Annotated in this window: 58 protein-coding genes and 4 pseudogenes (1 of these 62 running past the window's edge); 29 read left to right on the top strand and 33 right to left on the bottom strand. The window is 40.0% G+C overall.

Annotated features, from left to right (window positions below; all coding sequences use genetic code 11):
• The 7 genes from benD to FTV43_RS11455 all read right to left on the bottom strand — a co-directional run.
• Positions 1–533 carry the 5' portion of a benzoate diol dehydrogenase BenD gene (benD, locus tag FTV43_RS11485; RefSeq protein WP_179995494.1) on the bottom strand. 253 nt of this gene lie to the left of the window's left edge, so the window shows 533 of its 786 coding nt (coding positions 1–533); the start codon lies at positions 531–533; its stop codon lies beyond the left edge, outside the window.
• A 38-nt stretch (positions 534–571) separates the two neighbouring features.
• Positions 572–1,588 carry a benzoate 1,2-dioxygenase electron transfer component BenC gene (benC, locus tag FTV43_RS11480; protein WP_179995493.1) on the bottom strand — a complete coding sequence of 339 codons (1,017 nt, stop codon included), beginning with the start codon at positions 1,586–1,588 and terminating at the stop codon, positions 572–574.
• A gap of 95 nt (positions 1,589–1,683) precedes the next feature.
• Positions 1,684–2,175: a benzoate 1,2-dioxygenase small subunit gene (benB, locus tag FTV43_RS11475; RefSeq protein ID WP_131261937.1), complete on the bottom strand. Its 492-nt coding sequence runs from the start codon at positions 2,173–2,175 to the stop codon at positions 1,684–1,686.
• On the bottom strand, positions 2,172–3,560 hold the full coding sequence (gene benA, locus FTV43_RS11470) for a benzoate 1,2-dioxygenase large subunit (RefSeq protein ID WP_131261936.1): 1,389 nt from the start codon (positions 3,558–3,560) through the stop codon (positions 2,172–2,174). Before benA ends, benB begins: the two co-directional genes overlap by 4 nt.
• 73 nt (positions 3,561–3,633) lie before the next feature.
• Positions 3,634–4,554 carry a catechol 1,2-dioxygenase gene (gene catA / locus FTV43_RS11465; RefSeq protein WP_179995492.1) on the bottom strand — a complete coding sequence of 307 codons (921 nt, stop codon included), beginning with the start codon at positions 4,552–4,554 and terminating at the stop codon, positions 3,634–3,636.
• 147 nt (positions 4,555–4,701) lie between these two features.
• Positions 4,702–4,992, bottom strand: coding sequence for a muconolactone Delta-isomerase (catC, locus tag FTV43_RS11460; protein WP_096901615.1), 291 nt, complete (start codon positions 4,990–4,992; stop codon positions 4,702–4,704).
• A gap of 13 nt (positions 4,993–5,005) precedes the next feature.
• Positions 5,006–6,115, bottom strand: a complete 1,110-nt coding sequence (locus tag FTV43_RS11455) for a muconate/chloromuconate family cycloisomerase (RefSeq protein WP_004973532.1) — start codon at positions 6,113–6,115, stop codon at positions 5,006–5,008.
• 116 nt (positions 6,116–6,231) lie between these two features.
• On the opposite strand from FTV43_RS11455, the gene FTV43_RS11450 reads away from it, so the two are divergent.
• From FTV43_RS11450 to FTV43_RS11440, 3 genes are all read left to right on the top strand, one after another.
• Complete coding sequence (locus FTV43_RS11450; protein WP_179995491.1) at positions 6,232–7,146, top strand: LysR family transcriptional regulator; 915 nt, start codon at positions 6,232–6,234, stop codon at positions 7,144–7,146.
• Between the two features lie 289 nt (positions 7,147–7,435).
• Positions 7,436–8,809, top strand: a complete 1,374-nt coding sequence (locus FTV43_RS11445; RefSeq protein ID WP_104851979.1) for an MFS transporter — start codon at positions 7,436–7,438, stop codon at positions 8,807–8,809.
• Between the two features lie 108 nt (positions 8,810–8,917).
• Positions 8,918–10,267, top strand: a complete 1,350-nt coding sequence (locus FTV43_RS11440) for a DcaP family trimeric outer membrane transporter (RefSeq protein WP_225530761.1) — start codon at positions 8,918–8,920, stop codon at positions 10,265–10,267.
• Positions 10,268–10,343: 76 nt separating this feature from the next.
• Here FTV43_RS11440 and FTV43_RS11435 read toward each other — a convergent pair whose 3' ends face one another.
• Entirely contained in the window at positions 10,344–11,768 is a 1,425-nt protein-coding gene (locus FTV43_RS11435) for a PLP-dependent aminotransferase family protein (RefSeq protein ID WP_179995490.1), read from the bottom strand.
• Positions 11,769–11,975: 207 nt separating this feature from the next.
• Here FTV43_RS11435 and FTV43_RS11430 point away from each other — a divergent pair, with 207 nt between their 5' ends.
• From FTV43_RS11430 to FTV43_RS11410, 5 genes are all read left to right on the top strand, one after another.
• Positions 11,976–12,125: a hypothetical protein gene (locus FTV43_RS11430; protein ID WP_004973540.1), complete on the top strand. Its 150-nt coding sequence runs from the start codon at positions 11,976–11,978 to the stop codon at positions 12,123–12,125.
• A gap of 187 nt (positions 12,126–12,312) precedes the next feature.
• Positions 12,313–13,200, top strand: a complete 888-nt coding sequence (locus tag FTV43_RS11425; RefSeq protein WP_179995489.1) for a DMT family transporter — start codon at positions 12,313–12,315, stop codon at positions 13,198–13,200.
• A 141-nt stretch (positions 13,201–13,341) separates the two neighbouring features.
• The gene (locus FTV43_RS11420) at positions 13,342–13,719 is read left to right on the top strand and encodes a hypothetical protein (RefSeq protein ID WP_096902818.1); all 378 of its coding nucleotides are present in this window, start codon (positions 13,342–13,344) and stop codon (positions 13,717–13,719) included.
• On the top strand, positions 13,709–14,167 hold the full coding sequence (locus tag FTV43_RS11415) for a hypothetical protein (protein ID WP_026438387.1): 459 nt from the start codon (positions 13,709–13,711) through the stop codon (positions 14,165–14,167). The genes FTV43_RS11420 and FTV43_RS11415 overlap by 11 nt, the downstream gene beginning before the upstream one ends.
• Before the next feature lie 198 nt (positions 14,168–14,365).
• Positions 14,366–14,854, top strand: a complete 489-nt coding sequence (locus FTV43_RS11410; RefSeq protein WP_004973550.1) for a helix-turn-helix domain-containing protein — start codon at positions 14,366–14,368, stop codon at positions 14,852–14,854.
• 31 nt (positions 14,855–14,885) lie between these two features.
• Here FTV43_RS11410 and FTV43_RS11405 read toward each other — a convergent pair whose 3' ends face one another.
• From FTV43_RS11405 to tusD, 4 genes are all read right to left on the bottom strand, one after another.
• Positions 14,886–15,197: a TusE/DsrC/DsvC family sulfur relay protein gene (locus FTV43_RS11405; RefSeq protein ID WP_026438386.1), complete on the bottom strand. Its 312-nt coding sequence runs from the start codon at positions 15,195–15,197 to the stop codon at positions 14,886–14,888.
• A gap of 58 nt (positions 15,198–15,255) precedes the next feature.
• Positions 15,256–15,540, bottom strand: a complete 285-nt coding sequence (locus FTV43_RS11400) for a DsrH/TusB family sulfur metabolism protein (protein ID WP_004973553.1) — start codon at positions 15,538–15,540, stop codon at positions 15,256–15,258.
• A 65-nt stretch (positions 15,541–15,605) separates the two neighbouring features.
• Positions 15,606–15,956: a hypothetical protein gene (locus FTV43_RS11395; RefSeq protein WP_004973555.1), complete on the bottom strand. Its 351-nt coding sequence runs from the start codon at positions 15,954–15,956 to the stop codon at positions 15,606–15,608.
• Between the two features lie 43 nt (positions 15,957–15,999).
• Positions 16,000–16,368 (bottom strand): sulfurtransferase complex subunit TusD, encoded by a 369-nt coding sequence (tusD, locus tag FTV43_RS11390; RefSeq protein ID WP_154320742.1) that lies wholly within the window; start codon positions 16,366–16,368, stop codon positions 16,000–16,002.
• Positions 16,369–16,428: 60 nt separating this feature from the next.
• On the opposite strand from tusD, the gene FTV43_RS11385 reads away from it, so the two are divergent.
• From FTV43_RS11385 to FTV43_RS11365, 5 genes are all read left to right on the top strand, one after another.
• Positions 16,429–17,433, top strand: coding sequence for an SDR family NAD(P)-dependent oxidoreductase (locus FTV43_RS11385; protein ID WP_004973559.1), 1,005 nt, complete (start codon positions 16,429–16,431; stop codon positions 17,431–17,433).
• 173 nt (positions 17,434–17,606) lie between these two features.
• Positions 17,607–19,001, top strand: coding sequence for a class II fumarate hydratase (fumC, locus tag FTV43_RS11380; protein WP_179995488.1), 1,395 nt, complete (start codon positions 17,607–17,609; stop codon positions 18,999–19,001).
• Positions 19,002–19,133: 132 nt separating this feature from the next.
• Positions 19,134–19,322 carry a type II toxin-antitoxin system HicA family toxin gene (locus FTV43_RS11375; protein ID WP_179995487.1) on the top strand — a complete coding sequence of 63 codons (189 nt, stop codon included), beginning with the start codon at positions 19,134–19,136 and terminating at the stop codon, positions 19,320–19,322.
• A 2-nt stretch (positions 19,323–19,324) separates the two neighbouring features.
• Positions 19,325–19,708, top strand: a complete 384-nt coding sequence (locus FTV43_RS11370; protein WP_004973564.1) for a type II toxin-antitoxin system HicB family antitoxin — start codon at positions 19,325–19,327, stop codon at positions 19,706–19,708.
• Between the two features lie 375 nt (positions 19,709–20,083).
• Positions 20,084–20,575, top strand: a complete 492-nt coding sequence (locus FTV43_RS11365; RefSeq protein ID WP_179995486.1) for a hypothetical protein — start codon at positions 20,084–20,086, stop codon at positions 20,573–20,575.
• 104 nt (positions 20,576–20,679) lie between these two features.
• On the opposite strand, the gene FTV43_RS11360 is transcribed toward FTV43_RS11365, so the two are convergent.
• On the bottom strand, positions 20,680–21,597 hold the full coding sequence (locus FTV43_RS11360) for a LysR family transcriptional regulator (RefSeq protein ID WP_179995485.1): 918 nt from the start codon (positions 21,595–21,597) through the stop codon (positions 20,680–20,682).
• 93 nt (positions 21,598–21,690) lie between these two features.
• Here FTV43_RS11360 and FTV43_RS11355 point away from each other — a divergent pair, with 93 nt between their 5' ends.
• The 8 genes from FTV43_RS11355 (at position 21,691) to FTV43_RS11320 (ending at position 27,802) form a co-directional block, all read left to right on the top strand.
• Complete coding sequence (locus tag FTV43_RS11355; protein ID WP_179995484.1) at positions 21,691–22,932, top strand: acyl-CoA dehydrogenase family protein; 1,242 nt, start codon at positions 21,691–21,693, stop codon at positions 22,930–22,932.
• A 130-nt stretch (positions 22,933–23,062) separates the two neighbouring features.
• Complete coding sequence (locus tag FTV43_RS11350) at positions 23,063–24,184, top strand: phosphotransferase family protein (RefSeq protein ID WP_004973572.1); 1,122 nt, start codon at positions 23,063–23,065, stop codon at positions 24,182–24,184.
• Complete coding sequence (locus FTV43_RS11345; protein WP_004973573.1) at positions 24,181–24,879, top strand: histidine phosphatase family protein; 699 nt, start codon at positions 24,181–24,183, stop codon at positions 24,877–24,879. The genes FTV43_RS11350 and FTV43_RS11345 overlap by 4 nt, the downstream gene beginning before the upstream one ends.
• A 10-nt stretch (positions 24,880–24,889) precedes the next feature.
• Positions 24,890–25,633, top strand: a complete 744-nt coding sequence (locus FTV43_RS11340; protein ID WP_004973576.1) for an SDR family oxidoreductase — start codon at positions 24,890–24,892, stop codon at positions 25,631–25,633.
• 162 nt (positions 25,634–25,795) lie between these two features.
• Positions 25,796–26,506 carry an SGNH/GDSL hydrolase family protein gene (locus tag FTV43_RS11335; RefSeq protein WP_004973578.1) on the top strand — a complete coding sequence of 237 codons (711 nt, stop codon included), beginning with the start codon at positions 25,796–25,798 and terminating at the stop codon, positions 26,504–26,506.
• Between the two features lie 80 nt (positions 26,507–26,586).
• Positions 26,587–26,730, top strand: coding sequence for a hypothetical protein (locus FTV43_RS11330; protein ID WP_179994187.1), 144 nt, complete (start codon positions 26,587–26,589; stop codon positions 26,728–26,730).
• Complete coding sequence (locus tag FTV43_RS11325; protein WP_154320746.1) at positions 26,727–27,179, top strand: XRE family transcriptional regulator; 453 nt, start codon at positions 26,727–26,729, stop codon at positions 27,177–27,179. Before FTV43_RS11330 ends, FTV43_RS11325 begins: the two co-directional genes overlap by 4 nt.
• 32 nt (positions 27,180–27,211) lie before the next feature.
• A complete protein-coding gene (locus FTV43_RS11320; protein ID WP_104851964.1) occupies positions 27,212–27,802 on the top strand; it encodes a uracil-DNA glycosylase family protein in 591 nt (196 codons plus the stop codon).
• A 77-nt stretch (positions 27,803–27,879) separates the two neighbouring features.
• Here the strand turns inward: FTV43_RS11320 and FTV43_RS11315 are convergent, their stop codons facing one another.
• Positions 27,880–29,358 (bottom strand): phospholipase D family protein, encoded by a 1,479-nt coding sequence (locus FTV43_RS11315; RefSeq protein ID WP_004973717.1) that lies wholly within the window; start codon positions 29,356–29,358, stop codon positions 27,880–27,882.
• Positions 29,359–29,640: 282 nt separating this feature from the next.
• On the opposite strand from FTV43_RS11315, the gene FTV43_RS11310 reads away from it, so the two are divergent.
• Together FTV43_RS11310 and FTV43_RS11305 are read left to right on the top strand one after the other, a co-directional pair.
• The gene (locus tag FTV43_RS11310) at positions 29,641–30,756 is read left to right on the top strand and encodes an S-(hydroxymethyl)glutathione dehydrogenase/class III alcohol dehydrogenase (protein WP_004973720.1); all 1,116 of its coding nucleotides are present in this window, start codon (positions 29,641–29,643) and stop codon (positions 30,754–30,756) included.
• A gap of 517 nt (positions 30,757–31,273) precedes the next feature.
• Entirely contained in the window at positions 31,274–32,332 is a 1,059-nt protein-coding gene (locus FTV43_RS11305) for a 3-deoxy-7-phosphoheptulonate synthase (RefSeq protein ID WP_104851962.1), read from the top strand.
• A gap of 123 nt (positions 32,333–32,455) precedes the next feature.
• Here FTV43_RS11305 and FTV43_RS11300 read toward each other — a convergent pair whose 3' ends face one another.
• From FTV43_RS11300 to FTV43_RS11285, 4 genes are all read right to left on the bottom strand, one after another.
• A complete protein-coding gene (locus FTV43_RS11300) occupies positions 32,456–33,646 on the bottom strand; it encodes an MFS transporter (RefSeq protein WP_131261381.1) in 1,191 nt (396 codons plus the stop codon).
• Between the two features lie 294 nt (positions 33,647–33,940).
• A complete protein-coding gene (gene gcvH, locus FTV43_RS11295) occupies positions 33,941–34,315 on the bottom strand; it encodes a glycine cleavage system protein GcvH (RefSeq protein WP_096902550.1) in 375 nt (124 codons plus the stop codon).
• 71 nt (positions 34,316–34,386) lie between these two features.
• Positions 34,387–35,415 carry an AraC family transcriptional regulator gene (locus FTV43_RS11290; protein ID WP_096902549.1) on the bottom strand — a complete coding sequence of 343 codons (1,029 nt, stop codon included), beginning with the start codon at positions 35,413–35,415 and terminating at the stop codon, positions 34,387–34,389.
• 227 nt (positions 35,416–35,642) lie between these two features.
• Positions 35,643–37,502, bottom strand: coding sequence for an ABC transporter ATP-binding protein (locus FTV43_RS11285; protein ID WP_096902548.1), 1,860 nt, complete (start codon positions 37,500–37,502; stop codon positions 35,643–35,645).
• 421 nt (positions 37,503–37,923) lie between these two features.
• On the opposite strand from FTV43_RS11285, the gene FTV43_RS11280 reads away from it, so the two are divergent.
• Positions 37,924–38,382 carry a DUF2147 domain-containing protein gene (locus FTV43_RS11280; RefSeq protein WP_179995483.1) on the top strand — a complete coding sequence of 153 codons (459 nt, stop codon included), beginning with the start codon at positions 37,924–37,926 and terminating at the stop codon, positions 38,380–38,382.
• A gap of 190 nt (positions 38,383–38,572) precedes the next feature.
• Here FTV43_RS11280 and FTV43_RS11275 read toward each other — a convergent pair whose 3' ends face one another.
• Complete coding sequence (locus FTV43_RS11275) at positions 38,573–39,907, bottom strand: ISNCY family transposase (RefSeq protein WP_179995482.1); 1,335 nt, start codon at positions 39,905–39,907, stop codon at positions 38,573–38,575.
• 451 nt (positions 39,908–40,358) lie between these two features.
• Between FTV43_RS11275 and FTV43_RS11270 the strand changes: the two genes are divergently transcribed.
• Positions 40,359–40,595, top strand: coding sequence for a VF530 family DNA-binding protein (locus tag FTV43_RS11270; protein WP_003651786.1), 237 nt, complete (start codon positions 40,359–40,361; stop codon positions 40,593–40,595).
• Between the two features lie 310 nt (positions 40,596–40,905).
• Here the strand turns inward: FTV43_RS11270 and FTV43_RS11265 are convergent, their stop codons facing one another.
• From FTV43_RS11265 to FTV43_RS11240, 6 genes are read right to left on the bottom strand one after another with little or no spacing between them, the layout of a single operon-like run.
• Positions 40,906–41,964: a 2,3-butanediol dehydrogenase gene (locus tag FTV43_RS11265; protein WP_004281883.1), complete on the bottom strand. Its 1,059-nt coding sequence runs from the start codon at positions 41,962–41,964 to the stop codon at positions 40,906–40,908.
• Positions 41,965–41,985: 21 nt separating this feature from the next.
• Complete coding sequence (locus FTV43_RS11260; protein WP_019837535.1) at positions 41,986–42,771, bottom strand: acetoin reductase; 786 nt, start codon at positions 42,769–42,771, stop codon at positions 41,986–41,988.
• A gap of 11 nt (positions 42,772–42,782) precedes the next feature.
• Positions 42,783–44,183 carry a dihydrolipoyl dehydrogenase gene (gene lpdA, locus FTV43_RS11255; RefSeq protein WP_179995481.1) on the bottom strand — a complete coding sequence of 467 codons (1,401 nt, stop codon included), beginning with the start codon at positions 44,181–44,183 and terminating at the stop codon, positions 42,783–42,785.
• Between the two features lie 11 nt (positions 44,184–44,194).
• The gene (locus tag FTV43_RS11250) at positions 44,195–45,730 is read right to left on the bottom strand and encodes a 2-oxo acid dehydrogenase subunit E2 (protein WP_179995480.1); all 1,536 of its coding nucleotides are present in this window, start codon (positions 45,728–45,730) and stop codon (positions 44,195–44,197) included.
• Between the two features lies 1 nt (position 45,731).
• The gene (locus FTV43_RS11245) at positions 45,732–46,751 is read right to left on the bottom strand and encodes an alpha-ketoacid dehydrogenase subunit beta (protein ID WP_048881927.1); all 1,020 of its coding nucleotides are present in this window, start codon (positions 46,749–46,751) and stop codon (positions 45,732–45,734) included.
• 15 nt (positions 46,752–46,766) lie between these two features.
• Positions 46,767–47,729 (bottom strand): thiamine pyrophosphate-dependent dehydrogenase E1 component subunit alpha, encoded by a 963-nt coding sequence (locus FTV43_RS11240; RefSeq protein ID WP_016167939.1) that lies wholly within the window; start codon positions 47,727–47,729, stop codon positions 46,767–46,769.
• Between the two features lie 342 nt (positions 47,730–48,071).
• On the opposite strand from FTV43_RS11240, the gene lipA reads away from it, so the two are divergent.
• Both lipA and FTV43_RS11230 read left to right on the top strand, forming a co-directional pair.
• Positions 48,072–49,046, top strand: a complete 975-nt coding sequence (gene lipA, locus FTV43_RS11235; RefSeq protein ID WP_179995479.1) for a lipoyl synthase — start codon at positions 48,072–48,074, stop codon at positions 49,044–49,046.
• A gap of 259 nt (positions 49,047–49,305) precedes the next feature.
• A complete protein-coding gene (locus tag FTV43_RS11230) occupies positions 49,306–50,397 on the top strand; it encodes a transcriptional regulator (RefSeq protein WP_179995478.1) in 1,092 nt (363 codons plus the stop codon).
• Positions 50,398–50,538: 141 nt separating this feature from the next.
• Here FTV43_RS11230 and FTV43_RS11225 read toward each other — a convergent pair whose 3' ends face one another.
• Positions 50,539–51,540, bottom strand: a complete 1,002-nt coding sequence (locus tag FTV43_RS11225; RefSeq protein ID WP_257224108.1) for a Fic family protein — start codon at positions 51,538–51,540, stop codon at positions 50,539–50,541.
• A 21-nt stretch (positions 51,541–51,561) separates the two neighbouring features.
• Between FTV43_RS11225 and FTV43_RS11220 the strand changes: the two are divergent.
• Positions 51,562–51,750, top strand: a pseudogene (locus FTV43_RS11220) (IS110 family transposase); the annotation flags it as partial.
• Positions 51,751–51,954: 204 nt separating this feature from the next.
• Here the strand turns inward: FTV43_RS11220 and FTV43_RS11215 are convergent.
• Positions 51,955–53,679, bottom strand: a complete 1,725-nt coding sequence (locus FTV43_RS11215; protein WP_179995477.1) for a bifunctional protein-serine/threonine kinase/phosphatase — start codon at positions 53,677–53,679, stop codon at positions 51,955–51,957.
• Between the two features lie 51 nt (positions 53,680–53,730).
• Positions 53,731–54,540: a formate/nitrite transporter family protein gene (locus tag FTV43_RS11210; RefSeq protein WP_008303564.1), complete on the bottom strand. Its 810-nt coding sequence runs from the start codon at positions 54,538–54,540 to the stop codon at positions 53,731–53,733.
• Between the two features lie 283 nt (positions 54,541–54,823).
• On the opposite strand from FTV43_RS11210, the gene cynS reads away from it, so the two are divergent.
• The gene (cynS, locus tag FTV43_RS11205; protein ID WP_096902358.1) at positions 54,824–55,273 is read left to right on the top strand and encodes a cyanase; all 450 of its coding nucleotides are present in this window, start codon (positions 54,824–54,826) and stop codon (positions 55,271–55,273) included.
• Positions 55,274–55,320: 47 nt separating this feature from the next.
• On the opposite strand, the pseudogene FTV43_RS11200 reads toward cynS, so the two are convergent.
• The 5 genes and pseudogenes from FTV43_RS11200 to FTV43_RS11180 all read right to left on the bottom strand — a co-directional run.
• Positions 55,321–55,569 (bottom strand): annotated as a pseudogene (locus tag FTV43_RS11200) (integrase core domain-containing protein); the annotation flags it as partial.
• Entirely contained in the window at positions 55,554–55,778 is a 225-nt protein-coding gene (locus FTV43_RS11195) for a molybdopterin dinucleotide binding domain-containing protein (RefSeq protein ID WP_096902357.1), read from the bottom strand. The gene FTV43_RS11195 and the pseudogene FTV43_RS11200, both read right to left, overlap by 16 nt.
• Before the next feature lie 2 nt (positions 55,779–55,780).
• Positions 55,781–56,707, bottom strand: a pseudogene (locus FTV43_RS11190) (molybdopterin-dependent oxidoreductase); the annotation flags it as partial.
• 180 nt (positions 56,708–56,887) lie between these two features.
• Positions 56,888–57,463 (bottom strand): annotated as a pseudogene (locus FTV43_RS11185) (NAD(P)/FAD-dependent oxidoreductase); the annotation flags it as partial.
• 75 nt (positions 57,464–57,538) lie between these two features.
• A partial coding sequence (locus tag FTV43_RS11180) for an ATP-binding protein (protein ID WP_257224109.1) occupies positions 57,539–57,671 on the bottom strand: 133 nt, incomplete at its 5' end.

Below are 57,671 nucleotides of genomic sequence, written 5' to 3'. Positions count from 1 at the left end.
CCATCATTGGCATGTTCAAAGGCGAGGGAAGCGGTTAAACCGTTTACACCACCTTTAGACGCCGAATATGGCACGCGGTTAATACCACGTGTTGCAATTGAAGATACGTTTACAATGGTACCTTTCTGGTTTTTCACCATTTCAGGCAATACTGCGCGGCAGCACCACATAGTAGGGAACAATGAACGATTCACTTCTTTGATAATTTCTTCTTCAGAAAATTCTTCAAAAGGTTTCATCCAAATTGCACCGCCTACGTTGTTGATGAGCACATCAACACGACCATAGGTTTCAAGTGCTTTAGCAACCACAGATTCTGCACCTGCAAAAGTTTCAAGGTTGGCTTTTACGGTTACTGCATCGCCACCGTGTTCTTCAATTTCAGCCAACACTTCTTCTACATAGGGAGAAAGGTCTGCCATAACCACTTGGGCACCTTCACTTGCCACTTGTAAAGCCACACCGCGACCAATGCCTTGAGCGGCACCAGTCACGATTACAACTTTGTTTTCAAATCTTTTTGTGCGATTCATTATATTCTCCGACTATGTTTCTAGACTGTATAACAAACTTAGTTGGCAGAGAATTTTTCAAATAGGAAGCTTGCAGGTTTAACACCTTCTGCATCTAACCAGCCACGTACCGCTTCTACCATTGGCACTGGACCACATAGGTAGATGTCTACATCACCACCGTTGAGCCATTCGTTTTCGATATGGCCAGTCACGTAACCTTTACGCTCATGTGCAGATTCTGGATTTGCCACTACAGTGCGATACTCGAACCAAGAGAATTTTTCTTGTAGTTCGTTTAATTTTTCAATTGCGACTAAGTCAAAGTCATTGGTCACACCAAAGACTAAACGTACAGGGTGCTCAGAACCTTTTTCTTCAAGCACTTGCAGCATAGACATAAATGGCGCAATACCTGTACCACCCGCTAACATCACCACAGGGCGTGCTACATTACGTAGGTAGAAGCTACCAAATGGACCAGTAAAGGTCATTTTGTCGCCAGCTTTAGCGTTTTGGCTTAAGAATTCGCTCATTTTTCCGTTTGGTACGTTACGTACCACAAAGCCAGTTAAGCGGTTACCAGGCTTAGAGCTGAAAGAATACGAACGAGTTTCTGTTGTACCAGGAATACCCACATTCACATATTGACCTGCAAGGAAGTGAATGTCTGGTTGAGCTTCATCTAACTGAATATCAAAGGTAATAGTCGAGTCAGATAAGTTTTCAACACGTGCCAATGTACCTTCAAATACATGAATTTCAGTTTTACATACATCAGAAGTGGCTTGAATTTGGAATACTGCGTCTGAAGTTGGTTTACATTGGCATGCAAGAATATAGCCTTGTTCAGCTTCTTCTGGTGTCAATGCATCTTCAATATAAGTTTCTTCAGGCATGTCATACGAACCTGATTCACAAAACGCACGGCACGTTCCACATGCACCGTCACGGCAGTCCAAAGGAATATTGATCTTTTGACGGTAAGCTGCGTCTGACAGTGTTTCACCATCTGTAACAGAAATAAAACGTGTAACGCCATCTTCAAATTGAAGTGCAACATTGTGGTTTGACATGGCTGAATATCCTATAGAAATCTTTAAAACTTGACCTTTCAGCCAAAATTCCATCTGGCTGAAAGGTTTTTACCTAGCTGTAAATTAATACAGTCTTAGAGGTGATAAATGTCGATTACTTGGTTGATGTAATCGTTTTTCAGCACCACGTACTTGCTTAAAATTTGTGGTTTGTCGCCAGAAAAGTCGATTTCGTAGCGTGACATACCAAAGTAGCTGTAGTTTGTTTTGTAACGGAAACTCAAGGTGTTCCAGTTAAAACGTACAGTCACTTTATCGCCATCACGTTCAACAATTTCAATGTTGTTGATGTTGTGGCTCGTACGTGTGTCTGGCATGGTTGCAGACGAACGTTCAGTTTTGATACGGAACACACGGTCTTCCAAACCTTGACGGTCTGGGTAGTAAATCAAAGAGATTTCAGACTGTGGATCTGTAGTTAATTGGTCATCGTCATCCCAAGCTGGCATCCAGAAAGAAGCAGTAGGAGCGTAGCACTGTAACCACTCATCCCATTGCTCATCATCTAAAAAGCGAGCTTCTTGATAAAGGAACTGTGCAACTTTTTCTAAAGTGATGTCGCTCATGCGTTTTCTCCTTCAGTAGATGCCGCAATTTCTTTTTCAGTTGCGATGCCTTGTTTGATGAGTTCTAACCAGTGTTGGTGCTGAGCAAGGTATAAACCTTCGTCTTCAGTTTTAATACCAGAAAGTTTTGGTTTTAAACCAATTTCGTTGGCTGCATCGTCTGGACCTTGGATCCAATGCTTAGAGCCACGGCACATATCGTTCCACTCAAGTGCGATACCTGCGTAACCTGCTTGACATGCACGGAATTCTTCAAGATCGTCTGGGGTTGCCATACCTGATGCGTTAAAGAAATCTTCGTATTGACGGATACGGCGTGCGCGTGCTTCTGGCTCTTCACCCACAGGTGCGATACAGTAAATAGTCACTTCAGTCTTATCTACAGACAGCGGACGTAACACACGAATTTGTGAACCGAACTGATCCATGAAGTACACGTTTGGATATAGACACAAGTTACGTGAACGTTCGATCATCCATTTCGCCATTGCTTCACCGTATTGCTCGGTGTATTCGTCTTTCTTGGCAAAGTTAGGACGGTCTTCTGGGTTAGCCCATTGTGTCCAAAGTAGCATGTGACCATTTTCAAAGCCGTAAGAACCACCGCCTTGTTTGCCCCATGAACCTGCGCTCATAGCACGAATGTTGTCGCCAGCTTCTTTTTCTTTACGTTGCTGAGTTGTTGCAGCGTAGTTCCAGTGTACTGCAGACACGTGGTAACCATCGGCACCGTTTTCAGCAGTTAACTTCCAGTTACCTTCATAAGTGTAAGTAGAAGAACCACGTAAAACTTCAAGACCTTGTTGTGATTGACCTACAATCATGTCAATGATTTTAGTTGCTTCACCTAGGTATTCTTCTAAAGAAGGAACATCTGGGTTCAAGCTACCAAACAAGAAACCTTTATAGCTTTCAAAACGGGCAACTTTTTTCAAGTCGTGTGAACCGTCTTTGTTGAAGCAATCTGAATAACCCGCATCGGCAGGGTCTTTCACTTTTAACAACTTACCAGAGTTGTTGAAAGTCCAACCGTGGAATGGGCAAGTATAAGTTGCTTTGTTACCACGCTTGTAACGACATAACTGTGCACCACGGTGTGAACACGCATTGATCATGGCATTTAATTCGCCATTGCGGTTACGTGCAATGATGATTGGCTGACGGCCAATGTATGTGGTGTAGTAGTCATTGTTGTTTGGAATTTGGCTTTCGTGTGCCAAATAAACCCAGTTGCCTTCAAAAATGTATTTCATTTCTAGGTCAAACAGGGCTTGGTCTGTGAATACTGAACGGTGTAGTTTAAATTCACCAGATTCAAAATCATCAACCAATAGCTCATCAATGCGGTCTAAGTGGCTGGTGTTAATTACAGGAATACGAGGCATGTCCTTTCTCCGACTTTCCAAGGAGGGCAGTCATCGGGATGGGGCAACGACCACATCCCGATTCCATTTCAAATTATGCGCTTGCGCGGCGACGTTCAACTTCAGTAGAAGGAACGCCAGCTTGATCTTTCTGAAGAACAATGTTGAACTGGATGTGTTTGAAAGGACCTTTCAGACCACGTTTTGCAATTTCAGCTTCATCAGTCACGTCAACCGCAGTTGCCACCAGACCTTCACGAGTCGCGAATGCAAAGTCATCCCACAGGTATTGGTCGCCTTCAATATTGAATTGAGTAGTCAGCTTGCGGTAACCCGGTGCAGATACGAAGTAATGTACGTGCGATGGACGGTTACCGTGACGGCCTAGCTTGTCCAGTACAAACTGAGTTGTACCTTCTGGAGGGCAGCCATAACCCACTGGCATTGTCGTCAATGCAGTATATTGACCATCGGCAGCGGTAATGATGCTGCGACGCAGGTTAAAGTCAGACTGTGACTTGTCAAAGAATGAGTAGTTGCCCAGGCTGTTGGCATGCCAGATTTCAACTTTAGCACCTTCAACACGGTTGCCGTCAGTATCAGTCACTGTCCCTTCAATGATCAGCGTCGGGATTTTGCCTTCTTCAGAACCATCGTCCATACGCGCAAAGCTTACTGTTTCAGGTGCGCCAGAGACATAAAGTGGACCTTCAATCGTACGTGGCGTACCGCCAGTAATGCCTGCTTTAGCATCCGCTTCATCAGCACGTAAGTCTAGGTAGTGTTCCAGACCCAAACCTGCAGCCAATAAACCTAATTCGTTCGCTTGACCGGCATCAGTAAAGTATTCCAGACCTTTCCACAGTTCTGACTGAGCAATATCAAGATCTTCGATCGCTTGGAAAAGGTCACCCAATAAACGCACAACAACTTGTTGTACACGTTCATCTACAGGGCCTGTCGCTGTATCAACGTTCATTTGCTTAACTAATGCATCAATTTCTTGGCGATTCATTTTCATTCTCCTTGGAGGTGTACTTTGGTGGCGAATATCTCTGGACTAAAAACGAGATAATTGGCTGCCACTTTCCTTGTTTACTTGGTTTGCTAAATGTTTACTTTGGTGCTGGAGTAAGGTGCTTACTCCAGTTTCCGAATTAAATCAGGTGTCATCTTCACGAATTGATGAAGGGTGGCGGTTCAATGCCATCACTTCAATATTCATGTAAGGGTAGAGTGGAAGACCTTGTAAAATGTTGTGCAGTTCTTCGTTGCTCTCTACATCAAAAATACTGATGTTTGAATATTGGCCAGTAATACGCCAAATATGACGCCACTTGCCTTGACGCTGTAATTCCTGTGAATAGGCTTTTTCAACAGCTTTGATTTCGTTGGCTGTTTCAGCAGGCATATCCAATGGAATGTTTACATCCATACGTACGTGGAAAAGCATGGGTTTCTCCTAATTACTGACGACGCAAGTTGTCAATTTTGTCTTCATCCAGTTCAATGCCTAGACCTGCACCTGTTGGAAGGTGTAATTCAAAGTCTTGGTACTGAAGCGGAGTTTTTAAAATTTCTTCTGTTAGCAGCAATGGGCCAAATAATTCAGTGCCATAAGCTAAATTTTGGAAGGTAGAGAACACGTGTGCAGATGCAATTGTGCCTACAGGGCCTTCAAGCATGGTACCGCCATATAGGTCGATACCTGCCAACTGTGCAATCGTTGCCACTTCACAGCCTTCAATCAGACCAGCAGACTGTGCAACTTTTACTGCAAATACAGATGCAGCATTACGTTTTGCCAATTGATAAGCGCTTTGTGGGCCCATCAATGATTCATCTGCCATGATGGCAATATCAAATTTACGTGTTAAACGCTCCATGGCATCAATGTTGTCAATTGCACATGGTTGTTCAATTAAATCGACACCACCATCTTGTAAAAGCTGGATGCCTTTAATTGCTTCAAGTTCTGACCAAGCACGGTTTACGTCTACACGAATAGAAACGTCTTTACCCAATGCTTGTTTGATTGCCAATACGTGTTCTACATCTTGCTCTACTGGGCGTGAACCGATTTTGAGCTTGAATGTGTTGTGGCGTTTAGCCGCAATCATTTTTTGTGCTTCAGCGATGTCTTTTTCTGTATCGCCAGATGCAAGTACCCATAACACAGGAACCGAGTTGCGTAGGCGACCACCTAAAATTTCACTTAAAGGTTGGTTTAAGCGCTGCGCTTGAATATCTAATAAAGCAGTTTGAATGGCACATTTCGCGAAACGGTTGCCATTGATATTCTTTTTAATGACCTGTAAAGTTTGCGCAACATTCAAGCCAGCTAAAGTTTTTAGCAATGATGCGAAATATGTTTCGATATTGGTTTTTACGCTTTCTGGGCTTTCTTCACCATAGCCCAAGCCGCCAATCGTGGTTGCTTCGCCCCAGCCAACAAAACCATCTTCAGTGGTGATTTTGACTAATACAAGGGTTTGGGTTTGCATGGTTGCAACCGCCATCTTGTGTGGACGGATGGTTGGTATTTCCACCAGCAAAGTTTCTACTGACTTATACATGGTTTGCCCTTCATATCATTGCTTTATTACAGTTATGTGATATACCTTAAAAGAATAAATTGCATTGGTCGAAGATCAAATTTGCATTTTTTTATACTTAAAAGGTATTTTGAGCTATGGAACTCAGACATTTACGTTATTTTGTTGCTGTTGTAGAAGAGCAAAGTTTCACCAAGGCAGCAGAAAAACTCTTTATTGCTCAACCACCTTTGAGCAGACAGATCCAAAATTTAGAACAAGAGCTTGGAATTCAACTATTTGAGCGCGGTAGCAGACCGCTTAAGACCACGGAAGCAGGCCAATTTTTTTACCAGCATGCTGTTAAACTTTTGTCTAATGCTGAAGAAATTAAGTCGATGACTAAACGGGTAGGTATTGCTGATCGTACCGTGACTATTGGCTTTGTTGGTTCTTTATTGTTCGGTTTATTGTCAAGAATTGTATATTTGTTTAAGCAGCAGCATCCGCATTTAAAAATAGAAATGGTGGAAATGACCACCAATGACCAAATTCAGGCACTTAAAGAAGGGCGCATAGATGTTGGATTTGGACGCTTAAGAATTTCTGATCCTGCAGTTAAACGTATCTTATTACGTGAAGAACGCTTGATGGTTGCAGTACATTCGAGCCACCCATTTGCGGCACAAAAAGAAGGTGTATATTTGGCGGATGTTGTTGATCAACAACTATTTTTATATCCAAATCACAACAAGCCAAACTTCTCTACCCAAATTCGTGGCGTGTTTTCTGAGTATGGTTTAGAACCTCGCAAAATTCGTGAAGTGCGTGAATTACAATTGGCGTTGGGTTTTGTTGCTGCAGGTGAGGGCTTGTGTATCGTGCCAGAAAGCGCACAAAATATTCATTTGGCACATTTGCACTTTATACCTTTATTAGATGACTCGGCTGTAAGTCCTGTGTTTATGGCAATTCGTAATATGGATGAAAGTGAAGACATTCGATCTTTGTTTGACTGCATTTATCAAGTTTATGATTTGGAAGCATTTACTTATGATCGCAATGTATTCTAGTAAAGCCATATAAAACAAATATTTATAACTATATTTTTTATATAAAAGCACAGATATTTTTAACAAAATACTGTTATGTGAATTGCCTGAAAAAACTTTTTTAAGCATCACATTACAGTATTTTTTTTCGCCTTGTTATTTTTATCTATTTTAAAACAATATCTTACAAAACTATAGACTTTTTAGGTATGTATCCATGCCTATTCAGTTTTGGACAAATTTTAACTTATTATTCATTGTGTGCATCTGAGTTGGAGTAACGGACTTCACAATTAGGAGGTGAAGCAAGATGCAAAGCAATAAAATTAATATTAATACCTTGATTGACGAGGCCAAGTTCACGCCATTCCATTGGGGCGTATTGTTTTGGTGTTTGATGATCATTATTTTTGACGGTTACGACTTGGTCATTTATGGGGTTGCATTACCACTACTGATGCAAGAGTGGGCGCTCAGTGCAGTACAAGCAGGTTTACTGGCCAGTACGGCATTGTTTGGCATGATGTTTGGTGCCATGACCTTCGGTACCTTATCGGACAAGTTAGGTCGTAAAAAGACCATCATGATCTGTGTGGCTATTTTCAGTGGCTTTACATTCTTAGGTGCGTTTGCAAGTAATCCAGTTGAATTTGGTATTTTACGTTTCCTTGCTGGGCTTGGTATTGGCGGTGTAATGCCAAACGTTGTGGCCCTTATGACAGAATATGCGCCAAAGCGTATTCGTAGTACTTTGGTTGCGCTGATGTTTAGTGGTTATGCTATTGGCGGTATGACTTCAGCATTGTTGGGTGCATGGTTAGTGCCAGAGTTTGGTTGGAAAATCATGTTTTACATCGCAATTATTCCATTGGTGGCTTTACCATTAATTTGGAAATTCTTGCCTGAGTCACTCATGTATTTGACCAACAAGAAAGAAATTGAGCAAACCCGTAGTATTGTGCAAAAAATTTCACCAAGCCAACAATTAAATGGTGACACTGAGTTTGTACTGAATGAAGTGACTAAAGGCGATGAAGCACCTGTAAAAGCATTGTTCCAGCAAGGCCGTATGTTCAGTACGTTCATGTTCTGGATCGCATTCTTCATGTGCTTGTTAATGGTTTATGCTTTGGGCAGCTGGTTACCAAAATTAATGATCCAAGCGGGTTATTCATTGGGTGCAAGTATGATCTTCCTATTCGCACTGAATATTGGTGGCATGATTGGCGCAATTGGTGGTGGTGCATTGGCTGACCGCTTCCATATCAAAAAAGTACTCACCATTATGTTTATCTGTGGTGCAGCAGCATTAATTCTGCTTGGCTTTAACAGTCCACAAATTGTGTTGTACACCTTAATTGCAGTTGCTGGGGCAGCAACCATTGGTTCACAAATCTTACTTTATACTTTCGTCGCACAATATTACCCATCTACTGTACGTTCTACAGGTATGGGCTGGGCATCAGGTATTGGTCGTATCGGCGCGATCGTTGGACCTGTCTTAACTGGCGCATTATTGACCATGAATTTACCGCACCAAATGAACTTCTTTGCTATTGCGATTCCAGGTGTAATTGCTGCTTTAGCGATCTTCATGGTGAATTTAAAAGCTTCAGTAGATGCGAAAGCCCTTACAGAGCCTGCGGTAGAAAGCAATCCAATTGCACAAAAAGCAACCCAATAATTTCTATACCTTTCAATTAATCTTTCGTCATCAATGATATAGATCGCCATCGTAAGCGATGGTGATCTGTTGCTAGAATTTGATGGCACAATAACAAGCGAGTTTAGGATGAACGCGAAAACATTAACCCAATCTTTTAATTTTCAATCTACAACGGTTCGACCAACAATGCAGCGCACGCTCATGATGAGCATGATTGCATTGAGTATGGGTGGTATGAGTGTTGCAGCTCAGGCGCAGACCCAACAGCAAACGGAAATTGAGCAACTAAGACAGGAAGTTCAAGCTTTACGTGGTCTGATAGAACAGCAAAAAGTACAAAATGCGCAAACAGCAAGTGCAATTGCCAATGTACAACGCAGTTCAGCAAGCCCGAGTCCAATTCTGAAAACAGCCAAAGGTGCTGAGTTCAACTTATATGGTAATGTGCGTTTAGATGCGTCTTATCAGGTTGAGGGCAGTAGCCGAGATTTGCCATATAACCACATTAATGCAGTGGCGTTAGAAGGCAATAATGAAAGTAGTGATCGTTTAAGATCAACGCTTTCTGCTACACGTTTAGGTTTGGATTTTAAAAGCCCAGTGGGCGATCGAGACGTAAAAGGTAAAATTGAAGTCGATTTCTTGGGCGGTTCAAATTTTGATAATTTACGTATTCGTCATGCTTACTTAAATTATGGCAACTGGTTAATTGGTCAAACTTGGTCAAACTTTGCCATTCCAGACTATATGCCAGAAACCATTGATGCTTTGGCATTTGTAGGTGGTGCAGTAAAACGTACACCTCAGGTACGTCATACTACAAAATTTAGTCCACAAACTAATTTGGTGGTGGCTGCTGAAGACCCTAAAGATGCCACAATTAGCCAGCGTTTACCTGCATTAACAGCACGTTTAAATCATCAATTTGCAGATAATTTAAATGTTAGTGTTCGTGCTATGGGCCATGAAAAACGTGTTAATTCTGAAGAAGAAATGGCATGGGGTGTGGGCGTAGGTGTAAAATATGAAGTTGTCCCTGGCACAACCCTTAAAGCAGATTATTACCATGTTAAAGGTGATAGCAGCTTTGTGTCATTTACAAACAGAGGCGTAGTTGCTCAAGCAAATGGTGATCTTATTCAAAGTGAATTTGATTCAATTATGGTGGGTATAACTCAAAAATTCAGCGATAAAATACACGGCACACTTGGCTATGGTTATATGAGTTTTGATGAAAATCAAAGTTATACTAATATTTTGAAAAACTCTTTTCCAAAAGATTCAACGCAATCTGATGCGACTCGTGCTAACAAAGAATTATGGCAAGGCTGGGCAAATATTTTCTATAGCCCGCGTAAACCATTAAGCTTTGGTCTAGAGTATGTCTATGGTGAACGTACTGCTTTAGAAGCTGTTAATGGTAGTAAAACAGGTGAAGATAACCGAATCAATGCAGTCGCAATTTATAACTTCTAAAATTGTACTGTAAACCACAAAAGAGCTGAGCCAAAAACTCAGCTCTTTTTTTATTGTCGGGTGATCGGCTTGGCAATTAGGCATGAGTATATTGCGTGATGTGCTGTTGTATTACCGCAGACAAAACATCCAATGCAGCAGCAATATCACTGTTCCAAGCAAAAGAGCAGTTTAAACGAATAAAGTTCTGGCTGACCTGTTCAGAACGGAATAACTGACTTGGCGCAATGCCAATCTTGTTTTGAATCAATAGCTGATAAATCGTATAGCCATCTATATATGCAGGCAGTTCAATCCATAAAAAGTAACCACTAGAATAGTAGTGAATTTTACAAGCTGGGTTTAAGCGCTGTTTCAATTGCTGATAAAACACTTTTTTATGTTTTTCCAATTGTTTGCGTAATTGACGCAAATGTTTTTCATAATGATGATGCGAAAGAAAATCCACCAAAGTATTTTGCAGTAAGGGACTTGCAGAAACCGTGCTCATGAGTTGCAAATGCTGAATAGCATTGGAAAATTGACCTGCATAAACCCAACCGACCCGCACAGCAGAACCCAAAGTTTTAGAAAAAGAAGCGCAATGCAGTACCCGTTGTTGTCGGTCAAAATACTTCATGGGCAGTGGTTTTTGCGTACCGTAATACAATTCTTGATAGACATCATCTTCAATTAAATACACTTGATATTCTTCAAGCAAACTCGCAATACGTTGCTTAATTTCATCTCTGACACTAAAGCCAATAGGGTTATGAATATTCAACATCAACCAGCAGACTTTAATTGGGTATTGTTTTAAGGCTTGTTCAAATGAGTCTAAATCGAAACCTGAAACAGGGTGTTCTGGAATGGTAATCACCTGTAAACCAAGACGTTCAGCCGCTTGCCATGCACCATAAAATATAGTTTCTTGTAATAGAATAAAATCTCCAGGTTTGGTCAAAGCTTGTAATGACAAATTGAGCGCATCTAATGCGCCAGATGTAATGACAATGTCATTTGCATGGGTGGGTATGCCTTGTAAACAGTAGCGATTTGCAATTATGGTTCTTAATTCATAATTGCCCGGTGGCATGTGGTCGTGGCTAAAATAACTGCTTTTTCGCTTGGCGTGCTGCGCTAAAATTTGCATTAACTTTGGGTTAAACAGTAATTCTGCATTGGGAAAGGCAGAGCCTAAAGGACTGACATCTGCAGACTGAATTGATTTTAAATAGCCAAAGACCAAAGAGTTCATTTGAATATGTGCATTTAAACTCAAACTGCTTGGTACAGGTCGTTCAGTTTGATTGAGACGTTCTGCGACATAAAACCCCGACTTTTGTTTAGCGTAAACCAATCCCTGAGCTTCAAGTTCTTGATAAGCGTTTAGCACGGTCATTAAGCTATAACCACTGATTTGTGATTGTTCTCTTAACGAAGGTAACTTGCTATGTGCTTTCCATGCACCATTTTCAATGAGTTGCCGAATGTTCAACGCCAATTGTTCAGATTTATACATGGTATGACTCAAGCATTTTTTGCAGCTGTTACTTATTTTGATCTATTTTTAGGTTTAAAACATTAAATAATTTCTGTTTTTATAACAGATTGGCATGTATCTAAAATCAACTGTTATAGTTTTTAATGAATATTTTGTATCTACAGCAATGCTTTAGAATTTTACATAATCTGTATATCCCCATAATCTGGCTAGATTGGAGTCGATATGCAAGAAGATAACTCACGCAAACCACAGAAATATGCCGATAGCAGTATTTCAGACAAAGCATTTAAGCACATGATTATTTGGTTTACCGTGTATGTAGCTTTATTTTGTATCGGCGTGGCTGTTGTGGTGAATTTAGATAAGTTCTAAACAGTTTTTGAATAACAGCACACCTATAATCGCTTCAAGATATGAAAAACATTCATTTGAATTTTAATGAATGTTTTTTTTGTTTATAAAAGAGATCGTAAGCGCATAACTCAAAAGCAATAAAGATCGCAAAAATAACGGAATAGGCGTAAATTATAACTTTATCAGTAAAGCATTTGTGGTTGCAATGATTTCGAGTTGGGTGCTCTTTACCTTAATGGCTGCATTTATGCAGGCATGGCGCAATGCCTTTCAAAAACAACTCAGCACAAGTGTAGATGTTTATGGCGTGACTTTGGCACGTTTTATTTTTGCCTTGCCTTTTGCACTGGCGTATTTAAGCATTTTACAATGGCAGCAGCCTGTACAAGCAAAACTGCATTTTAGTTCGATGTTTTGGCTGTATATCATTATTGCAGCAGTGTGTCAGATTTTAGCCACAGCTTTAATGGTAAAACTGTTTCAACAGAAAAATTATGCGGTGGGTGTCGGACTTGCCAAAAGTGAAGCAGTTTTAGCCGCAATTGTAGGCGTGATTTTCCTACAAGAACATTTAAGCGCATTGGCTTGGTTCGGCGTTGCGATAGGCGGTATTGCGGTATTTCTACTGAGTAAAGGCAATCAACGCAGTGATTTTTCATTCACGACTTTAGCCATTGGAATCGGTAGTGGACTCAGCTTCGCGGTGACTTCTTTATTGGTGCGTGAAGCCAGTCTAGAACTCGATTTCTTACCGTTTATTCACCGTGCTGCATGGGTTTTGGTGTGGGTTATTGGCTTACAATGTTTTATCTTATTGGCTTTTTTAGGCATATTTAAACGACATACCTTATATGCCATGTGGCAGCGGGTTGGATTAACTTTTAAAGTGAGCGTCTGCAGTTTTTTAGCATCATTGGGCTGGTTTAGTGCCATGAGTATGCAAACTGTGGCGATTGTGAAAACACTCGGACAAATTGAAATATTATTCAGCTTACTTATTTCAGCGTATTTCTTTAAAGAAAAACTTGCTCGTACCGATCATTGGGGATTGGGATTGGTCGTGCTTGCGGCAATGTTGGTTATTTGGGCGTAGCATCATATTTCAAAGCTAAGTAATTTCAAATTCATGTCATATCCGTTGCACTTCATTTGAGCATCTCAGAAATATAAAAATAAAGATTTTCTATCTGTACAATCTCGTTAGAATACTCACAGCTTATCTTAGAGAATTGTCATGTCTAAACCACAGCAAAAGCAAAAAAACTCAGCCTTGGCAGAGTTGATAGAAGAACAAAAACTGCTCTGTGAAGAATTTGGTTCAGCCTATATTGCAGTGAGTGGCGATGATGTTGTCGCAGTTGCAGTCCAGACCTTAAATAAAGACCCAATTGTGGGCTTGCGTAAAGCGCCAGAAGGTGAAGAAAAAGTCGCGTGGTACATTTATGGCGGTGAATTGGGTGAAGATGAAGTGAACTTTGAAACCATGCCTGTGCGCGAGTTGCAAGATATTTTGCCTGACGTGCTTCCATATCTGGCTTTAGAACAAGGCTACCGCTTTATGATTGATGCTGATGACTATGAAGATGTCTGGAAAGAAGGCGATGAGTCTTAAGCTTATGCGCATGTCGAACATGGCAAAAATATCGGTGAGCATTATGCTTGGACTGCAAAGTCTGAGCGTAATGGCACAAGGTATTCAAGCGCAGCAGTTGGCACTTGAAGCATCATCTACACCTATTACAATTCCACATACAGCCAATGGGTTGACCCAAACACAATATCAAGATTTGTTAAATCAATACACGCAAATTGTGAATGACAGCAAAAAAATATTGGATGATCCTACGAGCCAAGCAACGGCAGAACAACAAAAACAGGCATTTTGTGCACGCTATCACGCCTATAAAAATATTGCTGAAATTTCCGAGTACAATCCAAACTTGTATCCTGCACCTGTGATGTTAATGGTGGCAAAGCGTTATTTAGAACAGCAGCACAACAGTTTCACGGCTTCAGGTATGACTGAACAAGTTTTTTGTGCAGGAGCTACATCTAAATAGTGTGATCTGCCTTATAAGTGAATAGCAAATTTAAAGATTGAAAATGCAGGCGTATAAAACCCCAAAAACTGGGGATTCCTTTTAAGCAGATTGTGAAGTCATACTTCATTTTTTATCAATTTTCATGCAAAACTAACTTTGCAAAGACTGTAGAATCTTTTAACTTGCAGGTAGTGAACTGAGGGATAGGCGACATAGATGAAATGGGATGAAATTGGCGAGCAGCCTTGTTCGATTGCACGAACCTTGTCGGTGATTGGTGACCGTTGGACGATGCTGATTATTCGTAATGCCTTTATGGGCATGCGTCGCTTTGATGATTTTCAACAACATTTGGGCGTAACGCGGCATGTATTGTCAGATCGTTTAAAGCGTTTGGTGGAACATGAAATTTTAGTCAAAGTGCCTTATGTAGAGCGCCAAGAACGTTTTGAATATAAATTGACAGAGAAGGGCTTGGAGCTTTATCCCTTAATGCTGTCTATGGCAAATTGGGCAGATAAATGGATGGATCAAGGTTTAGGTAAGCCTGTGGAATACATCCATAAAAATTGTGCTAAGACGTTTCAACCTGTCGTGGTATGTTCGGAATGTGGTGAAGAACTGCATGCCAAGCAAGTAAAACCACATTTTACCCCAGTGTATTATCAGTACATCCAAGCACAGCAGAATTTAAAACAAGCCTAAATCAGTGCTGTATTAATCAGCAACAGTTTGTCTATAAGCAGTTGGCTGGTTTAGGAATACCCGCTAAACGACTTAAATGCCGTGCCACCAAACCTGTATTAAATTTTTCCTGCAAAACAGCGTTGTTAATCTCTGGGCTTACAGTTTTCATTAAAAATTTGATTAAAGGACGCGTTGCAGGTGAGTGTCCAAATTGCTGATAAAATTGGCGTACAGCATGCAAAACTTCAAAATGCCAAGCTGTGAGTTCAAGCTCTAAACTTTGTGCCAATTCTTGCGCCACTTGTTCATTCCAGACAGTGTAATCCAGCAAATGTCCATCTTGATCTAATTCTAGTGTCATCTCTTGTTTCATTCACCCTTAAAAATGCTTTGCATTGGTTTCATATCATTACGGCTTGCTATTTTAAGCTGATACAGCGCTGATGTGCTAAACACAGCGTTGCAAAAGCTGCATAATTAATCGGCTGTACATTTTCCGCCAAATGACCATTCAATATTTCTGCATCATTTTCCAGTACATATATTTTGTCTAGCTGGGCACAGAGTGGATGTTGCTGATGCAATACCGCATCACCCATAAGTACAACGCTGTCTTGCGGAGCATACAAGGCATTTAGCTCTGCTAAAATTGTTGCGGTGCTATCAAAGCTCGCTTGGATTAAATATAAATTTGCGTCAGACATGCTTTTCTCTTTAGATGTTTAGATATGGTCAAATGATCAATCAGATTGTTAAACCACCGATCAACCTACCAATATAAAACCCGATCAAAGGTTTGAATCAGCTCCCGATTCAGTTCCACCCATTCAATTTCATGTACCGTATTTTTGATAAACGGCGAGTTAGCATGTTTATTTTCAATCAAAATTGGGCTGAGGTCATAAAACTCAAAGCTATCGACCAAATTGGATGCCACTTTAAAAGCATGTTTTAGTGAATCAAATGCCAGTTCCGACTGTAATAGGCTTAATGCCGCATCTTGTAATAACACTTTGACTTCACAACCAAAAGTTGCCAGTACCATTGTTGCAGACAAGCTTTCATGCACTTGTAAGCTGTTTAAATTTGCCTGACGTAAAACCACGAGTACAGTTTTCACACAATTTACCTTTTAAATGCAACAGATTTACAAAATGAATCGCTTAAAATTGAATCAGGCGTTCTGTGCTTTGCACTGCATCGGCCAGTTCGCCCAAGCCAACCAATTCAAAGCCTGCGGCTAAATTGTGTTGGCTCAGTTGATGGCGTTTGGCATTGTCTGCATCGCTAATACCACGTGCCAGTGCGGCACTTACACATACGGGTAAACGAATAGACAATTTTTGCCATTCTGTTTTGAGGTTGCGTTGATCATCGGGTACCCATTGCAACTCATTCGCTACAGCAACGCCATCTTGATAAAAAAACACACGAAAAGCCTCATTTTTCTGTTGTAAGGCTTGAGCAAGACCGAGTGCATGCCATGCATGAATAGAGGTTGGTGCGGAGGTTATTAGTAATAAGGTGCTCATCAAAATTCACTAATGCAATGTGCCAAGGCGCATTCAGACTTTATAAAAAAGGTAGTATAAATGATTTTAGTGACTGGTGGTTTAGGCTTTATAGGCTCACACATTGCATTAAGCCTAATGGCTCAAGGGCAAGAGGTCATTATTGTAGATAATTTATCCAATGCAAGTATGCAGACCTTAGAGCGACTTGAATATATTGCAGGGCGTTATGTGCCTTTTGCCAAATTAGATGTAAGAAACACGCCTGCGCTGAACAAAGTTTTTGAACAATATTCGATTACTGCGGTGGTGCATTGTGCAGGGTTTAAATCTTTAGAAGAATCGGTGCTTAAACCACTGGAATATTATAACGATAACGTCAGTTGTATTATGAGTTTATTGCGTTCTATGCAACGTACAGGCGTGCGTCGTTTAGTGCATCTTTCAAGTATCGCGGTCTATGGTAAGTCGGGATTGAGTCTGGAAGAAAGCCAGAGCTTTAATTACACCTATGCCAATCCGTATGTGAAATCTCAGCAGATGGTTGAAGAAATCATCCAAGATACTTTTAGAACCGATAATGAATGGAATATCGCTATTTTGCGCTTGAGTAATATAGCAGGTGCATTTGAACACGGTATTTTAGGCGAAGTCGTTGCTCCGTTACCTAAAAATATTATTCCTTTGGCGATGCAAGTCGCAGTACAGCAGCGTGAAGCGATTGAGCTACGTCAGCAAGCCAATACTGCAGATCAAACTGTAGAACGTAGCTTTGTGCACGTACTCGATGCCTGTGATGCTGTGATTGCAAGCCTGCATTGGTTATTTGAGCAAACGCATAGCTGTGAAGCTTTTAATATTGCGGGAGAAGTGGTTTCAATTCAACAATTACTTGCACGTATTAGTGAAGTCACTGACACTGAAATTGCTACAGTTCCTGCAATTCATTATGAATATCCTGAGTTAGATCAGTTAGGTGCAGTCGTAGATAAGGCACAACAATATTTACACTGGCAGCCAAAACGTAGTCTGGAAAAAATGCTAGAGGATGAATGGCGTTTTTATCAAAATACGCTTAAGCATTAAAAGTAAGCGCTATAAAATTCGTTGAGATGCGATTCACGAAGCCTCATAGCTGAAACAGATACAATGCAACGGAATTATTGATAATAATTATCATTTACTGGGCTGTCTGTTTTTTATAAGATCGAGATAAGAGCACATGACATCATTGAAATCACGAAGGAATGAGGCTGAACATGCAAACACGTATTGAACATGACACCATGGGTGAAGTTGAAGTTCCGAATGACGCGCTTTGGGGCGCACAAACTCAGCGTAGCTTACAAAATTTCAAAATTGGCAATGAGCGTTTACCACGCGCCATGATTCGCGCTATGGGTTTGGTTAAAAAAGCTGCGGCAATCACCAATGCAAACTTAGGGCAAATCCCGCAAGAGTTGGCGCAGTACATTGTCGGTGCAGCAGATGAAGTCATTGCAGGGCAGTGGGATAGCCAATTTCCTTTGGTGGTGTGGCAAACAGGTTCGGGTACGCAAAGTAACATGAACTGTAATGAAGTGATTGCCAATATCGCCAATCAAAAACTGGGGAATCCTTTAGGTGCGCAAAAGCCTGTACATCCGAATGATCATGTCAATCGTGCCCAATCGACCAATGATTCTTTTCCAACTGCAATTCATGTAGCAGCGAGTTTGCAAATTAATGAACTGCTCATTCCTGCAGTAAAGGGTTTGCGTGATACGTTGCATGCCAAAAGTGAAGAATTTTCTGAAATTGTCAAAATTGGACGTACACATTTACAAGATGCGACACCATTAACTTTAGGGCAGGAATTTAGTGGCTATGTATCTCAATTAGATCATAGTTTAAAGCGTTTGGAACAGGCTTTAACAGGCTTGTATGAGTTGCCGCTTGGTGGTACAGCAGTCGGTACAGGCTTAAATGCACATCCTGATTATGCGGTACAGGCAGCGGAGCAATTGGCACAGCTTACAGGCTTAGCTTTTGTGACTGCACCAAATAAGTTTGAGGCTTTGGCAGGGCGTGATGCTGCAGTATTTGCTTCGGGTGCATTAAAAACTTTGGCGGTGAGTTTAAATAAAATTGCCAATGATATTCGCTGGTTAGCCAGTGGCCCGCGTTGTGGTTTTGGTGAGTTGCGTATTCCAGAAAATGAACCTGGTTCAAGTATTATGCCGGGTAAGGTTAATCCAACACAAAGCGAAGCGATGACCATGGTAGTTGCACAGGTATTGGGCAATGACACCACGATTAACGTGGCAGGTGCATCGGGCAATTTTGAGCTGAATGTATTTATGCCAGTGATCGCATATAACTTATTGCAATCTATTCAACTCTTGGGTGATGCCTGCAATAGCTTTAATGAGCATTGTGCCGTTGGCATTCAAGCAAACCGTGAAAAAATAGATCACTTTTTGCATGATTCACTCATGTTAGTGACCGCTTTGAATCCTGTAATTGGTTATGAGAATGCAGCGAAGGTGGCTAAAACAGCTTATAAGGAAAATAAAACCTTAAAGCAAGTTGCAGTAGAGCTGAATTTGGTCACAGCAGAGCAGTTTGATGAAGTGGTACGTCCTGAACAAATGATTGCACCGAATACCAAGTAATCAGTTTTAAACAAATTCAAGGTCTGTGTTTGTCTGCACATGATGCGAGGTAGACACAGACTTTGTTTATGAAAATCAGGGAAAATTTTGGGCATCCTTCCTTATTAAAATTATGTTGTGTATAATTACACAATGAACAGCAAAGACATTATTAAGCGTCTTGAGCAGGAAGGCTGGTACAAAGTGGGTGGTAAAGGCGACCATGAAAAGTATAAGCATCCTGAAAAGCCTGGACATGTTGTGGTACCACATCCACGTAAAGATATGCCAATAGGAACTCTACGCAATATATATAAACAGGTTGGTTGGGAGTGGAGGTAAAAATGTTATATCCAGTATATGTTCACAAAGATGAAGATAGCGCATACGGTTTAACCTTTCCTGACTTTGATGGATGCTTTAGCGCAGCAGATGAGATGCAAGATATTCAGCGCATGGCACAGGAAGCGGTTGAAGTTCACTTTGATGGTGAAGATATTCCGTTACCAGAACCATCAAGCCCAGAGCAATGGTTAGGTGATGAGCGATTTGAGGGGGGTTTTTGGTTGTTAGTTGATATTGATACAACAAAAGTAAATACAAAGTCTATTCGTATTAATATCAGCATGCCAGAAGCTTTAGTGAAACGTATTGATGCTGTTGCAAAAAAACAACATTTAAGCCGTTCGGCATTCTTAGCTAAAAGCGCGGAAATGGCGTTGCATTAATCAAGTAAAATATACTAAACCCAGCCTAAATGCTGGGTTTTCTATTGCACCTAATTTGAATGTAGAGGGGTAATTCATCCTAATACGATTTTAAATTTATGTGTTGGTGTAAAGACATAATTTGCATAACGGCAGAATAGGCTGCTACAAGGTGCTATCTAAATGTAATAGTTCAAAACCCGTCATTTAGTCGCATTAACCACTTTTAGATGCTTTCTTTTATGTCCGTTCCTTATTCAACTTACATTGATTAAGCTGCCATAATTGCTAGAATACGCAATACTTCAAAATACTGTTTTGCTAAAGTTTTGCATTTATTTTGCAAAATTTAATTTTTTTATAAGCAACTCAATATCTTAACTACGGAAATTTTCAATGCTCTCAATTTATTTAACAGATGTTCAGCAACACGTGCAATTTAAAGATTACCCGGGTGAGCAGCCTGTTAAATTTATCTTGAATTTTAAAAAGATTTTTCCAAGTGTAATGGAGCTTTTACTACCTGTATTGCCTGAAAATGAAAATCTGGAAGAAATGACGTGGGAATCGACCACTGCAGATTTAGAATTATTTAAGTTGTTGCTCAGTGGGTGGGGCGTAATTGAATTACGTTTAAATGCGCTCAGTCAGTTCAAAGGCAAGACATTTGCAGATCAATTGGTGAAACAAGCCCAACAAAAACGTAAAGACTTCGCCAAAGCCCAACAACAATTACAAACTGTAGAGCTAGATTATTTATTTATGCATGAAATACATGCCTTAATTGATGCAGAATTGGTAGAAGTAGGTGAAAAGTTCTATTTGCCAATTTTGCGTGATTTATGGAAAGGCAAAGTATCTACAAAAGTATTGGAAGCGAAGTTTTAAGAACAAACCCATATTAAAAAGCTGTCTCGGCGGCTTTTATTTTTTATAGAATCATACAAGACGATTAGCAACCACTTGCAAATTCAAGATTAATTCAAAATAGCCTAAGCAAAGATTTTAGAAATTTCCTCTCTTAAGAAATAATGCCTTGAATTTTCCTGTAAATCTTTATGCCAATACATCCCCATATTAATTACAGGCAAGTCAACAGGCACATCAAAAATATTCAATTTTTGGCTCATATTCAAATGCTTTAAAATCATTTTAGGAATAGTTAGTATGGCTTGAGAATGCTGCTGTAAAATCTGTAACGCCGTAGAATAGTGCTGACAACGTAAAAAAACCTGCCGTGATAATTGCTTTTGATGCAAATAAATATCTTCTAGCAACATACCAGTACGCCGTGATGAAACCCCAATATGTGCAGAAGATAAATAAAGTGCAGTATTCATTTCTTGTTGTGAACTACAGACCACAAATTGGTCTTGAACTAAGGATTGAAACTGAATTTTATCGCCAAAGTTTTGTTCTAAATCAATTACAAAATCAATTTGTTGTGTTGCTAAATCTGCCAAAACCGTTTTGCGGTCTAATTTGTGGCTCAGAAATTGAATATCCAAGTTCAACTTTTGAAAATGCGCCACCAATTTAGGAAAAATAATCGGTTCAATTTCATCATGGATAGCAATTTTGAGCGATTGCAACATATTCGGCTCAAATTGCTGTTTCTGTATTGCAATACTTTGAATCGCCAACAAGGCATTTTTAATAGTCGGATAAATTTGCTCGGCAAAAGGCGTAGGCAGCATTTTATTGCCACTTCGCACCAGTAAATCATCTTGTAAATGTTGTCTTAAACGCTGCAAAGCATGACTGGCGGCAGATTGGCTAATACACAAAATTTGTGCAGCTTTGGAAATACTGCGCTGCTCATAAATTGCAACAAACATCGGGTATAAATTGATGTCTAAACGATGAAAAACGGTAAGATCAACTTTTGCATTGTTATGAACATGATTCATAGTGTTTTATTGAATTAAATCATTTTGTTCATATTACTTTTCAAGTTAAGGTGTTGTAAAGCAATGAATACAATATTTTAAGGGATTTGAACCATGTTTGAGCTATCTGCACGCGCCAAAGACTATATAGAACGTACCAAAGCCTTTATTGCCAAAGAAATTGAGCCGATTGAAGCTGAATTCTGGGCAGAAGTTCACGAATTAAATCAGGGTGGTGACTGGACTAAATGGCAATGGCCAGCACAATTAGAACAATTAAAAGCCAAAGCCAAAGCTGCAGGTGTATGGAATATGTTTTTACCTTGTCCAGAATTAGGACAAGGTTTGTCGGTACAAGAATATGCACACATTGCAGAGTTGAGTGGACGCAGTTTGATTGCGCCAACCGTATTTAACTGTAATGCACCCGACAGCGGCAACATGGAAGTTTTATGGCGCTATGGTTCTGAACCACAAAAGGCAGAATGGCTGACACCGCTGCTTGAAGGTAAAATTCGTTCTGTGTTTTGTATGACTGAACCTGCAGTGGCTTCAAGTGATGCGACCAATATGCAGGCAACAGCAGTCGTAGACGGCGATGAAATTGTCTTGAATGGTCGTAAATGGTGGTCTTCAGGTTTGGGCGATCCAAATGCCAAAATTATTATTTTTATGGCGCATACACCCGATGAAACCAAAGACCGTCATCATCAACACTCTATGGTTTTAGTCCCTGTGGATACTGCGGGCGTTAAAATTCAACGCATGTTACCTGTATTTGGTGATTACGACGCGCCACACGGTCATGGCGAAGTCAGTTTTGATAACGTGCGTGTGCCTGTTGCCAACTTTATTGGCGGTGCAGGACAAGGTTTTGAAATTGCACAAGGTCGTTTAGGTCCGGGGCGTATTCACCATTGTATGCGTTGTATTGGTGCAGCCGAAAAATCTTTGGAGTTGATGATTGACCGTGGCATGAGTCGTACCGCATTTGGCAAGGAAATTCTGAAACTCGGTGGCAATTTGGAGCGTGTAGCGGAAGCACGTGTGGCGATTGACCAAGCACGTTTATTAACTCTCTATGCAGCCTATAAAATGGATACTTTAGGCAATATGGCAGCACTTACCGAAATTTCTGCCATTAAAGTGGTTGCACCAAGTGTCTTGGAAAAAGTAGTTGATATGGCGATGCAGATTCATGGTGGTGCAGGCGTATCTAGAGATACACCGTTGACAGGTTTCTTTGCCCAAGCGCGTAGTTTACGTCTTGCCGATGGACCAGACGAAGTACACAAAGGCATGATTGCCAAACTTGAGTTGGCTAAACGTGGTTATCGTAGCAGCCGCAAAAAATAAGTCAGTTGCGAATTTTTTATTGTGTCGCTTGGTAGTGTATTCGGCAATATTTTCTATATTGCCGATACATCTCAAGAGAACACGGAAAATCTATGTTAGATTAAAAAAATTGGAAAATTAGGGAAAAATAATGTCAGTTATTGATGTAGGCGGCACAGTACGCGAAGGCGAAGAACTCGATATTCAGGCAGTGACAGCATGGTTAAAACAACAAAATGTCGATGTCGTAGAACCTGTAGAAGTCACACAATATTCAGGCGGTGCATCGAACTGGACATATCGCCTTAAGTACAGCAATGCTGATTTAATTTTGCGTCGTCCGCCCAAAGGTACTAAAGCTAAATCTGCACATGACATGGCGCGTGAATATCATGTGCAAAAGAATTTAGCCCCGTTTTATCCTGTGTTACCTGAAATGGTGGCGTTGTGTCAGGATGAAGCTGTAATTGGCTGCGATTTTTACGTGATGCAACGTATTGAAGGCATTATCCCACGTGCAAAATTGCCACCAGAGCTTGATTTTAGCGAAACTCAAGTACATGAACTTTGTGTAAATGTCATTGATAAACTGATTGAGCTGCATCAAGTACCTTATGCAGGAACTGAGCTAGAAAAATTAGGGAAAGGTGATGGTTATTGCCGACGTCAGGTAGAAGGTTGGGATGCACGCTATGCCAAAGCACATACCATCAACGTGCCATCTTTTAAATATGTGCGTAAATGGTTGTTAGACCATATTCCTGCAGATTCAAAAACCTGCATTATTCATAACGACTGGCGTTTTGATAATGTGATTTTAGACCCGAAACATCCGACTCAAGTGATTGGCGTTTTGGACTGGGAAATGGCAACACTGGGCGATCCACTCATGGATTTAGGCTCGGCTTTGGCATATTGGGTTGAAGATACCGATAATCAAATTTTTAAAGCCACCCGTCGTCAACCAACGCACTTAAAAGGCATGTTCACACGTCAGCAAGTGGTGGACTATTATTTGCAAAAAACAGGCTTGAGCACCGATAACTGGACATTCTATGAAGTGTTTGGAATTTTCCGTTTAGCGGTGATCGCCCAGCAAATTTATTATCGTTATTTCCACAAGCAAACCAATAATCCTGCATTTAAGGATTTCTGGATTGTCATTCATGCTTTGCATATTCGTGCCTTAAAGTTAATTGGTTTACAAAAACTGGAAGCAAATGAACTAGCACAAAAATATATCGCCAAATTTAAGGAATTGATGCCGAAATGACCACCATTTATTTAATTCGTCATGGGCAAGCATCTTTTGGGGCAGAAAGTTATGATCAACTTTCGCCTAATGGTGAGTTACAAGCCAAATTGCTCGGACGTTATTTTGATCGCATTTTAAAAGAAGCACCCTATGTGGTGGCTGGTTCAATGCAGCGCCATCAGCAAACTGCACAACTGGCTTTGGCAGAATGTTTTCCTGAGGTCGAAATTCATACCGACAGTGCATGGAACGAGTTTAATCATCAACAGGTTTTCGCGCAGTATGAACCGCGTTTTAATCAACCTGAATTGATGAAAGAAGATGTCGCCAAAGAGGTCAATCCTCGTGCATATTTGGCAAAAATTTTTGAAGGTGCGATAGAACGCTGGACGGGCGGTGAATATCACCATGAATATGAAGAATCTTGGCCGCATTTTAAACAGCGTGTCGAAGATGCATTGCAGCATTTATGTGATGACTTAGCCCAAAAACAACCACGATATGCTGTGGTATTTACTTCTGGTGGTGTGATTTCTGTGGCTGCAGGTAAAATTTTAGGCTTAACGCCCAATAAAACCTTTGCATTGAACTGGGCAATTACTAACTCAAGTATCACCACTTTACGTTTGGTCGGCAGTGAACCACAACTGTTAAGCTTGAATGAACATCATTTTATTAAAGCTGAAAACTCAAATTTATTGACTTGGATTTAAGGATCAAACCATGACAAAAACAATTCTAATTACAGGTGCAAGTTCAGGTATTGGTGCGGGTATGGCACGTGAATTTGCTCAAATGGGTTATAACCTTGCAATTTGCGCCCGACGTTTAGAGCGTTTGGAAACGCTGAAACAAGAACTGGAAAGCCAGTTTGGTATTCGTGTTATTGCAAAAACGCTGGATGTCACCAATTATGATCAGGTGTTTCAGGTGTTTCGTGAATTTAAACAAGATTTTGGACAAATTGACCGCATTATTGTCAATGCAGGCGTGGGCGAAGGACGTCGCATTGGTAAAGGTAATTTTGCCATCAACAAAGCCACAGTAGAAACCAACTTTATTTCAGCTTTGGCGCAGTGTGAAGCCGCGGTTGAAATTTTCCGTGAGCAAAACTCAGGGCATTTGGTGATGATTTCATCTATGAGTGCCATTCGTGGTATGCCAAAACATCTTACTGCTTACGGTGCAAGTAAAGCTGCAGTAGCACATTTAGCAGAAGGAATTCGTGCAGAATTAATTGATACACCTATTCAAGTTACGACTATTTTCCCTGGTTATATTCGTACCGAAATCAACGAAGGTGCAAAAAAACTGCCTTTTGAAGTTGATGAAAAAACAGGTTCACGCTTACTTGCTGCAGAAATTGAAAAAGCGCCAATTAAAGCCTATGTACCTAAATGGCCATGGTTGCCATTGGGCTTAGCTATGAAAGTTTTACCATTAAAATTGGTCAATAAACTCGGCTAAATAGCAGCGATATCATAGTATTTGAATAGCATCCTGAAATTTAAAGCTGATGATGAATGCAATCACTTTAAATGACACGATGCTATTTTTATATTTGAGTCTCTACTTTTGTTTGGGTTTAAAATTTGTATTTTCGGTTTTCGTATTTAAGAGTGAAATGTGATGTGGCTTAGAACAGCAACCCTTGCCTTAATTCCCGCTTTGGTGATTCAGGGAAGTCGTGTTAAAAAGAACACGATCCGATTGCCTGAAGCCGAAGGCGCACGAGAAGGTATTACAGGGCAAGGGCAAACGCTGTCATTATTGATTTTAGGCGATTCTGCCGCTGCAGGCGTTGGGGTAGCACATCAAAATGATGCGCTTTTAGGTGCGGTGATTTCTGCTTTGCAGCATCAGTACCAAGTACATTGGCGTTTAGAGGCGCAGTCTGGAGATACTACCTCACAAGTCATTCAAAAAACGAAAAAACTGGTAAATCAAAAATATGATGTTGTGGTTACTTCTGTTGGTGTCAACGATGTAACACGCTTAATGTCGGCACAGACTTGGATTAAACAACAGCAACATTTTTATCAACTTATTCAAGCGAAATTCCAACCTGAATTAATCATTGCTACGGGGGTTCCACCAATGCATTTATTTCCCGCATTGCCCAATCCATTATCTTGGCTATTTGGACAATACGCAAAACAAATGAACTTACAATTAGAAAAAATGATTGCACAACAAGAAGATATGCAGTGGATTGAATATGATATTCGAAAATATCAATCCATGAATTTAGAAATGGCAAAAGATGGTTTTCATCCAAGTAAAGAAATTTACCAGATTTGGGGGAAAGAAGTCTCGGATAGGATTTTGGAGTGGTTTTAGGTAAATTAACTTAAATAATGGTATAGTGTTAACAATCGTCAACACTAAATTATAATTAAATCATCAAGCAGAATGAAAATATGAAGAAACATCCCAATAAACATATTCGCGAAGCAATTGAATATGCGATTGAAAACGGCTGGGATGTTGTCGATTCAGGTAAATCAGCACATGCAAAACAAATCTTGCGTAAAGTAAAGCAATGTCATAGAGATGAACTATGAATAACTATCACTTTACTGTTGTGGTACGTGACGCACGTTCTGATCTGTCTGTGCTAGAAGATAAGTTCTTTGAAGCGGGTTGTGATGATGCATTAGTTTGCAGTTATAACGATACAATTTATCTTGAGTTTGACCGTGAAGCTGAAAATGCAGAACAAGCGATTCACTCAGCATTAGACAATATTCGCTCATTAGGATTTCATGATCTGATAGTAGAAGAGCAAGGTTATTCAACTTTGGCAGTAATGGCTGAACGTGCTGGAATGACTCGTCAAGCATTATCTTTATATGCGCAAAATAAACGTGGTGACGGAAACTTTCCACGTCCGATGTATGGACTTGCATCTAGATCTGCAATGTATTTTTGGCCAGAAGTTGCGACATGGTTATTCAATCAAGGGAAGTTACATAAAAATCATTATGAAGTTGCTCGTACTGCAATGTCTTAGCTTAATTTAAAGACCAAAGGTTCAATCTATAAATGTCTGATTCTAAAATAGAAACCCATCCACTCGAACCCTTTTTACCAGCCAATGCCAAGCTGTTAATGCTTGGGAGTTTTCCACCACCTAAAAGCCGTTGGAAAATGGATTTTTATTATCCGAATTATCAAAATGATATGTGGCGAATTTTGGGCTTATGCTTTTTTCAAGATAAAAACTACTTTTTAGATTTAGAAGCTAAAAATTTTCATCTTCATAAAATTATTGATTTTTTAAACACCACTGGCATTGCTATTTCAGATACGGCGCAGCAGGTGATTCGCTTAAAAGGCAATGCATCAGACAAATTTTTACAGATTGAAAAACCAATGGATATTGCAGCACTTTTAAGCAAGATACCTTTATGTCAAAGCATTATGACCACAGGCGATAAAGCGACTGATACACTCATGTTATCTATGCCTGAATCTGCCGAAAAACCTCAAATTGGGCAGGCGACACATTGCTATTTTGCCAAGCGTGAGCTGCATTTATATCGGATGCCTTCATCTTCACGAGCCTATCCTTTAGCTTTAGAGAAAAAGGCAGAAGCGTATTTTAACTTATTTAAAGAAATAGGCTTACTATAAGTAACTTTAAATAATTGTAGACAGTGATGGCAGAGAAAGAAAAATACGCTTCCATAATTAATGTCTATCTATTGTCATTACATCATCCATTCAATAGGGAATAATGAAACTGTTTTCATCATAAAACGCTGAAACTGTGTGGTTTCAGGATCATGATGATACGTTTGAATACTGCCATCTGCCTGATGATCTAACCAAATAATTTGACCGTTTTCGTCTAATTGCAGTTCATACGCAATTTGTGGCAAATAGCGGTCTAAAGATTGAGAAACATCGTTTTGCAATTGTTCAGACTCTAACACCAAGCCAACTTCGGTATTTAATTTTGCAGAACGAGGATCAAGGTTAAAAGAACCTACAAAGACCATGCCATCTATATCAAAGAATTTGGCATGTAAACTCGAGGCGTTTTTGCCTTTGGCAGGAATTACGTTACCCGTTGCAACTTCATACCAAGTACGCTTTTTTCGTTCAATATAAGGCTTAAATTCATATAAACGAATACCTGATTTAAGTAAATCTACGCGATACTGCTGATAAAATGCATGTACCAAAGGCACATCATTGGCTAAAAATGAATTGGTCAATACACGTATCTGTATTCCTTTTTCAGCCAGTTGAGTGAGTGTTTTAAGACCATCTTCTGTTGGGACAAAATAGGCAGAAACCAGTTCTAAATGTTGTTTGGGCTCACCCATTAACTTTAACATTTGTTTGTAAATCAGTTGCTCGCCTTGAGCTGTACCCCGAATTTTATTCGGAGAATCTGCCACAAAATGCGCACGTACCCACTGTACAGGATGTTGTTCTAATTTGATGCTGACTTCTTCTTGCGCGTTAGCCACACGTTCACGAATTTTATCTTTATATTTGGCATTTAATTCATAGCGATTACGCAATTCTCTCAATTGCAACGCGTTGCCTGTGCCTAATAATTGCTTTACTGAATAGCTTAGTTCGTCATTCCAAAACTCTAAAAACACGGCATTGGCTTGGGGGACAGCACTGCCATAGAATAGAATATCCATATCAGTAAATTGAAAATTTTCACTGGCATCAAAATATTCACGGCTAATATTACGCCCACCTGTCACGGCAATTGCCCCATCGGCAATAATTAGTTTATTGTGCATACGGCGATTGATTTGTTTAAAACGAAACAAATAATCCATCACACGAAAATGCCGATATTTGTACGGATTGAAAATTTTTATTTCAAAATTAGGATGCTGAGCAAGCCGTTTTAAGGTTGGATCAAGTTGCGTACCATTTTGATCATCAATTAATAAACGAACTTTTACACCACGATCTGCTGCTTTGAGCAGTTCAGCCAACATCAACTGACCAATTAAATCATCTTCCCAAATGTAATATTGTAAATCTAAATGGTGCTGTGCTTTTTGAATCAAATATAAACGCGAGGCGATGCTACTAAAGGCATCATTTAGAGAAAGATACGCTGTTAAATTTTGGGATAAATGTGCATCAATTTCCTGACCATTCAGCCAATGATCTACATAATGCTCAACAGGGCTATCTTTGCTCGCTTGATTCATCGGTAAACTGCATCCTGTCAGTAAAATAGCGAAAAAAGCCAACATTCCAAGCCAGTAACAAGGTCTTTGGATCTTCATGATTATTCTTAAGTCATTCTGTATTTATACATGGAGATTATCCTCATGTTAATGCTTGAAACTCTGAATAGAAAGAGGGTATTGTGAGAGTCTGTTGATATTTTATAAATAGCTTGCGAGATATCTCTCTCACATCGCAAACATAGACGAATTGTCAGCAGCCCCTTATCATCTGTTAATGTATTTTTTAGGGATAATTTGCTCATGAAATCACGTGCAGCCGTCGCATTCGGCCCAGGTCAGCCGCTTGAAATTGTTGAAATTGATGTTGCACCGCCGCAGGCTGGAGAAGTCTTGGTCAAAATTACCCACACAGGGGTATGCCATACCGATGCATTTACCTTATCGGGTGAAGATCCTGAAGGTGTTTTCCCTGCAGTTCTTGGCCATGAAGGTGCAGGTATTGTGGTTGAAGTTGGTGAGGGTGTGACCAGTGTTCAACCAGGCGATCATGTGATTCCGCTTTACACAGCAGAATGTGGCGAATGTTTATTCTGTAAATCTGGTAAAACCAACCTATGCGTTTCCGTACGTGCGACACAAGGTAAAGGTTTAATGCCTGATGGCACGACACGTTTTTCTTATAATGGACAACCGATTTATCACTACATGGGCTGTTCAACCTTTAGTGAATATACGGTAGTTGCTGAAGTATCTTTAGCAAAAATTAATCCTGAAGCCAATCATGAGCAAGTTTGCTTATTAGGTTGCGGTGTTACAACTGGTTTAGGTGCAGTTAAAAATACTGCAAAAGTCCAAGAAGGCGATACCGTTGCGGTATTTGGCTTAGGTGGTATTGGTTTAGCAGTTGTGCAAGGTGCGCATAAAGCCAAAGCCAGCCGTATTATCGCCATTGATACCAACCCAGAGAAATTCAAATTGGCAGAACAATTTGGTGCAACCGAATTCTTAAATCCAAAAGATTATGACCGCCCAATTCAGGAAGTCATTGTGGAAAAAACAGGTTGGGGCGTAGATCATTCTTTTGAATGTATTGGAAATACCAATGTGATGCGTTCCGCTTTAGAATGTGCGCATCGTGGTTGGGGACAATCCATTATTATTGGTGTTGCAGGTGCAGGTCAGGAAATTTCAACTCGTCCATTCCAATTGGTGACAGGTCGTACTTGGAAAGGAACTGCGTTTGGTGGTGTAAAAGGTCGTTCGCAATTGCCAGGCATGGTTGAAGAAGCCATGAAGGGTGATATTCAACTCGAACCATTTGTAACGCACACCATGGGGCTAGACCAAATTAATGAAGCCTTTGATTTAATGCATGAGGGTAAATCTATTCGTAGTGTGATTCATTTTGATCAATGATGAGTAACGCGCTTAAATAAAGACCCAACAAAAACCAAGCTTCGGCTTGGTTTTTTTAACCCCTGGATTCGCTAAAACAGCAGCTTAATTTTAATAAATACATCCAATAAAAATTATTTTACAAAAAGGATTGCCAAACGGAACAATACAGCGTATTTTAATTTTAACAGCTCATTTTTTGATGAAAACAAGATGTTAAAGCAACCTTTAATCGCAAACGCTTACTATTACTTTTGGCAGTTTCAATGATTGCCTGAGTCGCGTTCGGGCAAAAGGTTGCCCACCAGTTGATACCTGATCGGCAACCCTGATCAGGTTTTTTTATGTCTGGTGTTTTGAATTTTATAGGTTTTTCGGAGATTTAATCATGTACAACGTTAATTATTCATACTTTAGCAACTTTTATTGGTTTTACTTTAGTCAATCTATGACTCAAACCTTGCAATCCATTAGACCCATAACGCTGAAATAAATGATCGGACTGTAAAAAAGAGAAACAGTCCAAAGGAACAGACCAATGAATGCTTTAAATACTGCTTTACAACAACAGACCAACAATACTGAAATTAGTTTAAGTTTACCGCATCAACTCAAAGCGCAACTCCCACTTTCATCTGCGCTAAAACAACAAATCGCACAACATCGACAGATTATTCAGAACATTTTAGCGGGCACAGACCCTCGCTTATTGGTCATTACAGGACCTTGTTCAATTCATGATCCGCAAGCAGCACTCGAATACGCAGAAAAATTAAAACAATTACAAAGCCAAGTTTCAGATCAAATTTTCTTGGTGATGCGCGCCTATATCGAAAAGCCACGTACTACGGTAGGCTGGAAAGGCTTTTTGTATGACCCAGACTTAGATGGCTCTGCAAACATGCAATTAGGCTTAGAAAAATCACGTGAACTGTATCTACAAATTATAGAAATGGGTTTACCAATTGCTTCTGAAATTTTAAGCCCAATGGCAACGGGATATTTTGATGATGTACTGGCTTGGGGTGCAATTGGCGCACGTACCAGTGAATCACAAATTCACCGTGAAATTTCTAGCGCCATGCCGTATAGCATTGGTTTCAAAAACGGAACTGATGGCTCAATTCAAATTGCATTAGATGCAATTCAATCGGCAAGTCATCCACATCAATTCATGGGAATGAGCCAGTCGGGTTTACCTGCTATTTTGTCATCACAAGGTAATCCACACGCGCATTTAATTTTACGTGGCGCAAATTCAGGGCCAAATTATCAATTGGCAGAAATTGAGAAAATTCAGCACAAAGCCAAAGGGCAGTTGCCTGCATTGATTATTGACTGTAGTCACGGTAACAGCCATAAAGACCCTCAACAACAACCGCAAGTCTTGCGTACCATTGTGGCAGAACGTGAACAGACGCAAGTCCGTGGCATCATGTTAGAAAGTCATTTGGTGGATGGAAATCAAAAGATTTCTTGCGAGATGACTTATGGTCAATCTGTTACCGATGGCTGCTTGGGTTGGGATAAGACTGAACAACTGCTTATTGAGGTCGCTGAAAGCTTAAATCGTCAGGTTTTGGCTAAAACTGCATAAAAAATAAAACTCCAGAAACCCAAAAAACCTGAAATTTCAGGTTTTTTGGGTGGGAGAGTATTTAAAAATCAACTCTTCTTAGATTAGTTTTTAAAATAACAATTCTTTTGCTGCTATTAAAAACTAAGCCTGAATATCTGCATTAGGTTGTTTAGCCACAACAAATTTATAGAAAATTAAACTGATTAAGGTCACAACAGCACAGAGCAAATACGCTGCGGTATAGTCATAACCCGCAATAATCCAACCTAGAATTAACGCGCCTAAGGCGATACCAATATCGTAACAACAAAAATACGTAGATGTGGCATGACCAATACGATCTTTAGGGGAGCGTTGAATTGAAATGGTTTGCAGGCAAGGTTGGGCAGACCCGAACCCTACACCAATTAATGCAGCAGCCAACATAAAACCGAATACACTGTGTACCTGACTCAAGACAATTAATCCTAAAGCAAATAATATAATTGCAGGATAAATCACATAACTCGCCCCTTTACGATCATAAATTTTGCCTGTAATTGGGCGCAAAATCATCATCGAAACTGCAAATATCACGAAGAATAAACTCGCATAAGACAGCATATTGCGTGATTCTGCAAAGGTGGAAATAAATGACATAATACTGGCATACGCGAAAGAAACCATCATCGCCATGAGTGATACAGGAATTGCTTTTTTCTCTACAAAATCTTGAAGCCCTAATTTACGTTTAGGTGTTGTTTCAGTTTTTACTTTTTGGGTCGCAATTGGAATCATTAAACAGAAGGCGAAACCTACCCAAACACTGACGGATAGTAAGGTAGAAATACTGGCATAAGAAACACTTTGAATCAGACTTAAACCAATTAAAGGTCCCAATACAATCCCTAAATTTACTGACACCAAAAAATAGCCCATACCTTCACCTTTGCGACTGTCTGGAATAAAGTTATTGGCAATAGGGACGGTAACTGTGGTGACAATGCTGAACCAAATCCCATGTAAAAAACGCAGTACGAGTAGAAACAGTAAACTATCTACAAAAATGTATGCCACGCTACACAGACAAAACATGATTTCAGAAACATATAAGGTTTTCTTTACACCAAATTTTTCAATAATCAAACCGCTAAATGGGCGAATCGCGATTGCAGATAACATAAACAAAGTCATGGCTAAACCTGCCTGTGACAAGCTACCACCCAACTCATTCACAATATAAATAGGCAAAATTGTCGTTTGCGCAAAATAAAATATGAATAAGAACAAGTTATTGAATAAGCAGAGAATAAACGACTTATTCCATAAATGTTCGACATTTATAGCTGACATAACTTAAACCTATATATGGTGAGTGGAGTAGCGTGCAATGTGTACTTTGTTATACAGATGCTTTGTTATTGGAAGTCATCACACAGTAAGATCATGCAAAAAATAATAAACCCATTTATGTGAAAAGTATAGTTATTTAATAAAATTAAAACTAAAATTAGATTTTAATTCTATTTTTTTAATTGTTTTATCAAATAAAGATAATTTTATTTATTTCGCAAATTGCAATGCAAAAAAAATCAGCCGAAGCTGATTTCTTTGAATTTGAGCGATTAAACACTACAAATTTAAGGCTTATAAGCCAGATTCATAGTCCGCACTTGATAAAAGCTGTTCCACATCTGCCATATTGTCTGGCTTGATTTTATAAATCCAGCCTTTGCCATACGGTTCATCATTTACAAAGTCAGGGTCATCGTCTAAATTGCTATTTACTTCAACTACTTCGCCTGAAACAGGGGCGTGAATATCTGAAGCTGTTTTAACAGACTCAACCACACCTGCTTGTTCACCCGCAATTACTTTTTGACCAACTTCAGGTGCTTCTACATAGACCAAATCGCCTAAAGCATCTTGTGCGTGGTCTGAAATGCCTGTGACGACCAAATCACCTTCAATACGCACCCATTCATGTGTTCTTGCATATTTTAATTCCGCTGGGTGATTCATTTGATAACTCCTTAAATTGTATCGAATCTTTTTGCCATGTTTTATACATGCTTTTTGCTAAAAACAAAAGTTTATAAATACGGATCTTTACGCCAATTGCTCGGACTGCGTCCACTCCAGCGTTTAAAAGCACGACTAAAATTTGCCACATCGCTATAACCCAATTCATCGGCAATTTGTTCTAGCGTGTAGTCTGTACGGGAAAGCAGGGAAGTTGCATGCCGATAACGCACTTCATCGACCAAGTTTGAAAATGAAGTACCTTCTGCAGCCAGTTGACGTTTGAGTGTGCGGTCTGACATGTGTAGATAGTCGGCAACATTTTCAATGCTTAAATAATGCTGTTCTGCGTGGGTTAAAATATCACGTACTCGCATAGAAATGCGGCGACGTTCACCTAAAGCAGAAAGTTCGGCTTCACATTGATTAATCGCAATTTGACTGGCAATAGGATCGGCATTAATCATTTTTAAGCCTAGATATTGCTTGTCAAAACTTAAACCTAAATACGGCTGATCAAAACGGAATTGATGATAAGGAAATTTCGCAAAATATTGATCAAAACCCGCAGGTTTTGGGAAGTCAAAATCGACTTCGCCCGTAAAGTGTTCTGTACCTGTCATGGCTTTACTCATGGTGATCATGCCAATAATTAAAGCGATAGCGATTTCTGTGCGTAAAGGTTCCATGTGAATATCACACTGCAATTGCAGACTGGCTTTTTCACCAAAAGTTGAGAAAAACAATTGTAAAAAGGGCATACGCAGTTGAATAAAACGATTGGCTAAAATCAACGCATCACTAATTTCATGCGCAGTCATAATCGCATAGCCAATAAAGCCATGAATGGAAATGCGCATTTGCGTACCAAGATGATAACCGAGCGTCGATTCGCCTGTAAGTTTTAAAGCATGTTTAACCAACTCATTGGCAATAGGTGTAGGAATACGACATTCTGGGTCTGCCAACATTTCGCTATTGAGTTGAAATGGTGCAAATAAGGTATCTGCGTTATAACCCCAACGGGATACAACATCCAAAACCAATAAGCCATAAACCCCTGGAACACCTTGTTCCTGACGTGCTGATATTGTTTTCATGCATGTTCCATTGCATTTGCTAATTTTATTTTAATTTGCCTTAGCGACTGTCATCTATGCATATCTTAGTTTGCCAAACGGCGACATAAGAACGTAGATGACATATTGCATCTTGGCATGAAAATTAAAGAAATTCTATGGAAATTGTTAGACAAAACAGGCTTTGACTATATGCGATAAATCTGCATTTCATCAAAGCCTGAGTTACAGCAAAGTTGCTGGAGATGCTAATTTTTATCAGTCGATGGTTTTACGATTTTATCTTGTTCAATTAAAAAACCACCTGTTTGACGCTGCCAAAGTTGTGCATAAATTCCGTTCATAGCCACCAGTTCATCATGCGTACCTTGTTCTGCAATACGTCCTTGATCGAGCACAATTAAACGATCCATTTGTGCAATGGTAGATAGTCTGTGTGCAATCGCGATTACAGTTTTACCTTGCATGAGTTCATCGAGGCTCGATTGAATTGCCGCTTCAACCTCAGAGTCGAGCGCACTGGTGGCTTCATCTAAAATTAAAATAGGTGCATCTTTTAAGAAAACACGGGCAATGGCAATACGTTGACGTTGTCCACCTGAAAGTTTAACACCCCGTTCGCCCACGTAGGCTTCATAGCCTTTTTTGCCACGTAAATCGGTCAATTGTGGAATAAATTCTTCGGCTTTGGCTTTGCGTACAGCTTCAAACATTTCTGCATCAGTCGCGTCAGGACGACCATATTTAATATTTTCAGCCACAGTACGGTGTAATAGCGAAGTATCTTGAGTGACAAGTGCAATATTTTTACGCAAACTGTCTTGGGTTACATCTTCAATATTTTGCCCATCAATCATAATTGAGCCGTGTTTGAGCTCATAAAAATGTAAAAGCAATTGAATTAAGGTCGATTTACCTGCGCCTGAACGTCCCACGATACCAATTTTTTCGCCTGCACGAATATGCAGATTAAACTGATCAATCACGTTTTTACTGTTATAAGCAAAACTGACATCTTTAAACTGAATTTCGCCCTGAGCAACTTGTAATGGTTTTGCATCGGCTTTGTCTTGAATCGCAATTGGACGTCCGAGAGTTTTCATACCATCTTGAATGGTGCCGACATTTTCAAACAGGGCAGAGGTCTGCCACATCATAAACTCGGCAATACTGTTGAGTTTAAGAATCATGGCTGTAGTGGCAGCAATAATCCCCAATTCTGCACGGCCATTTAACCACAGCCAAATTGCTGTACCTAAAACGCCCACATACAACACCACGCTTAATAAATTGATGCTGATTTCATATTGAGCGCCCAAACGCATTTGTTTATAAACCGTCACCATAAATTCTTGCATCGACGCTTTGGCATATTGGCTTTCGCGACCTGCATGCGCAAATAATTTTACGGTTTGGATATTGGTATAAGCATCGGTCACACGTCCTGTCATCACTGCACGTGCATCGGCTTGTTCATTAGATACTTTGCTCAAACGCGGAATAAAATAAGCTGCTGCAAGAATAAATAAAGCCAACCATAGCAATAACGGCAAAATGAGCATTGGAGAAATTGCGCCCAATACCAGACTAATCGTAATAAAGTAAATGAATACATAGGCAAGCATATCGCCCAAAATGACCCAAAACTCACGTACTGCTAAGGCGGTTTGCATGACTTTGGCAGAGAGTCTTCCTGCAAAATCATTATGGAAAAAATCCAGACTTTGTTGCAACATTAAATTGTGGAAACGCCAACGCAAACGCATTGGAAAACCACTGTATAACATTTGATGCTTCACAATTGACTGCGCACTGGCAAAAAAGATATTGGCCAATAAAATACAAAACAGCAAAGTAAGGTTCTGCTGATGTTGCGCAAGGAAAGTATCTGGCTGACTTTGACTAAGCCATGTGACTAAATCGCCAATTTTTGCATATAGCAAAGCTTCAAAGCTGGCAGCGCCTGCAGTACATAAAACCAATAACAATAAATATGGACGTACACCTGAAGCTGCTTGCCAAACAAAGGCAAAAAACGTAGTTGGTAAGGGTTCGGTCAAACCTTTATTTGGATAAGGATCTATAAGTTTCTCGAACCACTTGAGCATACGATGTTACCTTGATGACTAAACTTAAATTTAAAGACAGATAGATTTAAAACTGTAAAAACAAAAACTTGGGATAAAGCTAAGACTATTTCTATAAATATTTCTTAACTTATAGTGATACAGCTTGTAGGTCTAGTTTACGCCATAACACAGCAAATGTTGAAAGAAGAAATATAGATGATTAATTGGCATACAAAACCACGTTATACATTCACTTTTATGCATAAAGCTGCAACGCATCAAAATTCATCTACCCATAAAAAGCGTATTGGTTCACATTTTTAATGATATTTCATCGAACCAATAGCATATAAACATTTAATTTTAATGAAAAAATTAATTTAAATTCAACATTGATTGCTATAATCACGCCCATTTTTAGCACAACCGTGCTGTAAATTGGTTTTAAGTTGATATTTTTATGATGCGTAACTTTTTAGGTGCAATTGCACTATATTTTGGATTTATTTTTCCTGTTCAAGCCATGCCATTTGATCCATTGATTGGTACATGGAAAGTAATTGATGATCATACAGGGCATTATGTTGCGGAAATTGTGATTCGTAAGAACTCTAAAACTTCGGAATATAGTGCTGTAATTACTCGAAATTTATTGTGGGTAGGCACAACTCAATTAGAGGTATGTAGCAAATGCCAAGGCAACTTAAAGAATCAGCCCATAAAAGGCATGCAGGCATTAGAAGGCTTGGTAGCAAATTCAAATCCAAAACAATTTTCGCAAGGACAATGGATTAACCCGAAAGATGGTTATGTCTATAAAATTGATGCTCAATTAAATGCGGCGAATAATCAAATGAAAGTATATGGCAAAGCCAAGAACGCGAATGCGATTAGCACGATGACTTGGAAAAAACTTTAACAGATTGTACGGCGTATTTTTGAAGCTACTTGATTGAAAGATTGAGTAGCTTTTTATCTTTTTGTGAATGATAAGATAAATTGAGACACCGAACACTCAAAATAAACCCATATATATCAATTACTTAATATATTCATGTTATTCACCAATTAAAATGTCTATGCGATAAACCATTTAAAATGTCCTGTTTTTAACTGCAAGAGTCAAGAACAGGATTTAAATTTCTTTGTTCAATAACAACTTTCTGAGCTTTATGACTCGGCATACTTTTCTTGGAACGGGAACGTTTATTTTGTTTTTCCAACTCTTCATGTTGTTGCTGGATATGGGCCAGAACCGCACCTAATCTTTTATTCTCAACTACTTCATTCTGCTGCAGTCTAGCCAGTTTATTGAAAATACTGTAGCTGATCTTCCGTCCTTCGTGCATGATGGCCACAGTACCATCTGGATACTCTAAAAATTTTATGTATTGCCCAACAAGTTTGTGGTTCAGTGGTGTTGGCTCAAGCATATAAATACACTTGTCATACGTGATAGTCAGATTCTTCGTGACCTTACGCGGTTCCTGCCAGGTAAAAATATCCTCTAGCTCAGCATCAGATTCCGTTAAAGGTCGATGCAAGTTCTTCGAGTTTCTCGCACACTTGGCAAACTTCTGATTGAACTGCTCAATGAAGCAGGGCAGCCAAGCATTGGCCTCGGTAATTGAGCAGATGCCTTCCAAACGCATTTCCTTGATCAGGCGATCCTGCAGAGTTCTGTTGGCGCGTTCCACACGTCCTTTGGCCTGTGGTGAGTTGGCAAAGATAATATCGATGTTTAATTCGTTGAGAATCCTGCCAAATTGCGTGATCTGGCTGTCTTGCTTGGATTTCTGATTGACTCGAAATACTGAGTGTTTATCGCTATAAAAGGCCAAAGGCTTGCCGTATTGCTCAATGTAGGCTCGGGTTGAAAGCATATAATCAAAGGTCGTTTCGGCCTCACAAAAGCGCAGATGCAACAGCTTTCCAGTGGCATCATCAATATAAACCAACAAGCAGCATTTAGCGTCACGTCCTTCAAACCAATCGTGATATGAGCCATCAATCTGGATTAGCTCACCAAAGCAATCGCGGTTATATCGAGGTTGATATGGACGTTTCTGGCGCTTGGATCGCGGAATCCAGAGACCATTTGCAGTCATCCAGCGCCGAAGCGTTTCTACAGGGATATTCAGGTCAAACATGCTGTTGAGCTTCTCATGCGCCAAGGTGGGACCAAAGCCCAGCAGATGTTCAGAAATAATGGAAAGGCACTTTGATTTTAACAAGTCATCATGACGACGATGACCCGGTTGACCACGACTGGCATGTGCCAGACCTGAAACACCGTCTTGATTGAGCTTGTGCAATAATCGAGTAATTTGGCGTGTTGAAAGATTCAGAATTTCTGCAGCACGGACTTGTGTAATACGTTGATCTCGAACATCTTGCAGGACTGCAAGACGTTGTATTTCCTTGTCAGACATAGTGATCAGCATCTCAAGTTTATATCCAGTCCATCATGTTGATGCGCATCATAGACCAGACATTTTTATTGGTGAGAATACAGACACTTTAAATGGTTTCTAACAGACTGATTTCGTATAATGTATATTATGTTAAATAAATAACACCTGCTAATTTGTTCATTATTTCTGATATAGATTAAATCAGGTTTTATTATCTGTCAAATTAGTAATGCACTTTTATGTTTGCTTCAGTTAAATAGGTTTTCTTTAAGGTCTTATTCTATAAAAAGAAAGGTCTACATTTTAAGACAATAAATCAAATGGCAGAAGATTTTTACAAGTCGGCTGACTAGAATCTCACAAGTGAATGTCTCCTGCTATTTCAGCACACATCAATGTTAATTATGTTTAATTTCAACCCTCCCATTTTTCAACTAGCTCAGGTTATAATGATGGCCTCCAAAAATATGGTTTATCTATTATGAATGCCTCCAATGACCCTCTACACGGCAAAAAACTTGCTGACATTTTGGATGAGTTATTGGATTACTATGGTGGCTTTGAAGGCTTAAGTCGTAAAATTGAAATTAGATGTTTTTGTATAGATCCAAGTGTTAAGTCATCATTACGGTTTTTACGTACCACACCATGGGCACGTGAAAAAGTTGAAAGCTTATATTTGTATGTCTTACGTCAAAAAGCCAAACAAAAATCGTAGCTATCAAAACTCAGCATAATATTTTATACCAAACAGTAAACTAAACTTATTGAATAGCCAATGATTTTGTAGACATCTTTTAATTAGTGGTGGACTGCCACCACTCTCCTGGCAAAATTTAGTCTATATCCCTATGGTTTATTTAAAAACTTATTTTCTATCTTTACTAGGCTGTATGATCAAAATCATACTGGCACTCAACACTGTAAATTTGAGAATGAATCTGTACGTACAGACTCATTCCCTATCTATAAAGATATTAGAAATAGCTACATAGAGTTTATTTCTAGCTTATTCAAATTAGGCTTTACTATGGATGAACAATAATTTTTACAGCAGACTCATTATTATGAATCAACGTTTCAAAGCCTTTAGAAACAAGATCATCTAATGCAATACGTTGGGTAATAAAAGGTTCTAGATTAATCTTACCTTGCTCGACTAAACGGATAGTTTCCTGATGATCATTTACATAAGCAATCGTGCCACGAATATCTAGCTCTTTCATCACCACACTATGCACATTAATTGTGGCAGGATGGCTCCAAATAGAAACGATAACGACTACACCAGTTGGTTTCATTGCTGCAACGAGTGTATCCATGACTTTATTGACACTACTACATTCAAAAGCGACATCTACACCGCGGTCTTCTGTAATTTTCATTACCTCAGCAACTACATCAACCTTAGATGGGTCTAGTACATAATCGGCAACACCCGCTTCTATCGCTTTTTCTTTACGTTTTGCACTCAGTTCAGTAATGATGACCGTGAGACCTTTAGCCTTTAAAATAGCAGATAAAAGTAAGCCTATTGGGCCTGCTCCACCAACCAGTGCGATATCGCCAGCTTTTGCGCCACTTCTGACATAGGCATGATGACCGACAGATAAAGGTTCTATCAACGCTGCTTGGTCTAAAGGAATATCATTTGAAATAGGATGTACCCAACGCCGCTGAACTGCAATTTTTTCAGAAAGACCACCACCGCGTCCGCCTAAACCAATAAAGTTCATATTTTTTGATAAATGATACTTATCATTGGGGCCAGTCGGGACATCATCCGCAATAATATAGGGTTCAACTACGACATGTTGTCCAATTTGGATATCGTCTACACCCTCACCAACTGCATAAACTACGCCTGAAAATTCATGTCCCATTGTTACAGGTGCAGATTCTCCCGAAATTGGATGTGGATGACCACAAGGTGGAATAAAAATAGGGCCTTCCATGAATTCATGTAAATCTGTACCGCAAATACCGCACCATGCAACTTGAATTCCAACTGTGCCTGGAAGTACTTTCGGTTCAGGGATATCTTCAATTCGAATATCCCCTCGGTCATAAAAACGAGCTGCTTTCATTGTGTATTCCTTATGTTGATATTAACGGTAAACCATTCCACCATCTGTCAAAATAGACTGACCTGTAATATAGTTTGCATCCTCGCTGGCTAAAAATGCAACTAATGCAGCCACGTCATCTGGTGTTTCAGCACGTCCTAAAGCAATACCATCTACATATTTTTTATACGTTTGACCAATTGGTGCACCTGTAATTTCAGAGAACCGCTGATCTATTTCGACCCACATGTCTGTACCCACAACACCCGGACAATAACTATTTACAGTAATTTTAGCACTGGCATATTCTTTAGCCGCAGCTTGCGTCAATGCACGAACTGCAAATTTAGTTGCCGAATAAACACCGAGCAAAGCAAAACCTTCATGACCTGCTATTGAGCACGCATTAATAATTTTTCCAGCCTGTTGGCGTTGTTTAAATTTATTTGCTGCTGCTTGAATCCCCCAAAGTACACCACCGACATTGATGTTCATAATTTGGTTAAATTCACTCGGCGTTACTTCTGCCAAAGCTTTGACTTGTGCAATACCTGCATTATTAATCATGATATCAAAACCATTAAGTGTCGATTCTGCATGATTAATAGCGTCACTGATTTGTATTGGATCTGAAATATCCGCAATAAATGTGGTGGCTTTTACGCCAAAGGCTTCAACCTCTTGTTGAACAGTATTTAACTTTTCTTGGTGAAGATCGACCAAGGCAATATGAACACCTTCTTGTGCTAAACGTAAGGCAATACCACGTCCAATGCCTTGTGCCGCACCCGTAATTAAAGCAACTTTGTTGTTTAAACCTCTAGGCATGTTGCGACTCCTTAAATATGGATTGCACGTTGCATCGCCGACAAGACCGACTCATGCATCGCCTCAGACAAAGTAGGATGAGGGAAAATGACCTGCGCTAAGCTTTCATCTGTAGCTTCTAGGTATTTCGCGATGGCAAAACCTTGAATGTGTTCGGTGACTTCATGTCCAACCATGTGAGCACCCAACAATTCACCCGTTTCCTGACTAAAAATGGTTTTAATAAATCCTGCGCTATCGCCTAAAGCCAATGCTTTACCATTCGCTTGTAAATGAAACTTACCCACATTGATATTCAAGCCCGTAGCTTTCGCTTTCTGTTCTGTCAAACCAATACTGGCCACTTGTGGATGGGTAAAGATACAGCCCGGAATTTGTGTACGATCTAAAGCATGTACATGACTTAGGCCTGCAATTTTCTCCACACAAAGAATGGCTTCATGACTGGCTTTGTGTGCCAAACACGGTGCACCTGCGACATCACCAATTGCATAAATGCCCACTACATTGGTTTTACACCATGAGTCGACTTTAATAAAACCATTCTCAAATTCAACTCCCAAAGCTTCTAGGCCAAGATTTTCAGCATTCGGTTTCACGCCAATAGCTGAAAGCACCTTTTCAACAGTAATGATTTGCACATCTGTGGCAGTTTGAATATGACAATGTACTTGAGCCTGATCAGTTTCTATTTTTTTTACAGTCGCTTCGGTTAAAACCTGCATACCCTGCTGTTCAAATTGCTTTTGTACATACTTCGCAACTTCAATGTCTTCGCTAGGGAGAATCTGCTTTGCAATATCAACCAAGGTAACTTGGCAGCCTAAGTCTTGGTATAGGCTTGCAAACTCACTGCCTATAGCCCCCGAACCAATGACCAGTAAAGATTTTGGTAATTGTTCCGGAACTAAAGCCTCTTTATAACTCCAGACCTGATGGCCATCTACAGGAATATGAGGCAAATTGGCCGCACGTGCACCTGTTGCGACAATAATATGCGGTGCAGAAATCTGCTGTTTTTGACCATTCGCATCTGTAAGCTCTAATTGCTCTTTGGCAATAAACTGGGCTGCTGCGTTAAAAACAGTGATTTGATTTTTTTTCAATAATTGACCGATACCTTGCACGAGTTGCTCAGAAACCTGTCTGCTATGATGGACCAGTTTTTGAATATCAAAATCAATCGCGTTAAGCGTAAAGCCAAACTGCCCTGCATGTTTGAACTGCTGCGCAAGCACAGCCCCGCTCAATAATGCCTTGGTTGGAATGCATCCCCAATTAAGACATACTCCGCCTAAGTGTTGTTTTTCAACGATTGCCGTTTTTAATCCCAGTTGCGCTGCGCGAATCGCAGCGACATATCCTCCAGGACCAGCACCAATAACCACAAGATCGAATTGTGTATCTGACATGACTATTCCTCCTACACCAAAATTAATGCAGGATTTTCGACAAACTGCTTAAATGCCGATAAGAATTGAGCACCCAACGCACCATCAATGACACGATGATCACAAGACAATGTTGCGGTCACCATTTCACGAACAACAATCTCATCATTTTCAACGACAGCACGTTTCTCAGCTACACCTAAGGCCAGAATTGCACCTTGAGGCGGGTTAATAATGGCATCAAACTGTTGAATACCAAGCATGCCTAAATTGGAAATACTGAAACTGCCCCCTTGAAACTCATCAGGTGCCAATTTTCCAGTTTTGGCACGTGTCGCCAGATCACGCATATCATTGGAAATTTGCGCCAAAGATTTACGGTTCGCTGCTTTAATAATTGGCGTGATCAGTCCATTTTCGATGGCTACAGCAACCGAAATATCAGCCTGTTCAAACTGTAAAATCTGCTGATTCTCTTCATCAAACTGAACATTAACTTGTGGAACTTTAATCAGTGCAGCAGCAGCAGCTTTAATCAGCATATCGTTAATGGACAGTTTGACTTGCGGTACAGTACTGTTAATTTGCTGACGCAAAACCTGAACCGACTCAACATTTAAGTCTATCGTTAAGCGAAAATGTGGTGCATTGCGTTTTGCCGCTTGTAGCCGTGCAGCGATTGCTTTACGCATACCATTCATAGCTACGGTGGTGAATTTTGCAGACTCTGTTGGATGCGCATACTCAGTACGTTGAGCTTGTACAGGATTTTCCCGTTGATATACAGCTTCAACATCTTCCTTACAGACTCGTCCACGTGAACCTGATGCGCGACAATCATGCAAATTAATGCCCCATTGTTTTGCCAAACGGCGGGCAACAGGTGTCGCTAGAACATAACTGTCATCTGCTTTAGATTTCACGGCTTTCGTGCTGGCTTGATGACGTACATCTGGCCAAGAACCACCAGCAGCTTGAACTGCGGCCTGAATATCTTGAACACTGATACGGCCTTCACGTCCAGAACCCGTAATCTGAGCCAAGTTTACATTATGCTTTTCAGCCAATTTCAAGGCATGTGGCGTTGCAAAAATATCATCGGTTTGTTGGTAGCCTTGTAACTCATCAGGAATAGAATATCCGCCCTGAGTCACCGCTTTTGATCCATTACCAACACTGTTCTGTTTAGGAGCAGCTTGTACTTTGGTTTCAACTTGAGCCACATCGACTTTTTCAGGAACCGCTGCTACCGCTTTATTTTCAGTTACAGCAGGTGTTCCCCCTAAAGACTGTGCAAATGCTTCAACTTCTGCATCGGAAACTTGAGCGTCTGCACAAATTGCAATGATTCCACCTACGACAAGGGTATCACCATCGTTAGCAATAATTTTTCGTAGCAAGCCATCGAAAGGCGCTTCTAGAACATTGACGATTTTTGTGGTTTCAATTTCACAAATTTCCTGTCCTTTACTAAATTGCGTACCTTCCTGAATCAGCCATTGGGCAATCGTGCCCTCTTCCATGGACAAACCCCATTTTGGGATTTCTAAGGTTTTAATTTCGCTCATCCTAAGCCTCCAACGTCTTGCGTACAGCCTGTTCGATGCGTTCTACACTAGGTAGCCATTCTTTTTCTAGTACTGGTGAAAATGGTACGGGTGAGTGTGGTGGAGTGACTAATTCGATTGGTGCTTTAAGATAATGAAAGCCTTTCTGGGCAATAAGCGCAGCCACATCATGTCCGAAACCACAACGTGCTGCTGATTCATCTACAATCACCACACGACCTGTTGAAGCTACTGACTCTAAAATGCCATCTTCGTCTAATGGTGAAATGGTTCTAGGGTCAACCACTTCAACCGAAATGCCTTCTTTTGCGAGCTTATCAGCGACTTCATTGGCACGATGCACCATCAAACTTAAGGCAATAATGGTGATATCTGTGCCTTCACGGGTGTAATTTGCGACACCAAAAGGAATAGTGTAGGACTCATCTGGCACTTCTCCCTTAATGTCGTACAACAACTTGTGTTCACAAAAGACTACTGGGTCGTCATCTCGAATGGCTTGAATCAACAACCCTTTTACATCATAGGCACTTGAAGGCACCACCACTTTTAAGCCTGGCACTGAGGCAAACACGTTATATGGCGACTGAGAATGCTGCGCTGCTGCGGAAAAACCTGCACCGATCATGCCTCGTACAACGAGTGGCGCTTTGGCTTTGCCACCAAACATGTAGCGGAATTTCGCCGCTTGGTTATACAACATGTCATAACACACACCATAAAAATCCATAAACATTAAATCTGCCACAGGTCTTAAACCTGTAGCAGCAGCACCTGCCGCCATACCAATAATCGCAGATTCTGTAATTGGAGTATCAATGACTCGTTCAGAGCCAAATTCAGTCCATAGGCCTTTGGTTACACCAAGTACTCCGCCAAAACCTTCCAGCTTATTATCATCGGTATTTTTGCCACCATGCCCACCACGAACATCTTCACCAACCACAATAACACTTGGGTCTCGGCGCATTTCTAATTCAATTGCTTCTTTAATCGCATTTCGATAACTTTTATTTGGCATTTTTCTACTATTCCTTTAGTAAGAGACGTAAACATCAGTAAGTAACTGAGAGACTTCTGGGTACTTAGCTGCGCGTGCTTTTGCAACGGCATCGTCTACATTGGCTTTAGACTGGGCGTCAATCGCATCGAGTTTGGCTTCGTCAATTTTGCCTTTGACTTTTTCACGGAATATCTTCAATGGGTCTTTATGTTCTTTGACATAATCCAGTTCTTCTTTGGAACGAATAAGTCCCGGATCACCTTCAAAATGTCCATAAAAACGGTTGGTTACTGTTTCAATCACACTCGGACCTTCACCACGGCGGGCACGTTCAATGGCTTTTTGTGCAACTTCATACACAGCAAAAAAGTCTGTTCCATCTACTTTTTCAGCGGGTAAGCCAAAACCTGCTGCTCGGCCTGCAATGTCTTTACTGCCTACGGCATAATCATGTGCAGTACCTTCACCAAAACCGTTATTTTCAAAAACAAAAATCACAGGGAGCTTTAACACCACAGCCATATTCATTGCTTCAAAAGTTAAGCCCTGATTTGAACCACCATCACCGGTAAAAGATAGACCAATCCCACCATTTTTGAGTGTTTTAGCACTTAAAGCTGCCCCAATAGCCAAAGGTGGACCACCACCTACAATACCGTTTGCACCGAGCATGCCTTTATCTAAATCCGCAATGTGCATTGAGCCACCTTTACCACGACACAAACCATCATCTTTGCCAAAAATTTCTAGCATCATGGCGTGAATGTCACAGCCCTTAGCAATACAATGTCCATGCCCACGGTGTGTTGATGTAATGAAGTCCTTATCTGTTAAATTTTCACAAATCCCTACTGCAACAGCTTCCTCACCGCTATAGAGATGGATGAAACCAGGAATATCACCTGTATTGTTTTCATCGTGAAGTCGATCCTCAAATTCACGAATGTCGCGCATTCTTTTGTATGCTGCTAGCAATTGCTCTTCCGTTAATTGCATATATTTGTTCCTTATTCACTACGCTTAAAAGAAAATCCAAAATTGAATAATTGGATTTTTAAATCGTATATTTATATAAGAATATTTTTACTTAATTTCATATTAGACTAAAAAAATATAATCCATAAAAAGATGAGATAAATATTAAAAACAGAAGGTTATGAAATTAAAAAATTTTGTAAAATTTTACAATAGTTCAATCACATACAAAAACAAACCTTTAACCAACCTTTGTTTTATATGATAAGTTTTTTGCCCTGTTTTAATATTATTAATCCATTTAAATCAGTTTATTTAATATCAGGGTATATATTAATTATTTTAAATGATGGAGTGTTTGTAATGGATTTAAATAACACAGTATTAACTGGAAAGAAGCTACGTGTCGCTGAAAAAATGGCGCGTATTCCAATTAAAGTTGTTCCAACGGAAACAACACCGAAAAAGCCAGAATGGATTCGGACTAAAATTAGTCAACCTGAAGAAGTCCAAATCATTAAAGATTTATTAAGGCAACAAAAACTACATACCGTTTGTGAAGAAGCGGCCTGCCCTAATTTGCCTCAATGCTTTAGCGGTGGAACTGCAACGTTTATGATCATGGGAGATATTTGTACCCGACGTTGTCCTTTTTGTGATGTGGCTCACGGTCGACCAAATGTATTGGATCTTAATGAGCCCAAGCATCTGGCTGAAACAGTCAAGAATCTAAACTTAAAGTATGTCGTGATTACTTCTGTTGATCGAGACGACTTAAAAGATGGTGGTGCACAGCATTTTGCAGATTGCATTCGAGAAATTCGTCAAACCAGTCCAGAGACTCTGATAGAAATTTTGGTTCCTGATTTTCGTGGTCGTGCAGATATTGCCCTGAAGATTCTGAGCCAAAACCCACCCGATGTTTTTAATCATAATATTGAAACCGTTCCACGTCTGTATAAAGCCATGCGACCAGGCGCTAACTATAAGCACTCATTGGATTTACTCAAAAAATTTAAACACTACTGTCCCGACATTCCAACCAAATGCGGTTTGATGGTCGGTTTAGGAGAAGTTGAGGCTGAGGTTATTGCGTTATTAAATGATTTGAAAGATTATCAAATTGATTATGTCACAATCGGCCAATACTTACAGCCATCCAAGTCTCACGCGCCAATTCATCGCTTTGTTACATTACAAGAGTTTAAGCATTATCAAACTCATGGAGAACGCTTGGCGTTTAAAAATATTTGGAGTGCACCATTGGTACGATCAAGTTATTTTGCTGACCGCCAGTATTATGGTGAGGTTGTACCTGCCCCATATATACGTGAATGACTTTTCATTATTTACATGCTTCATTGATAAATATGACAGTTACGTTTATTAACATTTCAGATGGAAATAGTCATTTTCAGCTCATAAGAACACTTTTAAAGTAGCTCAAGGACTGGTAAAGCCAAAAGATCTAATTTAACCAAGCAAAGAAAAAAGCATTTAAAATCGAAGCAAGAAGAAATGACGTAAATGACCATAAATTTTGAAGCTCATTTCTAAAGTTTAAAAATATTACAGTCTCATCATAAAGGAATATGATATGAACCTGTTCAATACCGCATCTGCAAAACAGCTGCAAACGACGCATTTAATTAATCAAACTACTGTACATGCTGCCCCTGTTTTAGCATTGCCTCAAGAAGATCAAACGTCTTTATTCCGCCGCTCTATTCAGCATAATTATGCTGACTTACTCAAAATAGCGGATGATTCAGATATGGCGATTGGTCTTACAGATCATCACGGGACTCTCTTATGGACATGGAGTAGTTCTGCAATGCTTTCTTCTGCCGAACAGGTTCATTTTATTGAGGGTGGGCATTGGTCTACACAGGCAGTTGGAACCAATGCGATTGGTATGGCGTTAAACAGCCAAATATCAAGTTGCGTCTATTCTCATGAAAACCAAATGGACAGCGTTCGTGATTGGGTCTGTTATGCAGCACCTATCTGGGATCCGACTTCAGGTCAATTTCATGGCATTATCAATCTTTCCACAAAATATAAAAAACATACCCCTCTAGGCATTCTTGCTGTGGAACGCTGTGCAGACTTAATACAGCGTGCCATAAAATTTGAACAGAAAAATTTTTTATACATTAAAGCGCTAGGTTCGCCTTGGGTTCAATTTAATGGGCAAACTTTAAACTTGAGTCACCGTCAAATTGAAATACTTTGCATTTTAGCTTTGCATCCCCATGGAATTGGCTTAGAAGAGTTACACTATGCCCTTTATGGTGAGCGTAGTGTCAGCCTAAAAACCCTAAAGGCTGAGCTTTCACAACTTCGTAGCCTATTACCTCATTCAATTGAGGCTCGCATTTATAGGCTTAGTTGTGAAGTCCAGTGTGATTTTTTATGTGCTGAACAATCATTAAATGCAAATCTTATTTCCAGTACATTCTCACTATATAAAGGTAGCTTTCTCTCTAAATCAGAAAGCCCTTTACTCAGCACTTGGAGACATTGTTTTGATGCCCGTTTGAGCCAGTTGATCTATCAAATAAAGGATATCGATCAATTATTAAGAATTATTGGACAAACACATGACCGAATTGATGCGGTACAGCGTTTATTAGAGTTATTACCACAGGACAGTATCCACCGTAATTATTTTTCAAATATGATTTAGATTTGATCTGTTGCTTCAACTCTAAAGTTTTATTGTGAAACAGATTGAAAAGGAAGCTTGATTTTCATACTCCTTTAATGAGAATGTACGATCAAGTCTGAACTAATACAGAATATCGCTTATAAATAAGCTTTTAGTTGTTCAAACAAGTGAGACAACCTCTTTTTGAGTAAACTTTTCTTTATCAATTTTCAGCACGTAGCGGGTATTACGCCCACCACCTTCCAGTTTATACAGCACATCGTTTTCCAAAAGCTCGGTTAGGTGACGTGTTGCTGTAGCCTTACTTACTCCAGTGAGCTTTTGATACTGTGAAGCATTAATTCCTAGAGGGAAATCATTCTCTTCGCCATTGAGTAAGCGATTTAAAACTTTATTCTGGGCTTCATTGAATTCGATATGAGAATAAGTGCTCCAAAATTTCGCTTTAGTGATCGTTCGATCAAGTCGTAGTAAAGACCTATCGATACTTTTTTCTAAGGTGTTTAAAAACCAGACCAACCACTCATTAATTGTATAAGTATCATTCTGGCATTTCTCAAGAACCTCATAATAACTACTACGATTTTCATGAATGGCCACGGACATAGCATATAAACGGATACTTTGGTGATCCATTTGAGCTAATGCTAAATCTGTAATAACACGCGTAATACGACCATTACCATCTTCAAATGGATGTAATGTCACAAACCAAAAATGAGCAAGTGCAGCTCGCAATAACGGATCAAGCATTACATTTTCTCTAGAACTATTGAACCATTCTATAAATTCATTCATTAGTCCCTGTAAATGCTCTCCACCCTCAGGTGCTTCAAAGTAAACCTTGGTAGTAGTGCCATAAAGAGAACCACCAACAACCTGCATTGGTGCCTCGTTATCACGAATTTCTCCTACTTTGATTTTTTGCGCAGCATAATCAAAGCGTTCTATAGTTTGAAAAAGCCAGTTATGCCATTGTAATAAGCGCTCCATTGTTAATGGCGCATTATGATTGCTCACTGCATCCATCATGATATTGGCTAAACCTTCATTTTTATCTTTAATGGGTGCAGGATTTTCTTCTGTTACCCCTAAACGCCGAGCTAATATTGGCTTAAACAGCTCATATAATGAGCCAAATATACAGGTTATTCGGCTCATTTACTTCTTTTAGCCATTAGGTTGGTTATGTCAGCATTAACAGCGATTAAATATAATCCACACATTGAAGCTTTATATCAACGATTATTAAGCCAGGTTAAAAATAAAATGTGTGCTTTAGGTGCTGCAATGCGCAAGCTTATACATCTGTGTTATGGCGTTTTAAAACATCAGACTGCCTATCAAAGAGATTATTTATTGGTCGAATAATATCAAAACCTGATTGACTACCAAGACGCTATCTCATCTCAGAATATTGAGTCTCCGACAAACCTGGTACGGTTCACTATAGGGTTCTTGTTTTATCTAGTTGTGGATTGATTGCTGCGCTTTTGACAGTCAATCTCATAGTCTAGTTTGAATAAAAACTTATCTATGTACCTTCAATTTTAAGCATGGTTTGATTCTCTCTTTTCAAATAAATGGCCATGCAATACTCAGTAAAAATAATAGCCCTAATACGGTGCAACTAATTTGCCAAAAACGCAAAGGATCTCGTTCAATGATTGCTGGTGGTTTAGAGTTTAATAATTCTTTGGAAGGATGCATTAGATTATGAATGAGTTCAGATAAGGCCTCAAAACGATGGGTCGGTTCAATACTCAGCGCTTGGCCTAAAATTTTATCTAACCATATAGGTAAATCAGGCCGATATTTCCTGATGGAATAGTATTGAACTTTTTTAAGCTGCTTTAAACTGTTACAGCGAGCTAAATCTGTCCCATAAGGTAATTGTTTGGTCAGTAAATAATAGGCCATTACCGCCAAAGAAAATTGGTCTGAATGTACAGATGGCGAATGATCAATAAAATACTCCGGTGCCATAAATGCTAAGGTTCCGAGTGGTCGATTCGCATTTTTAGGATTAATTTCGACCAGGCCTCTTACTGCTGTTGAACCATAATCAATCAGTTTAATTTTCATGGCACTTTCTGTATTTAAAACAATGATGTTTTTTGGCCGTATATCCTGATGCAGCATCTCCAGCCGGTGCATTGCATTTAAAGCCAAAGCTGTTTGTTGCAAAATTGGTAAAATCTCATCGAGATTTAAAGGCTTTTCCTGGCGATGCAGCCATTGAGCCAAAGTTTCACCCTGTAAATATTCATAACATTGGAATAAATATTTTTTCTCAGTGTTATGTGGATAACACTGCATCAGGTTGTCATGCTTCAGACGTTTTGATACCCAATCTTCGAGTTGAAATTGCTCTACGGCATACTTATCTTGCTGTAAATCTACCCCCAAAGTTTTTATAACCAAAGGCTGCTGCTGAGTATCGTGTGCCAAATACAGGCAACTGCGATGATTTTGGTGCAAAATCTTATCAATCACATAGCCTTCAAAAACTTCACCTTTACTGAGCTGTTGTGGAAATACATAATCCTGCTGAATATGAAACTGATTCAGTTCAGGCAACTGTTCTACACGGATCACCTGGAAACTTAAGTTATCATCACTGCCCTGTTCTAAAGCTTTTTCAACTAATCCTTTGGCAAGTTGATTTAAATCTGCATCTATTAAAGTTAAATCTAATAATTGTTGATCTGTGACAAATTCATAGACCCCATCGGTCATTAGTAAAAAAATATCTTTTTCTTTGAGTTCAATATTTCGATAATCAATTTCAATACGATAATCCGCACCTAAGGCTCGACTAAGATAATGCTCTTTGGAAGACAACCAGACACGATGATCATGGGTTAGTAATTCAATTTCATGATCGCGAATGCGGTAAATACGACTATCACCAACATGAAAAACATGGGCTTGTTGTTGTTTTAAAATCAGTGCAGATAAGGTACAGACATACCCTCGGTCTTTATCAAAACGTCCTTGACTTTGTTGAGTCTGTGCATAAAGCCATGAATTGGTCGCGCGGATCACTCGTTCTGCTGAAGTCTGTGTACTCCAGGCATCTGAAGTAGAATAATAATCCGATAAAAAACTGCTGACTGCAGTTTCTGCTGCAATATGGCTGACATTGCTGCTACCGATTCCATCCGCTATAACACATGCAATACCTTTCTGTTTCAGCACATGTCCTTCGGGCAGATATACTCCATGGAAATCCTGGTTCTGTTGTTTAACTCCGGCAGTAGAATATTGCCCAATACTGACTTTTAATGTTTTTTTCATGCTGAAAGCTCAAAAAGGGATCTATATGATCCCTTTATAAAATGATGAATGTTAAAATTCTTTTTTAACACCAGTACGGACATGGGTGGTATAAAGTGCCAGACCTGTTAATGCCAAACCGCCCACCAGATTACCTAAAGCAACCGGCAGTTCATTCCATAGGAAGTAGTCAGCAATCGAGAAGTCACCGCCCATCATCATGGCAAATGGGAACAGGAACATGTTCACGACAGAGTGCTCAAAGCCCATGGCAAAGAACAGCATAATTGGCATCCACATGGCAATAAATTTGCCACTCACCGTAGTAGACATCATCGCGCCAATGACACCTAATGACACCATCCAGTTACACAGCATGCCACGGATAAAAATAGTCATCCAGCCGGCGAATCCGTATTCGGCATAACCTAATGTCCGCTCCTCGCCAATATGCGCAATTTTTACGCCGACAGGGTTTGGATCCGCTGCAAAACCCATGGTATAAACCGCTGCCATGAGCACCGCAACGACTAAACAGCCTGTAAAGTTCCCTACAAACACCAAGCCCCAGTTTTTTAGAATACGTCCCCATGTCACCCCTGGGCGTTTATCTAGCCATGCCAGCGGCGTAAGTACAAACACCCCAGTTAATAGGTCATAGCCCAATAAATACAACATACAAAAACCAACTGGAAACAGGAGCGCACCAATCAATGGTGATCCTGTTTGCACGGCTATGGTAATGGCAAATACCGCTGCCAAGGCCAGAATGGCCCCTGCCATAAAGGCACGAATCAATACATCACGGGTTGCCATATGTAATTTGGATTCACCCGCATCTACCACTTTTTTTGCAAACTCTGCAGGAGCAAGATATGCCATGTTGTCGTCCTCTTTTTCAATATACAAACCTGTTTTTAAAAAAAAGACGCCTAAGATCAATGAAGACCTTAGGCGCCGTTGCCTTAAATGCTTGAACAGTTAAAGGTGAATGGCGTCATTGCCATATATCTCAAAGTACAAGCAAAAGCTATGCCATAAAAAATTATTAATCTTTTAATTATTCACTGTCTTATTGAGCATAAATTTTAAAATGATGATTGGCATGATATCTGCATCATCTACTCCGCATAACAATTTGTTTAAGAATCATTTGGAGAGGATTATGATTACCCATCGTCAACAAGTAACTGACATGATCATTTCAGCGAAAGTTTTAAAATCAATTAAATGGTCAGATGTCGCCAAAGAAATAGAACTTTCTAAAGAATGGGTAACCGCTGCATGTTTAGGTCAGATGGCTTTTAATAAAGAGCAGGCAGAAAAAATCGGTCAGATTTTTGGCTTAAGTAATGAAGCTGTTGCATGGCTACAAATCGTGCCATACAAAGGTTCATTGCCGACCAGCGTGCCTACTGATCCCTTAATTTATCGCTGGTATGAAGTAGTGAGTGTTTATGGTTCGACCATTAAAGAACTGATTCATGAAGAATTCGGAGATGGGATCATGAGTGCTATTGATTTTAGTATGGATATCCAACGCGAAGAAAATCCGAATGGTGACCGGGTAAATGTCGTATTGTCTGGCAAGTTTTTACCTTATAAAACCTATTAATTTGTCTTGTCCTGAAATAGATTGACAGTATTCCACTTCAAACCGAGTTAAGCAATTAGCTCAGTTTTAGTTTGCTCATACGTCTGATTCGGGGTGTTCATATTTAAACTTAAATGTGGTCTATAGCAATTATAAATCATGATAGATTCCGCAATTAAGTGATCTAACTCCTTCATGGTTTGACATCGTGTAGTTAAAAACTCCTGCTTTAATATTCCATTAATCCGCTCTGCTAATGCATTTTGGTATGAGAAACACTGTTTCGCAAGTGCGCCATCTGTCATAGAAGGACATACCCCATAATGGCGTAATGCCACCTTTCACAAAGCAACAACGCTTCAGAAGTTGATACGTTGTGCAGGCCATTACATTGTCCCCATTCAGAACGAACTTCGACCAGCTCACCATCCTGAATCCCGTATTTCAATGCATCATTCGAATGAATTTCACAATACGGTTCGGCACGATGTGTACTGAGATGGGCAGATAATCCAGTGCAGCTCATAGCAGGCTCATGATTTTTTCGGTCTGGGCAAATTTCTGAAAAAATAAGGTTAATTTTTCAATAGTAATCCCGGTTCGTTGAGCCACGCTTTCAATCGATGACTCTGTCGAGCTGCTGGCAAGCGCCTGCTCCAGACCTTGAGTATGTTGGGTAACAAAATCCAGATCGGCATGACCATTTTGCTGAAGATACTGCAACAAACCATTAAACAGCGCGACATCCTGACCCAGTAAAATCGGCAAGTGTAAGTTTGCCGCTTCACAGGTTGCAGTAAAGCGCGGGTCAATCACCACCACAAATAAATCCCGCTCTTCTTTGACTTTCATGATGCGCTGATAAAGCACCGGATGGCACCAGGCAGTATTAGAACCGACCAGAATCACCATTTCTGTCTGCTCAAAATCTGTGTAGCTGGCCGGTACCAGGTCTTCGCCGAAAGCCCGTTTATGTGCTGCCACAGCAGAAGACATGCACAGTCTTGAATTGGTATCAATATTGGCAGTACCCAGATAGCCCTTTACAAACTTGTTCACCACATAATAGTCTTCAGTCAAAAGCTGGCCGGAGACATAAAAGGCGATGCTGTCGCGTCCATACTGCTCAATACATTGCTGAAATTTATTGGCAATACTTGAAATGGCATGATCCCAAGTGCTTATTTGCCGCTGCTCTTTTCGACCTGTTATCGGATGTAGAAGCCGGGTTTTTAAGCCAAGTGTATCGGCAAGATGACTGCCTTTAATACACAACTTGCCCAAGTTAGCAGGATGCTGAACATCACCTTCCATCTGAACCTTTTCACCCATCGAGGTTTGGCTTACGTGCGCGATGACACCACAGCCTACTCCACAATAAGGACAGGTCGTCTGAGTAGTTTTTATTTGGGATTCAGTAGAGCTATGTAGTTCCATAACCGGAATACTATTCATTACTGCTGTGCTCCTTAATCATCCAAATTCACGTGTTTCACCAAATCTCTGATATCTAGCTTTTCCAGGTTTGATTTAAATTTTTTCTATGTCTCAAAAGCTTTAATCCTCACCAACCCTCCTTTAATAAAGGAGAGAGGTTCCCCTCTTGTTTAAAGAGGGGTTGGGAGATTGATCCGATTACCCTGCCTTTTTTAATGCAAAATCCCGACCAAAAAGCAGTTTGCTGCGGATATTACTAATCGGTGTCTGATCTGCAATCAGTTCTGCATACCAAGCTCCATCTTCGGTATCGCCAAATAGCACCGCACCAATGACTTTTTCCTGCTGGATGATGATCCGTTTATAAATCTGACGTTTTTCATCATTCAGCACGATATCTTCAAAATCATCCTGAGGTTCAAAATTTCCGGCCGAGAAGACATCACATCCACTGACCTTGAGTTGGGTCGGAACAGTCGGTGCCTTAAAGGTCAGTCGGCCATGTTCAGCCAGATGCGTCGCACAGATAAAGGCTTGTCCCCATAGGGGTTCAACCAATCCAAAGGTCTGACCACGATGCTCAATACATTCACCCACTGCATAAATACTCGGGTCATAGGTTTGCATGGTGTCATTCACCAGTACTCCACGATTGCAGCGCAAGCCAGCCTGTTCAGCCAGAGTTTTATTTGGTCGAATCCCGACGGCAAAAACTACCAAATCAGCATCCAGCACTGTCCCGTCTTTTAAACGCAGTTGAGTCACGTGGCCGTCTATGTCAACGGCAATTTAAAACTGACCCCTTTTACCTTAAAACAGCAAAGTAAAATTGACCCCTTTGATGATTTATTAAGACTCAATTTGTGGTTGAATTCCTACTCTCTTTTTATCTTTTAGACGATAACTTTCCCCAGATATTTGTACAACATGACAATGATGTAATAAACGATCCAACATTGCTGCTGTCAAAGTAACATCATCT

Source organism: Acinetobacter sp. YH16053, from assembly GCF_013417035.1.
Classification (GTDB): Bacteria; Pseudomonadota; Gammaproteobacteria; order Pseudomonadales; family Moraxellaceae; genus Acinetobacter; species Acinetobacter towneri.
The sequence above is the reverse complement of the archived record's forward strand: the minus strand, read 5'-3'. Positions and strand labels throughout refer to the sequence as shown.

Coding starts and splice junctions, on each gene's coding strand:
- FTV43_RS11360 (WP_179995485.1), bottom strand. CDS start 21,597: ATGAATCATGTTCATAACAATGCAAAAGTTGATCTTACCGTTTTTCAT.
- FTV43_RS11320 (WP_104851964.1), top strand. CDS start 27,212: ATGTCTGATTCTAAAATAGAAACCCATCCACTCGAACCCTTTTTACCA.
- benC (WP_179995493.1), bottom strand. CDS start 1,588: ATGTCAAACCACAATGTTGCACTTCAATTTGAAGATGGCGTTACACGT.
- gcvH (WP_096902550.1), bottom strand. CDS start 34,315: ATGAATCACCCAGCGGAATTAAAATATGCAAGAACACATGAATGGGTG.
- FTV43_RS11280 (WP_179995483.1), top strand. CDS start 37,924: ATGATGCGTAACTTTTTAGGTGCAATTGCACTATATTTTGGATTTATT.
- FTV43_RS11420 (WP_096902818.1), top strand. CDS start 13,342: ATGTCTAAACCACAGCAAAAGCAAAAAAACTCAGCCTTGGCAGAGTTG.
- FTV43_RS11310 (WP_004973720.1), top strand. CDS start 29,641: ATGAAATCACGTGCAGCCGTCGCATTCGGCCCAGGTCAGCCGCTTGAA.
- cynS (WP_096902358.1), top strand. CDS start 54,824: ATGATTACCCATCGTCAACAAGTAACTGACATGATCATTTCAGCGAAA.
- FTV43_RS11425 (WP_179995489.1), top strand. CDS start 12,313: ATGATTTCGAGTTGGGTGCTCTTTACCTTAATGGCTGCATTTATGCAG.
- FTV43_RS11270 (WP_003651786.1), top strand. CDS start 40,359: ATGAATGCCTCCAATGACCCTCTACACGGCAAAAAACTTGCTGACATT.
- FTV43_RS11230 (WP_179995478.1), top strand. CDS start 49,306: ATGAACCTGTTCAATACCGCATCTGCAAAACAGCTGCAAACGACGCAT.
- FTV43_RS11375 (WP_179995487.1), top strand. CDS start 19,134: ATGAACAGCAAAGACATTATTAAGCGTCTTGAGCAGGAAGGCTGGTAC.
- FTV43_RS11455 (WP_004973532.1), bottom strand. CDS start 6,115: ATGTATAAGTCAGTAGAAACTTTGCTGGTGGAAATACCAACCATCCGT.
- lpdA (WP_179995481.1), bottom strand. CDS start 44,183: ATGTCAGATACACAATTCGATCTTGTGGTTATTGGTGCTGGTCCTGGA.
- FTV43_RS11275 (WP_179995482.1), bottom strand. CDS start 39,907: ATGCTGATCACTATGTCTGACAAGGAAATACAACGTCTTGCAGTCCTG.
- FTV43_RS11340 (WP_004973576.1), top strand. CDS start 24,890: ATGACAAAAACAATTCTAATTACAGGTGCAAGTTCAGGTATTGGTGCG.
- FTV43_RS11410 (WP_004973550.1), top strand. CDS start 14,366: ATGAAATGGGATGAAATTGGCGAGCAGCCTTGTTCGATTGCACGAACC.
- tusD (WP_154320742.1), bottom strand. CDS start 16,368: ATGAGCACCTTATTACTAATAACCTCCGCACCAACCTCTATTCATGCA.
- FTV43_RS11215 (WP_179995477.1), bottom strand. CDS start 53,679: ATGAAAAAAACATTAAAAGTCAGTATTGGGCAATATTCTACTGCCGGA.
- catC (WP_096901615.1), bottom strand. CDS start 4,992: ATGCTTTTCCACGTACGTATGGATGTAAACATTCCATTGGATATGCCT.
- FTV43_RS11290 (WP_096902549.1), bottom strand. CDS start 35,415: ATGAAAACAATATCAGCACGTCAGGAACAAGGTGTTCCAGGGGTTTAT.
- FTV43_RS11195 (WP_096902357.1), bottom strand. CDS start 55,778: ATGAGCTGCACTGGATTATCTGCCCATCTCAGTACACATCGTGCCGAA.
- FTV43_RS11210 (WP_008303564.1), bottom strand. CDS start 54,540: ATGGCATATCTTGCTCCTGCAGAGTTTGCAAAAAAAGTGGTAGATGCG.
- FTV43_RS11315 (WP_004973717.1), bottom strand. CDS start 29,358: ATGAATCAAGCGAGCAAAGATAGCCCTGTTGAGCATTATGTAGATCAT.
- FTV43_RS11450 (WP_179995491.1), top strand. CDS start 6,232: ATGGAACTCAGACATTTACGTTATTTTGTTGCTGTTGTAGAAGAGCAA.
- FTV43_RS11435 (WP_179995490.1), bottom strand. CDS start 11,768: ATGTATAAATCTGAACAATTGGCGTTGAACATTCGGCAACTCATTGAA.
- FTV43_RS11250 (WP_179995480.1), bottom strand. CDS start 45,730: ATGAGCGAAATTAAAACCTTAGAAATCCCAAAATGGGGTTTGTCCATG.
- FTV43_RS11350 (WP_004973572.1), top strand. CDS start 23,063: ATGTCAGTTATTGATGTAGGCGGCACAGTACGCGAAGGCGAAGAACTC.
- FTV43_RS11300 (WP_131261381.1), bottom strand. CDS start 33,646: ATGTCAGCTATAAATGTCGAACATTTATGGAATAAGTCGTTTATTCTC.
- FTV43_RS11370 (WP_004973564.1), top strand. CDS start 19,325: ATGTTATATCCAGTATATGTTCACAAAGATGAAGATAGCGCATACGGT.
- FTV43_RS11240 (WP_016167939.1), bottom strand. CDS start 47,729: ATGCAATTAACGGAAGAGCAATTGCTAGCAGCATACAAAAGAATGCGC.
- FTV43_RS11415 (WP_026438387.1), top strand. CDS start 13,709: ATGAGTCTTAAGCTTATGCGCATGTCGAACATGGCAAAAATATCGGTG.
- fumC (WP_179995488.1), top strand. CDS start 17,607: ATGCAAACACGTATTGAACATGACACCATGGGTGAAGTTGAAGTTCCG.
- FTV43_RS11345 (WP_004973573.1), top strand. CDS start 24,181: ATGACCACCATTTATTTAATTCGTCATGGGCAAGCATCTTTTGGGGCA.
- lipA (WP_179995479.1), top strand. CDS start 48,072: ATGGATTTAAATAACACAGTATTAACTGGAAAGAAGCTACGTGTCGCT.
- catA (WP_179995492.1), bottom strand. CDS start 4,554: ATGAATCGCCAAGAAATTGATGCATTAGTTAAGCAAATGAACGTTGAT.
- benA (WP_131261936.1), bottom strand. CDS start 3,560: ATGCCTCGTATTCCTGTAATTAACACCAGCCACTTAGACCGCATTGAT.
- FTV43_RS11355 (WP_179995484.1), top strand. CDS start 21,691: ATGTTTGAGCTATCTGCACGCGCCAAAGACTATATAGAACGTACCAAA.
- FTV43_RS11330 (WP_179994187.1), top strand. CDS start 26,587: ATGAAGAAACATCCCAATAAACATATTCGCGAAGCAATTGAATATGCG.
- FTV43_RS11285 (WP_096902548.1), bottom strand. CDS start 37,502: ATGCTCAAGTGGTTCGAGAAACTTATAGATCCTTATCCAAATAAAGGT.
- FTV43_RS11335 (WP_004973578.1), top strand. CDS start 25,796: ATGTGGCTTAGAACAGCAACCCTTGCCTTAATTCCCGCTTTGGTGATT.
- FTV43_RS11365 (WP_179995486.1), top strand. CDS start 20,084: ATGCTCTCAATTTATTTAACAGATGTTCAGCAACACGTGCAATTTAAA.
- FTV43_RS11305 (WP_104851962.1), top strand. CDS start 31,274: ATGAATGCTTTAAATACTGCTTTACAACAACAGACCAACAATACTGAA.
- FTV43_RS11265 (WP_004281883.1), bottom strand. CDS start 41,964: ATGAAAGCAGCTCGTTTTTATGACCGAGGGGATATTCGAATTGAAGAT.
- FTV43_RS11405 (WP_026438386.1), bottom strand. CDS start 15,197: ATGACACTAGAATTAGATCAAGATGGACATTTGCTGGATTACACTGTC.
- FTV43_RS11325 (WP_154320746.1), top strand. CDS start 26,727: ATGAATAACTATCACTTTACTGTTGTGGTACGTGACGCACGTTCTGAT.
- FTV43_RS11430 (WP_004973540.1), top strand. CDS start 11,976: ATGCAAGAAGATAACTCACGCAAACCACAGAAATATGCCGATAGCAGT.
- FTV43_RS11440 (WP_225530761.1), top strand. CDS start 8,918: ATGAACGCGAAAACATTAACCCAATCTTTTAATTTTCAATCTACAACG.
- FTV43_RS11400 (WP_004973553.1), bottom strand. CDS start 15,540: ATGTCTGACGCAAATTTATATTTAATCCAAGCGAGCTTTGATAGCACC.
- benB (WP_131261937.1), bottom strand. CDS start 2,175: ATGAGCGACATCACTTTAGAAAAAGTTGCACAGTTCCTTTATCAAGAA.
- FTV43_RS11245 (WP_048881927.1), bottom strand. CDS start 46,751: ATGCCAAATAAAAGTTATCGAAATGCGATTAAAGAAGCAATTGAATTA.
- FTV43_RS11260 (WP_019837535.1), bottom strand. CDS start 42,771: ATGCCTAGAGGTTTAAACAACAAAGTTGCTTTAATTACGGGTGCGGCA.
- FTV43_RS11385 (WP_004973559.1), top strand. CDS start 16,429: ATGATTTTAGTGACTGGTGGTTTAGGCTTTATAGGCTCACACATTGCA.
- FTV43_RS11225 (WP_257224108.1), bottom strand. CDS start 51,540: ATGAGCCGAATAACCTGTATATTTGGCTCATTATATGAGCTGTTTAAG.
- FTV43_RS11445 (WP_104851979.1), top strand. CDS start 7,436: ATGCAAAGCAATAAAATTAATATTAATACCTTGATTGACGAGGCCAAG.